Raw genomic sequence first — 56,474 nt, 5'->3', positions numbered from 1 at the left:
GGAACAGGCCATCCACCGTGCGCTGGACCCGGATCGTCGGCCGCACCAGCCGCGCCGTGGAAAATGCCACATCGCCCTGCAATGCCGCCATGGCCGAGAGGTCGATCTCGACCCGTTCGGCCTCGACGACCGGCGGCGCATCGGCGTCCGTCCACTTCGACAGCGTCACATCGGTCAGGATTGCGCGGAATTTCGGCCAGACCTCGATGCGTGGCGAGCCGTCAATGGCGACCCGGAAGCCGCTCCAGGCACTCATTTCCCAGGCGATGCGGTCGCGCACGATACGCGTCGAGGCGATCAGCGGCAACGCGGCGACCACCAGAGCGATGACGATCACGGCAGCGCCGATCGCCCATACTCCGCGGCGGATCAAGGATGACGGCATATCGTCTTGTACGCTTCCGTTCCGAAAAAATTGCCCGACGTGACCCCAGTCGTCACTACGACTTACGACTGAGGCATTTCAAGTCTTTATGGCCCGGCGATGGCATTTGCGCACACCTGGCCGCTTCGGCCCAACAAAATCTTGCTCTGCTGCGCTGCAATATGCATAAGCGATGACGACTTGGGAGGATCGATCATGGCTGCCGAAGTACCGCTCTGGACCCCGACGCAAGACCAGATTGACGCTTCGCCGCTGACCGCTTTCCTGAAGGAAGCGGAAACGAAAGCCGGCGCCACATTCGCCTCCTATGCCGACCTTCACCGCTGGTCGGTCGAGGACCGCGAGGCATTCTGGAGCCTGGTCTGGGATTTTTGCGGCGTTGTCGGCGACAAGGGAGGCGAGCGCCTGCTGGCCGATGGCGACAAGATGCCGGGCGCATCATTCTTCCCCGATGCGACGCTGAACTTCGCCGAGAACCTCCTGAGGAAGACCGGTTCTGGTGACGCGATTGTCTTTCGCGGCGAGGACAAGATCGAGCGGCGGCTGTCGTGGAACGAACTACGGCAGCTGACCTCGCGCTTTCAGCAGCTGTTCCTGTCGCTCAAGGTGAAGAAGGGCGACCGCATAGCGGCGATGATGCCCAACATGCCGGAGACCGTTGCCGCCATGCTGGCGACCGCCTCGATCGGCGCGGTCTGGTCATCCTGTTCGCCCGATTTCGGGGAGCAGGGCGTGCTCGACCGGTTCGGCCAGATCGAACCTGTCATCTTCATCGCGCCGGACGGTTACTGGTACAATGGCAAGGCGATCGAGGTCGCCGACAAGATCACTGCTGTTGCGGCCAAGCTTGATACCGTGCGCAAGGTGCTGATCGTTGATTATCTCGGCTCGTCGCGCGATGTCGCTGACATTATCGACAAGGCCGTGGCGCTGGAAGAGGCGCTGTCGCCGTTTGCGGCCAAGCCGGTCAGCTTCGAGCGGCTGCCATTTTCGCATCCGCTCTACATCCTGTTTTCATCAGGCACCACCGGCATTCCCAAATGCATCGTGCACTCGGCCGGCGGCACGCTGACCCAGCATGTCAAGGAACACCGGCTGCATGCCGGCCTCAGCGAGGGCGACCGCTTCTTCTACTTCACCACTTGCGGCTGGATGATGTGGAACTGGCTGGTGTCGGGCCTCGCATCCGGCGCGACACTGCTGCTCTATGACGGCTCGCCCTTCTACCCCGACGGCAATGTGCTGTTCGATTTCGCCGATGCCGAGAAGATGACCTTCTTCGGCACCTCGGCCAAATTCATCGATTCCGTGCGCAAGGCCGGCCTCAAGCCAATCCGCACGCATGATCTGTCCACGGTGCGCAGCATCTCCTCGACCGGGTCGCCGCTGTCGCCGGAAGATTTCCGCTTCGTCTATGACGGGATCAAGAAGGACGTGCATCTTGCCTCGGTCTCCGGCGGCACGGACATCGTCTCCTGCTTCGTGCTTGGCGTCCCAACCCAGCCGGTCTGGACCGGCGAGATCCAGGGTCCCGGCCTTGGCCTCGCCGTCGATGTCTGGGACGACGATGGCAGACCGATCCGCCAGGAGAAGGGCGAACTGGTCTGCACAAAAGCCTTTCCGGCGATGCCGATCGGCTTCTGGAACGATCCGGACGGCAAGAAATACCAGGCGGCCTATTTCGAGCGTTTCGACAATGTCTGGTGCCATGGCGACTTCGCCGAATGGACGGATCATGGCGGCATGATCATCCATGGCCGCTCCGACGCCACGCTCAATCCGGGTGGTGTGCGTATCGGCACGGCGGAGATCTACAACCAGGTCGAACAGATGCCGGAGATACTCGAAGCGCTGTGCATCGGCCAGGATTTCGACAATGACGTGCGCGTCGTGCTGTTCGTGCGGCTGGCGGCCGGCGTCCAACTGGACGAGGATCTGGAAAAGCGCATCCGCGCCAAAATTCGCACCGGCGCCAGCCCGCGCCATGTGCCGGCCAGGATCGTTGCCGTCGCCGACATCCCGCGCACCAAGTCGGGCAAGATCACCGAACTCGCGGTGCGCGACGTCGTCCATGGCCGCGCCATCAAGAACAAGGAAGCGCTGGCCAACCCGGAAGCGCTGGAGCTGTTCAGGAACCTGCCTCAGCTTACCGAATGAACCAAACCGCCATGGTTAACGAAATCTGTCGTTAGAATTTACCTAGATTTCATGAGTGGTACACATTCGTAAATTTTTCGAGAGGCTGGTAAGGACTTGTTAAGTCCCGGCGTCGATAGTCGCATGTAACTTGAGGGAGAAATCCCGTTCCTCAGCCCCCGGAGGATCTGAATTCGCTCAAGCCCCCGTTGTGACAGCAATCCCATCTCTTAAGGCGTCCTTTGGGCGCCTTTTCTTTTGCCTGATAGGACTGACCTGCTATTCCGCGAGCACCCGGGTCGAAGGGAAAGCAACCTCCACCAGGGTGCCTTCGCCAGGCGTCGAATTGATGGTGAAGCGGGCGCGGTTTGCTTCCACCATCGCCTTGGTCAGCGGCAGACCGAGGCCGGTTCCGTCGCCGCGTCCGCGCTTCAACGCGTTGATCTGTTTGAACGGCTTCAGCGCCTGCTCGATCTCGGCCTGGCTCATGCCGATGCCGGTGTCGCGCACCCGCATCACGACATCGCCCGAAGTCTCATAGGCGGTCGAGACGATCACCTGGCCGCCGGCCTGGGTGTAGCGGATGGCGTTGGACAGGATATTGAGCGCGATCTGGCGCACGGAACGCAGATCAGCCACCACTTCCGGCAGCCGCGAGGCGAAGCTGGAGCGGATGATGACGCGTTCGCGGTTGGCTTGCGGCTGCATCATCGCCACGGTCTCTGCCAGCGTGTCGTTGAGCGACACCGCCTCATAGGCCATTTCCTGCTGGCCGGCCTCGATCTTCGAGATGTCGAGCAGATCGTTGACCAGATCGAGCACATGGTTGCCCGAGCGGTTGATGTCTCTGAGATAGTCGCGGTAGCGGTCATTGGCGACCGGCCCGAACTTCTCGTCGACCATCAGTTCGGAAAAGCCGATGATGGCATTGAGCGGCGTGCGGATCTCGTGGCTGATGCGGGCGAGGAAATCGGTCTTCTGCGAGGAAGCCCGCTCGGCCACCGCCCGCGCCTGGGTGAGATCTTCTTCGGCCCGCTTCCACTGCGTGATGTCGCGCACGACGGCACAGAAGCCGCTGTCATTGGGTAGCCGGCCGATGGTCATGAACAGCGGGATGAAGCGCCCTTGCGCTTCGCGCCCGATCACCTCGCGGCCGTCATTCATGACGCTCGCCACGCCGGGCTCGGACAGGCCGGTGAGATAGTCGCGCGCCGCGCGTTGGCTTTCGATGGCAAACAGCGAGGCGAACGGCTTGCCGGTCACCTCGTCGCTATCGAAGCCGAACAGCGCTTCGGCCGGGCGGCTGATCGAGCGTATGGTGCCGTCACTGCCGATCAGCACGACACCATCGGTGGCGGTGTCGATGATGGTGCGCATCTCGGCGATGCGCGCCTTGAGCTCGGAAATGTCGGGTTGTGTCGGCTCCTCGCCAACCGCGTGCAGGGCCACAGGCGCGTCATCCTCGCCGGAACGGCGCACGACGAGCATCAGCGCCTTGCCGTCGCGCCAGGGAACGGAGCGCAGGATGGCGTCGATCGGGAATTCCTGTCCGTCGCGGGTCTTCAGCCGCAACGCCCGGTCGCTGCCGTCGGAGGCGCTGTCATCGGCGTAGGGATCGGCAAACAGCGCGCCCAGACCGCCGGCATCCTCGAGATCCTCGAGCGTGTCGTAGCCAGTCAGGTCTAGGAATTCCTCGTTGGCATAGTGCAACTGGTCGCCCGAATGGATGAGCAGCGGCACCGGCAGCTTGCTGAGCAGCGACGTATCGGGAGCCTTGCTTTCGTTGCCGACGGAAAACGCCGACGGCACGAAGCCTTCGGTCTTGAGCGGTGGTACCTGCAGGCGTGGGCGCTGCATCCCGGCGGCGTCGCGGGCACTGACAATTTCAGCGGCCGGCGCAACGGCTTGCCCGTCGGAGACGGCCGATGGCCCGGCATGTTCCGCGACCTCATCACGAACCGCGGCATCTTCCGCGCCGGCCCAATCCTCATTGTCCTCGGCATCGCGAAAGTCGGCCGACGTCATGCTGTCGTCGTCTGCCGCCACATGTCCGGCGTCCGCAGTTGCCGGTTCTTCCTCAATCGCGGCGGGGTTGGCACTTTCCGGTTCCGCGGCGACGGGCTCTGCGGCCACCGGTTCAGAGGCCGTAGGTTCGTAATTGTCCGCGACAGGGCTGGGCTCGTCATTGTGGTCGGCGTAGCTGAGCAGCGAGCCAGTCACGCCGGCCGGCGCGTCGGCATGCTCCTCGTCAACCGTGTCGTCCGGATGGACGCCATCGAGCCGCGCGAGATCCATCTCGTCCTCGGCATCGACATCGGTCTCGGATGGCTCGGCCGACACCGCGCCGTTCTCCGGCTCCGCCACCGGGATTTCGCTGGCCTCTGTCGGCTCTTGATCTGGGACGGCAACAGGTGTCGACGCGACCTCGGCGACAGACTCGATCGGAGCTTCCGTCTTCGGGGTTGGGGCCTCCGCTACCGTTTCCGCCGCCGGTTCACCCGGTGTCTTGGTCTCCGGTTGCGTCGGGCTTTCGATGCCGGGCTTCTCGGCTTCCGGCGGCTCGGCCGGCGAACTGTCTTTCTTCAGCCGCTCGCCGATCTCGCGGAAGGCGCTGCGCTCCAGTGTCGACAGCCCCTTGTCGTTGGCCGGCTGCCGGTGTTCGGCCAGCCGGATGACCTTGTCGGCAAAGCGCCGCTCCGGTTTCGGCACGATGGTCAGCGCCGGCACCTCACCCTTGAACGGGTCCGCCGCGTTCGGCTCCTCGGCCTTCGGTTCTTCAACGGGAGGTTCGACGGCTTCCGGTACAGACCCTACAGGGGCCTCGCCATTGGGCACCAGGGCCATGCCGATCGCTTCCGGATCGACGATCGCGTCGCCGGTCCGCGCCACGCCGAAACCGCGAAAACCTTCGAAAGCGCGGCTGCGGCCATAAACCGGCAAGGCGGCGAGGTCGACGGGGATCTTCAGATCGGTGCCGACAACGGGCCACAGCACGGAGCGGCCGGACCAGGTGTCGCGCCGCTCCAGCAGGCCGGCAATCTCGCCGGACGCGTCGAGGCCGAAGGTGGCCGCGACATCCCTGAAGCGCCGGCCGATCACGTCGGCGGCCGGCTTGCCGACGATGTCGGCGAATTCCGGCGACAGCATGCTGAACTTGCCCTCCGCGTCGGTGCGCCAGACAAACCGCATCGGCGCCGCTGAGCGGTCGATCGTCCTGGCGGCCGGGGGAGGTGCGATCGGGGCAGCCGGGGAGGTGGCCTCCTCGTGCTTCGGGGTGTCGGCCGAAGTCTCGGCCGCGCTCGTTTCGGCCACGGTAGCCGGGGAGGTAGCCTCGTCCTGCTTCGCGGCGCTCGCCGAAGCCTCGGCGTTGTTCTTCGGTGTCGCTGGCGCGGGTCTCGCATCGTCCTCGCCGGCATTGAAATACCAATGATCGTGCTGTGCCGGCGTGCCAGCCGCCGGCTGATCGTTGTCGGCAGCTACCGGTGTCGGTCCGGTCGGCCCGGCAATCTCTTGCGTTGCCTGTTCCGGTTTATGTTCAGCCACGGGCTCGGAAGGGGCGGGCTCCTGCTTGATCTCGGCAGTGGACCGCTCGATCGCCTCTTTCTGCGAAACATCCGCCGTCGGCTGATTGTCCTGGTGAGGATCGGATTCAACGCCGGCGCTTTCCGCCGCCGCGGCAGTGCCGCCGGTTTCGTTGATCGGGCTTTCCACCACTTCGGGGCCTGCCGAAGCCTCTTCAACAGACGCGTTGTCCTCGAGCTGATCCTCGTCGATCACGACCAGGAGATGCCGCTCCGGCGTCAACCGGGCTAGGCCAGCCGGGTAAGAGGTGTTGCCGCCCGGAACGAGGCGCTTGACGATGCGTTCGCTCTCGGCAGCCACATCGGCCACCAGGGCCGCCAGCGTCGCGGGCTGGATGCCGAGTGCTGAAAAACCGTCGGAAGCGGCCTCGACACTGCCCCCGGCATCGATGAAGGCGATGAAATGGCCGTCTTCGGTAAAGCCGCTGATCGCCCGGCTGGCGATTTCGGCGGCACTGCGCGAGGCTGTCTGTGCCGCCGGCACCGCCAGCATGATCGCCTTTTCGCCGTCGGGGAGGGTCACGGCACTTGCCTGGAAGCCGATGGTGCGGCTGGTCATGCCGGTCGCCAACCTGACGGTGATGCCGCGATCACTGCCGATTTCGGGAAAACCGCTGGTCGCCATGATCTGGCGACGGGCGATCAGCGGCAACTGTGCGGAGGCGCCGATGATGGCTTCGATGTCGGGGTAGCCGAACACGGCGGCGCCTGGCCCATTGGCCCAGATCACCTGCTCCAGGTCCACCGACAGGATCGCGATCGCATCGCCGGCGGCAAAGCGCTGGCGGACCGCGTCGAGCACGGCGACGTCGAGGAAGGAATATTCGGACGGCATGCGCTTGGCGAATCCTCACGGAGCGGCGAAATTTGCAGTTAACGCTTTGTTAATAAAAGCCGGCGGCGCGAAGGTCCACAAGCCAGAACGTGCAAAGGCTGGAATCTGGGCTCTTGGTTAACGGCCCAAAAGAAATTTATGGTGCACTGCAACAAAGATATTGCAATGCACAAAATTTGCCTTTATATTGCCATCATAACTGAACGAGACGGCTTTCTGTCAAAGCCGCTGCCGCTGAAAAGGATGGAAAATGTCCAGGACCAAGACCGCCGAGACGATCGAAAACGTTGAATTCCCGAGCTTCGACGCTTCCAAGGCCACCGACCAGATGCGCGCTTTCGCCGAAAAGGGCGTTGAGCAGTCGAAAGAGGCCTATGCCAAGCTCAAGACCGGCGCCGAAGAGACCCAGAAGGCTTTGGAGTCGACCTACGAGACCGCGAAGACTGTTTCGAGCGACCTGTCGCTCAAGACCATCGCTGCACTGCGCACCAATGCCGAAGCCGGCTTCTCGCATCTCGAAGCCCTGATTGGCGCCAAGTCGCTGTCGGAAGTCGTCGAACTGCAGACCTCGTTCCTGCGCAAGCGTATCGAATCGACCGTCGAGCAGGCCAAGGACTTCCAGGCTGTTGCCTCCAAGGCGGCCGAAGACGTCTCCAAGCCGATCAAGACCGCCTTCGAGAAGGCCGTGAAGGACATCAAGGCTGCCTAACATTTGCGCATGGTCTGAAGATGCAACAAAAGGTCGCATTTTCTTAAAAACGATCAAGCGTATGATGGTAGCCATCAAGGAATACCCGGCGAGTGGAACCTCCTCCCTCTGCTCCCCGGGGTGACCAGCCAGCACCTCCTCCCGCTGGCTCGTAACAGGAAAAGGCCGGCACCTCCTCCCGCCGGCCTTTTTCTTTGCCTGGCGCTCTGCCCGGGGTAACGACATGCCGATGTGGGCAAGTGACCTTTGCTTTCCAAAAGCCTTGAATTAAAATCCATAAGCCCGTAAGGACGCATCGCCGAACGACGGAGCAGATCGCGGAGACTTTCCACCTCGATCCGCTCAGGCAAACGTGCCGTTGTAGCTCAGATGGTTAGAGCGCCGGATTGTGGATCCGGAGGTCGCTGGTTCGATCCCAGCCAACGGTACCATAAATTTCTCGATAACCAATTGATTTTGCTAGGTAATTTTGATATTCTGGCCGCCAATTCGCTTGATTCTACTCATTTGCGTTAGCTATTGTGCTACTTTGCGGGCAAATTCGGGAGTTCTGAACGAAACGGTTATGGGCCTGTTCGTCAAGTTTCTCCGCTCTTTGATGGCACTCGTCCCACATAGGTCAACATTCCAGGCTTCGAAAGGCCGTGCATCGACGCGTGCGGTAATCGGCGGCAAAGACGTGCATTAGGCCGGTTCTGTCCTAGACTAGGGAGGCTCCATTGTCTGGCGACCTGGCCGGCTACCTTGCCACGAAGAGATTGCTCGCAATGCATCTATGGACCGGGCAATAATCTGTGTCGGTCGTCGGCACGCCTGCGCCAGTAGCCACCTCGCCAGGACCGCATTGCTTCTGCCCGCTGACATAGAGGTCGTAGCGCGTCAGGCTGAGGTTGAATATGGAGCGGTAGCGAATGACGGTGGTGCCGTCCTGCTTCAGTAGTGCCTGAACTTCGGCGCAACTCAGGCCGGCGATATCCCTGCGCTCTTGCGCTTGAGCCTGCACCACGAGCAAGAGTAACGGAATTGCAATCGCGATCGGTTTCATGGCGCCCCACCAGCGTTTTCGCCCGACCGTAGACTTGACCAACCGATATGAAAAGCCCTCTGCCTTTGGCCTCGCCAAAGGACGACATGCGGTCGGTGTCGTCGATGGTCGAGAAAATCCTAACCATGTACCCGCGCGACAAGGGCTACCAGAAACTCACTTCCGCGATCACACCATAGCCAGGGATCGCCTACGGTATATTAGCATCTGCTTGCGGCGGACCTGATCTCCGCTTGGCCGGCGTCGTCCCAAGCCCACCCCAACCTTGGCGCCGGCCATTTTCAAAGGAACGTCCAGACGTCAGTGGACGTTTGCGGGCATGGCTCTCGTTACCGGGTTCGCGTCTGCAGTGGTGGTGCTGTTTGTCGTCCTGCTGCTCACGCACGCAGCACGAGACCTTCAAAGCTCGCCAATCTATCACAGGATATGTCGCCGGCTGCGCCGAGCCTTGGAATGGCGATAGTGGGTTAGCTACGTGCCTTCTCATTCAGTAGGGTGAAGTGTGCAACCAAGATGTCGAACCGAGCCATCTCAAGCGAAAGATTCGAGCGGGCAATGTGCACTTCCCTGGACGAAGGCGTCTCTTGCCGGAGTGCATTGGCAAAGGCGTCCCCGGCCACTGCTATTTTATCAGCACAAGCGCTCATCACGCTAACGATTCTCAAATCCGACGTTGCGCCCTTATCTGACAGCTCTTTCCCCAACTCGGCATCGTAAATAGTGATTGTCGCGCGCAATTCATCGAATTGGTCTTGGTTGAGAACGCTCATTTCTAAAATGTGTGGCTCGGTGAATTCTCCGAACGCGGCCTTGGCGAGACGTATCTCTCCCGCCAAATTCACCAGCGGCTTCTCGATGTCTTTAGCGTTGGCGATTATTTCTGCGGCGCTAGCCCCCGCGATCAAGCGGCTGATCGCGCCCCCAGCTCCCGCCGAACCAGGACCAGCGTCGCATCGTCGGGATCGGTGGTGACGGTGAAACCCATGTCGCGCTCGACCTCGATCGCGGCACGGTTCTCACGGCTCTCGATCGACTCGATGGCTTTCAGACCGAGTTCTTCGGCATAGTTCGCAATATAGGCGAGCAGCTCCCAACCGACGCCCAGATGCTTGCGATCCGCGCGGATGCAGATTGCGACCTCGCCGCTTCGATCGGCTGCATCGCTTGCCAGCGTCGCAACCGCGATCAGCATTCCGTCGGTAGAGAACGCAAGAAAATTATGGATATGGGCGTCGTCGGAACGCGTCATCGCCACCAACCGCTCGTGTGAAACTTGTTTCATGCCGCCGAGAAAGCGAAATCGCAGATCGTCCGGCGTCACATGGGTGAAGAACTCCGCCAAGGTGGGTTCGTCTTCGGGCCGTGCGAGGCGCACCTCGAAGTGAAATCCGCTACGTGTGGTAATTGCGCTGTTCGGGGTCATGGTGGAGCTCTCATCCTGGGTTATTCTGAATGGCCGGATGCAGCGAAACCAAGGGATATGGCTTCCCTTGGGTATCTCCGTGCCACGGTTCGACGATGTCATTCGCTCATGCAGTGGAGCGCGTCGTGCTTGACGATTTCGATGCTGCGCAGGCCGAGCAGACGGATGACGCCTTTGTCCTTCAGGCGGGTGAATACGCGTGACACCGTCTCGATGGTGAGGCCGAGGTAGTCGCCGATATCCATTCGCGACATCGGCAAATCGACCTGGCGCAAGCCACCCTGGCGTTCCATCATGTCGACCAGGAAGGCCGCGACGCGCTCGATGGCGTTCTGGCATCCGAGAACGAGCAGATGCTCCTGGGCTCTGACCAGGCCCTTGAGTGCCAGCGGCAGCAACTGGCGCGACATGTCCGCGGCCGGGGTGATGCGGAAAACCCGGATGCCGGTTGCATTGATCGCCTCGGCGAAGAAATGATGGGTGGCATCGGCCTCGAAGCCGAATGTCTCGCCGGCCATATGAAAGGCGCTGATCTGCCGGCGGCCATCAGCCAGCAGGCGGTAGACACGCACGGCGCCGAATTCGACCTGGTAAAGCGGCCCTGCCTTTTCACCCTGGGCATAGATCTCCGTGCCGGCCGGAAAGTAGCTGACCGGTTGTAAATGTGTTCCGTCGAGAACGGGAGAAGTGCCTGGCTGCGTTGGCAATTCAATCCTGGCGGTCTGCTGAGCGTACATGGCTGTGTTCCCGGTTGATCCGTGACAACAGCAATCGCGCGAATCCGAGCCAGCCGAAATTCGGTTATGTCCCTAAGGACAAATACGTAGACGCTCTCTGGCACCGAACCGCGATCGCGGCTCGGACGCCCAGGCATATGCAGCGCTGGGTGTGCGCCCGAAAAGCAAGGCGAATTCGCCTGACATGTCGGGGGCTTGAGCCAATGTTCGTGCGTGAAGGCCAGGACGGGCGTGCTTCTTCCGTTGCGAGGTATCCATGCCAATGCACGTGTGATGGCCACGCATTGCTGGCCACCTGACAAGATCGCGCCCCGTCAACTATTTTCACCAAAGTCAAAGCCACTGTCGGATAAGACCAGGCTACGGCGATCTTGGATCAACGGAAGGTCTCGACGGCTGATTTTCATTCCCGTCAGTCCCGGCCGGCTACGCCAATGGCATCGTCATCCCAAAGAGGAACGTCTTGCACCACGCAGCCGTATTTGCGTTGGATCAAAGCTCGCTTTGTCGACTGCGACTACAAAAAATTGCCAACTATGGCCGAAGGTGAATCCAATGAAAGTAATCGCATCCCTGTCTTTGGGGACCTATCCAGAGGCGAACTCCTCGAAAACAACTGCGAACGCAGTCGCCCTCGTCAAGCAGATCGACGCGGCGCTCCACGCTGTTGCCATCGACGTTGACATTCCAGACGCTTCGAACGCTCTGTCGAGCTTCTTGCTCGATCTTCCCTACAAGATACAAGAGGTTGAGGCGACCAGCCGCAAACGTGGCAGAGATCTGCTTGAGGCAGTTATCCAAGAGGCCGCGCGTGCGGGTGTGTCCATCAGCACGCAAGCGTTGACCGCACCGCCGGCCTTGATGGGTGATGTCGCCGCGAAGCATTCCCGCTATTTCGATGTCTGTCTGGTCGGCTGGGCGCCGGCCAACCAAACGGCGCGGATGTTTGCGGAGGCGATCCTGTTCGGCTCGGGTCGACCGACCCTGCTTCTTCCCGACTCTACGGATGTTGGGGTGCTTGGACATGTCGTTATCGCGTGGGACGGCAGCCGAGTGGCCGCACGGGCGGTTGCCGACGCGCGGGCGTTTCTTGAACGCGCCTCGACGATCACTGTTGTGACCGTGACCGACGAAAAGCCGCTTCCGGGGCAGGGCATCGGCGAACGGCTTGCGCTAAGCTTGAGGACGCGTGGTCTGGTGGCCGAAGCCGCATCGGTTCAGGCTGGGGATCGGTCTATCGGAACAGCGCTCCAGGAGTATGCTCTCAAGATTGGCGGCAACCTGCTTGTCATGGGCGGATACGGCCACTCTCGCGTCAGGGACTTCGTGCTTGGCGGTGCCACCGAAGGCATCCTCGCGGAGCTGCGCCTGCCTGTCCTCCTGTCGCACTAGGTCGCGGCGAAATGAGAGGCGACACGGATCCAATCCTGCGTTTCCACGGCGCAGCACATGGCGTCACCGGTTCCTGTTACGAAATCGAGACGCCGCATTCCCGCATCCTCATCGACTGTGGCTTATTTCAGGGGTCGAAGTCCGAGCGGGAATTGAACTACGGTGCTTTCCCGTTTCCACCTGAAGCGATCGACGCGGTCATCCTGACGCACGCGCATATCGATCACAGCGGCCTTTTGCCGAAACTGGTCAAACAGGGCTTTTCCGGCCCCATCCACACGACCCGCGCCACCATCGATCTTTGCTCGGTCATGCTGCCGGATTCGGCGCATATCCAGGAAATGGAGGTGGAGCACCTGAACCGTCGCAACACGCAGCGCGGGCGACCGCCCGTCGAGCCGATCTACAATCAGCAGGATGCAGCCGCGTGCATGACGTTATTTCGCGCCCTGGAATACGGCGAATGGGTCACCGTCGCACAAGGACTGCGCGCCCGCTTCTGGAACGCTGGCCATCTGCTTGGTTCGGCATCCGTAGAGCTCGAGATCGACCGACGCGACGCGCCGTTGCGCATCATGTTTTCGGGCGACATCGGCCCAGGCCACAAGTTGCTTCAAACCGACCCCGAGGGGCCCGCCGGCGTCGACTATCTGATCTGCGAATCGACCTATGGCGACCGCGACCGGCCGGACGTTTCGCCCGAACAGCGGCGATCCCAGCTCGGTGATATCGTACGCGGCGCCGCCGAGGCTGGCGGCCCCCTCATCATTCCGTCCTTCGCAGTCGAGAGGACGCAAGAGCTGTTGGTCGATCTGTATTTGCTCATGCAAGCGGGGGAGGTGCCGACAGCTCCGGTCTTCGTCGATTCACCGCTGGCGACACGCGCCAGCGCGATTTTCGAACGGCATGCCGATGAGATTGAACAGGGTAATGTGCTGCGTGAGGCCCTCAAATCCAAAGAGCTACGCTTCACCGAGACGGTGGAGCAGAGCAAGGCGATCAATCGCCTGACCGGCTTCTTCGTGGTAATCGCTGCCAGCGGCATGTGCGATGCGGGGCGTATCCGCCATCATCTCAAGGCCAATCTCTGGCGCCGGAACGCGACGGTAATGATGGCCGGATATCAAGCCCAGGGGTCGCTCGGGCGGATCCTGCTTGACGGTGCTGAGCGTGTGCGCATCCAGGGTGAGGAAGTCGAGGTCAAGGCACATATCAGCCTTTTTGACCTCTATTCCGGCCATGCCGACGCCAGCGAACTGGTGGCCTGGATCAAGGCCCGAACTCCGGTGAGGCAACAGGTGTTCTTGACGCATGGCGAGGAAACTGGGTTGAGCGGCCTCAGTAAGCGGCTGCGAGAATTGATTCCCGACGATACGATTGTCATGCCGGGGCTAGATGACGCCTTCCGATTGACACGTGGCGGCACTGTACCTGTCGAGATCAACGAACCGCGACGTCTACGACCAGAAATGGTCGCTCGCCTTGACTGGCACAACGACCTTTCCAAGCTTCTCCTGGATATTAATGAGGCGGTGAGTGCCGCAGCAGACGAGCAGAGTCGCGCAGCGGTCATCAGGCGCATGCGCAGGGCGCTTGAGGACAAGGGTGGATAGAGGTCGAAGGCCGGCGACTTGATTCAAGGCAAAGCGCCGCGCCAAGACCCATGCAAGAAGAGACCAGGTAGCCTGCCTACAGCATCTTGGTAGCGAGCTGAGCGGAGCTGCGATCCTGAGCGCTATGGCCCTGCACCCCTGGCGCTCGTCGTGGCGAGCAATTTGTCTTCCGCCAAGAATCGGATTGAGGGAGAAGGAGAACGAACCGTGGCAGGAATATCGAGACGTGTTTTTCTCTCAATTGCAGCCATGGTTGCGGCTTTCTCCAACCGGCTAGCGCTGGCCGACACGTCTTCCAGCTTGCCGGAAGCTGCCAAGAATGGAGGGATGTCATTGCTCGAGGCGTTTTCGCTCAGGCAGTCGACACGGCTCTTCGCCGACAGACCGATTGATGACGAGACCCTTTCGACTCTGCTTTGGTGCGCCTTTGGCATCAACAGGCCGAACAGCGGCGGCCATACGGCGCCTTCATGGCACGGCGCCATGGAGACCGACATCTATGTCGCCGACGCGACGGGCGTTCGCAAATTCGACCCGGCCGGACAGGCTGCTGTTACCATTCTCGCGCGCGACATCCGGCGCGCGGCAAGCAAGGAGACTTTTGTCGAAACCGCGCCTGTAGTGCTGATCTACTGCGCCGATAGGAGGCGCTTGCATGTTGCGACCGAAGACCAGGCAAGCGCGTTTGCCCATGTCGACGCAGGTATCGTGGCGCAGAACGTCTATCTCTACTGCGCATCGGCCGGTCTAGGCACCTGCCTGGTGGGCGGGGTGGACAAACCAAGGCTTGGCGAGGTGCTCGGACTGTCCGAGACGCAGTTCGTGACCTTTGTGCAACCGGTAGGGTATCCGAGTTCAGGCTGATAAGAGCTATTATCGACTGGCTCTCATGTTACTCACGTTGAAGAACCCGCTTCGGCGCCGCACGCCGGCTTGCTTGGGAAGCAGTCCCGCCAGGTGCTGGCCAAGGCCGCGATACTTGATCACGATCCCCTGCGACTTCGACCCAAGGGCCTCAGGACGCGCCCCACCTCGTAAGTGTGCATGGCGCCGTTGCGCGCGATCGATACGTATGCAGGCGTCGCCGAGATGGCAGCCAATTTCATCGTCGCGGTCGCCTCCGGCGTAGTTGAAAACCACGGGCCGGTGCACGCCTCGAAGGTATGCAATCCGTTACGCATCACAGCATTCTGGCCATCTTGCACTAGCCGAGATCTAATGCTGCAGCGTTTCGATGTAACCAGCCAGATTGTGGATCCGTTCGGTGGTCACCACCTCGCCGCCACTCGGGCCATAGGTCTTTGCGTCGTCCTCAAGGAATTGGCGGCCCCAGACCGGCATCTCGCGTTTGCCGTGGCTTGGTAGGGCGTAGCGACCGTCAATGGTCGCGAAGACTCGTGAATAGGGAAATGTCCCGCCGTTGCGTTCTAAAAGGCGAGTCAGGTCGGCTGGTCGCTTGACCAGCAGGTCGCGCAACGGGCCGTCGCCCTTGCCATCGACACCGTGGCAGACGGCGCAGGAGTTCAAATATTCTGCCTGGCCATAACTCATTTCCTGCGCCTTGGAAGCTTGGCAGGCCAAGTTCGCGAGAACTAGTGCGATTAGGAATCTCATATGCGCATCCACCGATTGAACAACTGAGCGTACCGGTTCAACCTGCACCCGTGTTGATCCGGATCAATTGGCGTCTGTATCGACCTTGATTTTGACGTGCGCAGCGAGCATCCAAAACTGTCGGCTGGTCGTTGCCACAAGCTAGACACGAGATAGCGGAGCCGCCGCCGTAGCTTTCAGGACGATGCTTGCGATTCTGGGGACGCATATGCTTGCCCGCGATCTCAAACTGGCCGCTGACTCTTGCGACGAAATCAGCACCCCACTTGCTGGGGGCGGGCACCTAGCGCTCCACAAGTGCCCATCGTGGCAATGCCAATACGCCGACTTCACATCTGTGCTCGGATGCGTGATCCACATACCGAAAGCCTTCCGGCTCCGGTCCGGATCAACGATGATGAATGACCCAAACGGATATTTGCCGTCGTGGCGCCAAGCGCGCAATTTTCTCTCATTGTCGGTTTCGTACAGAAATTGATCCACATCAACCCTGCCGGGGCATTTTCGGGCGAAATTGCTTGGTCGCTGAAAAAGGCAACGGTACTAAAATAAAAGTGCGGTGAACAAAGTAATAGTGATGATTTAACGATTTTGATGGGTAATATATATGCCTAGGATATGTGAAAGGTTGTTTGCTGCTCCATCGGAGCGGAACAAATGACACTCTTTAAACAGCCGGAATATTGTGCCGTTGCGCATTGCTCGGCGATTGCAAAGTACGAGCAGGAGCTGGAGCGGCATCGACAAACCGAGTCCAAGTTGCGAGAATCTAGCCTCCGGGAAACCGAGCTGTTGCGTCAAAAAGAGCAATTGATCCAACAGAAGGACATCCTAGCCAAGGAGTCTGAACATCGGCTTCTGAACGGACTGCAAATAATTACCAGCATGCTCGCGGTGCAAAGCCGCGCGACAAAGAACGCAGATGTGGCGGCTCAGTTGACCATAGCCGCCAACCGCGTCGCCACGTTGGGACGGGTACATCGACATCTCCACACTTTGGATAACGCCGAAAGCGTAGAGTTCAGGGAATACCTTGCGAAGCTTTGTCACGATCTATCCGATATGGCGTCGAGCGAAAGTTCCGAACGATCCCTCGTGGTGGAGGGCACGCAGCTTGAAATTCCAACTGTAACCGCGATCCCTCTCGGGTTCATCGCCAGCGAGCTCATCACAAATTCAATCAAGTATGCCAAGGGAAAAATAGCGGTTCGTTTGCAGGGAACCTCCACGGGCTGCGCTCTTTCAATCTCGGACGACGGCCCCGGGTTGCCACAAGGTTTCAATCCTGCAGCGACAGCCGGATTGGGCATGAAGCTGATCACGGCCTTAGTGAAGAGCATCGGTGGTGTGCTGGATTTTGGTAAGGGAGACAATGGCGAGGGGACGACAATAACCGTTCGCTTTCCACTAGGGCGGTCTCTCGCCGCTTAGTCTGGAGCGTACTGCGCCCTTGGCTATTGCTGCCTATCACAGCGATACTGCGGTTCAGTCGCTTTTCTTAAGGGGTGGTGAGACAGTTGCCCCTGATCCGTCGCGATGCTCAGCCCGCTGCCATCTCCTTCCAAGTGGTTTCCACTGCGAACGAGATCCCGCGCCATCTGAAGCATGCCTTGGTGGGACGGACGCATCGGCGGGATTAGACGCGGGCGATTTCGCTGTGATATGTGGGTACACAGACGAACAGGGAAGCCGCTGCGGCTGCTTTTGTGATGAGTGGATAAGCAGATTGCCCGCCTGAATATCGAGCATTTTCGACTGCGCTTGGCCGAGGAGCAAGATCAGCTCAAGCGGAAGGCATTGCTTGAACTGCTCGACAAGGAAGAAGAAAAACTCAGAAAAGCCGAGCAGGCCGATAGAGGATCAAACGGGCAGAACAACAAATAGAGGGATGCGGCAATGCCGCTAAACATCCGTGTTGTCAGGTTCCCATATTCTCCAATGGGTCGGTGAGATATCCAGCCGTTCCTTCGTGGCCGACATGGTCCAGCCTGTCAGTATACGCCTGCAGGGAAAAACGAGGGCATGAACGCCGTCCCTGTCCATGACGGCCAATTTCAAATCCCGATCAAAAGGGGCAGTCGATATTGGTTGCCACATGGATTCACTGTTGGAAGGAATGGCGACGGCGTCCTTGACGCAGGTCAAATCCAACGACCGGACTTCTTGGCTTCTTGGCACGAGAATACCTTTGGAACGGCGAACAGCGATCGAGTTTCCCGCTGTTGGGCCGCCACGTTCCGCAGGGTATGCCATTTTCATCACCTCGCTGCTGCGCAGACCTGGCATGTTGATTGTGCCGCCTGCTTTGGTGTTGAGAGACGCGGGAAGATGCTCTCGGTGGTGGACCTGGTTTCACCAAAGATCGAAACGACGATCTGCCTCTGCTTATGAGATCAATGGCGCAATATCTGATCTTGCGAAATTCGGTTTGACCCTTACGGGGTTTCACCTAGCCTGCCGCCGCGGACTTGCGTTGGTGCAAATGGCTTTGAGCGGCCCGTATCCAGGTGTATAATGCCACTGTCCTGGCGATTGAGGTGAGTCATGGACCGATTCATTGCGCGTGCCAACATCGCTCATTTTCAGGATCTGCTCTCACGCGAGACCGATCCAGAACAGCGGCGCGTCATCGAAGGCTTGCTGGCGTTGGAGCAGAAGAAGCTTGAGATGGCCGAAAGCCAAGCACGCGATCAATCCCGCGTGCCCGGCAAACCGGGAAGTGTCGTCAGGCCATCGCGTTGATATGGCGCCGGAACGCGGTGCCGGTCGAAATAGCTCCGCGATCCGGACTGGGTAGCCAAACAGCGCAGCTTGGCGTACCTTTTTTGGGGAAGTCTCAGCGCCGCACAGATGCGCTGAGACGAACAATGGTCACCACGCAGGTTACGCTGCCTTGACCGAAATCTTCTTCTCAGCCTTCTGGGCTTCGGCGGTCTTGGGCAGCTTCACCGTCAGTACGCCCTTGGTGAAGCTTGCATCGATCTTGTCGGCGTCGACGCCTTCAGGCAGTTGGAAGGACCGCTGGAAGGAGCCGTAGCGGCGCTCGGACAAATAATAATCTTTTTCCTTCTCCTCTTTTTCCTCGGCCTTCTCGCCCTTGATGGTCAGCGTGCGGTTGGCGAGTTTGATCTCGACATTCTTCTCGTCGATGCCGGGCAGTTCGGCCGTGATTTCATACTCCTTGTCCTTCTCGACGAGGTCCATCGCCGGCGCGACCGGCCAGTCCGTGCTGCGCAGCGACGACAGTTCACGACCGAACAGAGAGCGGGTTGAGGGCAGCCGGAAATCGAACGCGTGGAAGTCGTCGAACAGCCGGTCGATTTCGCGACGCAGGCTTTCGAACGGTGCCGTCCAGTTGTCGGACCGGGCAGGGGCAGTGCTTTTCTCTGTCTTGACGGGGAGTTTGGTCGCAGCTTCAACCATTGTCATTCTCCTTTGGTGAGTTGATCGGCAGGTATCGCCGCCTCCACTCTTCACCTTCAGGTCTTCTACGAGATGCTAGAAGTGGAGGTCAGCGGACCCGCTTGCCAAGAGACATCGCCAAACTGGTTCATTGCTGCGCGAAGCCACAGTGCAGCCATCGCGCGTGGGCCAATTCGGCTCGGCCTGGCAAGAACAGCATCAAAACCACTGCAAAGGGGAAGCTCATTGATTGGGATCAATGGCGATTGAAAAATGTCTTCCTATAGAGCCGAAAAGGCGTGCACCACCATCAAGGATTGCGCGTCCGCGCCATGAAGACGACGTCTGCAAGGGCAGTAGGCGACGGCACTTCGAATCGCTGGGGCCGGGTCGGCGGGTCGGGCCGACGAGTTGGACCATCATCGTGATTCATTTGACGGTTGAGGTCGATTATAACAGGCGAGGGAGAATCATTCGATGGAACCGTCGGAGGCATCGGCCACCACGCGTCGCCAACGCTTCCGCTTCCTCGGAAGCTTGGGCCCAGGCCTGATCACGGGAGCGGCCGATGATGATCCCAGCGGTATCGCTACCTATAGCCAGGTGGGAGCACAATTCGGCTACTCGCTCGCCTGGACCATGCTCTTTAGCTATCCGCTGATGGCTGTAACTCAAGGGATCAGCGCCGGGATCGGCGCGGTGACCGGCCAAGGGATCGCACGCAATCTGCGTCGGCACTACTCACCCTGGCTGCTGCGTTTCGCCGTACTTCTCCTGCTTGTCGCCAATGTCATCAACATCGGTGCCGACCTCAGCGCCATGGGAGCGGCGCTTCAATTGCTCATAGGCGGCCCGCACCACTTGTATGCGATCTTCTTCGCGCTGATTTGCATCGTTCTGGAAATCTTCGTGAGCTATCGGCGCTACGTGACGGTGCTTAAATGGCTAACACTGTCCCTGCTTGCCTATGTGGCGGTGGTGCTGTCGGTCCATGTGCCCTGGGGGACGGCCCTCTATGGTGCGCTGGTTCCGCAAATCGTCTTCGACGGCGATCACGCCATGGCGCTGGTCGCTGTCCTTGGCACGACAATCAGCCCTTACCTCTTCTTTTGGCAAGCCGGCGAGGAGGTTGAGGAGCAGCACCGGCAACACCGGCAACGGCTGGGCGCCAACTCTCACGCTGCCGGACCGGAGCTGTCGCGCATTCGTGGCGACACGCTGTTCGGAATGGGCTTTTCCAATCTGGTGGCCATTGTCATCATTATCGCCACGGCGGCAACGCTCCATGCTAACGGGATCACGCAGATCCAAACCTCGTCGCAGGCGGCCGAAGCGCTCCGTCCCGTTGCAGGGGATTTTGCGTTCGCCATTTTCGCCATCGGTATTGTCGGCACCGGCATGCTTGCCGTCCCTGTGCTCGCGGGCTCCGCCGCCTATGCCGTTGCGGAGATGTTTCGATGGCCCGAAGGCCTGGACCGGCGCCCGCAAGACGCCAAGGCTTTCTACGGCGTGATCACGATGGCGACGCTGGGTGGGGTGACCCTGACTTTTGTCGGCCTGGATCCCATCCGGGCTCTCTATTGGAGTGCTGTCGTCAATGGAATACTAGCCGCGCCTCTGATGGCAATCATGATGATGATCGCGATGAACCCTCGCATCATGGGTCACCTTACATTGCCGCGCTGGATGGTTTTCGGCGGCGTGCTTGCCACCGCTGTGATGGCCTTGGCCTCAATCGGCTTTTTCGTGCTGTGACCGACCGCCCGGTCCGAGTCAAAATCGCCTCATGGGCGACTTTCTATTAGGTCTGGCTTCTTTTGCATTCGGCCATAGCCGTGCTCCGCTTGATGCGGATATTCTGCCGTTGGCGATTGTTTGGCGCCCGGCAATCTGTTGTCTTCTTCTCCGCTGCCAAATATCTGGAACGACGTGCAGACAGGCTGACGGCACGCTCGCGCATGTAGGAAGGACATCCTTGGCCCCGGCGGCCGATCCAGTACCTGCGGTCGTTGAGTACGACACCGCGATTCACGCACCAATTCCGACCACGTTCGATCCAAACGGAGCTTGCGGTACGAACATCTGCGCGGCATTGGCCGGCTAAAGAGCGGAAACAGCGAACGAAGCTGACGAGTGTCCGCCAAGTAGGCCTGCCCGTATTAGTTTCGTTGAGAGACGGCGGCGGTATTTCCCATGTGGCTCAGACTCTGCCCATGAGGACGAGGACGACCACGATGATCAGAATTACGCCAAGAATACCAACACCGCCGTGGCCGAACCCGTAGCCGTATCCGCCGAAACGGCCACTAAAGCCGCCGAGTAGGAAAATGATAAGCAAGATGATAAGTATGGCTCCAAGCGACATGGGTTCTTCTCCTGTTGATCCCCTTGGTCGGACCTAGCCGACGCTCAGCCTATCCCGACAAATTCGGCTAACTGCCTTTCACTGTTCGAAAGACCATACGCGCACCAAGCAGCTACTTGCCTTCTACAGAGACCCCGTCTTTACCGATACTTACAGTGACTCCGGTTTGCTGCTCTCTGTAGAGCTGATACCCGACTAAAGCCACAGCGGCCACGAGCACGCCGATCACCAGATAAAGAACGTTACGGCTCATAAAAAGCGCCTCTGTCGATTTGCGATCTAAAGTTCTGCCGGCAATGGTGCCTATTTTTCCTTGATAACGTCTTTGATTCCGCCGACGGCATTCTGGACCTTACCTTCGAACTTGTCGGCCTTACCCTCGGACTCCAGCTTGGCGTCACCGACTGCCTTGCCGAGGGCCTCCTTTAGTTTCCCTTTCACCACCTTCGCAGATCCAATTACCCTGTCTTTGTCCATAACTATTCCTCCAATTTCTCTTTTGTTCGATCAAGTTACGAGCAACGCGCCAGCCGTCCTTGATTTCGATCAAAAGCGAACCGCGCGGGCGCAGCGTGCCTACGCCAAGGGACGGACTGAGCAGCGTATTGGCAACCGACGTGGCAGTGCCTGTCATGTGCGTCTTGATGGTGGGTATGACACCACTGGGCCAACGGAGGGTAGCGCCGAGCCTGTCCGGCATGTTTGATCCAAGTCAAGATGCAAGGCCGCTGCGGTGATAGCGTCCCGAAGCTGGACTGTTGGCAATTCTGCCCCAGGTCTCGCCCACGGAGTCACAGACATGAAGGGCTATGTTGCGAACATCGAGAACTTGACCGAAGAGAATAGCGATTTCCGGCGAGTGCTCTACACGGCCGATCATCTGCAACTGGTGCTGATGTCGCTAAGGCCCGGCCAGGACATTGGGATGGAAACGCACAAGACCCATGACCAGTTCTTTCGGATCGAGAAGGGCAAGGGCGAGATTGTCATCGACGGGACCACGCACAAGCTAAAGAGCGGCGACGCTATCCTTGTGCCCGCAGGCGCCTCCCACAATCTGGTCAATGTGGGCGCGAAGAGCCTGAAGGTCTACACTATCTACGGTCCACCAAATCATCGCGACCAGCTGGTCCAAAGCAAGAAGTCGATAGCCGAGTTGTCGTCCGAGCATTTCGCCGGCAAAACTACCGAGTAGCCCGCACTGGCAATGGCCCTTGCGCGCTCCTAAATTCTCGTTGCGGTCGTTGCGCTCTACGTCTGCTGGGTACCCGATGCAGAGTAGAGCTATTCCTGGCCGCTGGACGGCTGCCGCACGTGTTAGCGCTCTCCTGCCTTGGACACAGGTTTTACCCGCGCCGGACCCACAGGGCCGCCTTTCGTATCCGGGAGCGGCTCCTTTCTGGTGGTGCCGTTTGCGATGGTGACCACGCTGTCGTAGAAGCCCTTGCCGGTGGAGGATATTGGAGGTGTGGCATCATGCATGATGCTGATCACCGTTGCGCTGGGACAAGCATCCTTGATCGCTTGGTGGAAGGCAACCGTGGCGTCGGGGTCGAGGGCGCTCGTTGACTCGTCCAGAAACAGCAGACCCGGCTGGAGCAAGAGTATCCGCGCGAGTATGATCTTCTGCTTCTGACCGCCGGACAGAAGCTGGTCCCAGCTGTGCCCTTTGCGCCCCTCCTCGGCGAGGTCGCCGGCGAACTCGGCAAGGCCGGCCTTAGTCAAAGCGACGGCGACGTCGACATCCGAATGGGCTTCAACAAGATCAGGCATGCAAATCAGTTCCTTGAGGGATATGGGGGGTAGATTCACATCCTGAGCGGCATAGAGACTTCGCACGCTTTCGGGCAAAATTGTCGTACCGCGACCATGCGGCCAGAGGCGATTGATGGCCTTGAACAGAGACGACTTGCCGCTGCCCGACTCTCCAACGAGCAAGGTCCATTCTCCTGGCTTGAAGTGGTGCTCGCCGGTCCTGATAAAGGGCACATCATCGCCCTCATGCATCAGTTCCAGATCATTGAGGGCTAGGCCAAGCTTGGCGTCCTGCGTGCTGTAGCGCAGTTCGGAAACGCCGGTTCGCGCGTAGAACTCGCGCGGCCGCTGCACATCCTCGATCGCCCTTGCAAGCTCGGTCAGGCGACCTGAATTCGCCTTGAGCGTCGATATGTCCGGCATAACGTGGATGAACCAGGAACAAGCAATTATCAGCGCATTCGCCAGCTCGGCTCCCGTAACGTAGATTTGCAGGCTGATCTCGTTGTCGACATAGGGCAACAGACCAGGCGCATAGGCAACAATCCGAGAGCCCAGGAAATTGTAGAAGAGCTCGAATGCCATATATCCTGAAACCAGCTTGTTGAGCCTCGCCCAGGTGCGATCAATGTCGAGGTAGCGGCGTTTGTGGATGCCCTTCTGCGCAATCTCGCCCGAAGCGGCGGCGGTATAAAAGCTGTTGTGGAGAAGCGTGTTCAGTTCGCCGCGGTAGCTGCCCTCGGCCCTTTGCATCGTGTTGTCCAGCGCCTGCAACACCGCCCCCAACTTCGTCGCGACGAAGGTTGCAATCGGGACGTAGGCAATGACGGCAACAAGCGTCAGGAAGGCGCTGCCATATTTGCCGAAGAAAGGCAGTCCGTTAATCGGGGCCGATGTTTCGACGATCTTGCTGCCAACAAACGCAAGCGACAGCAGCACCCCAGCGATACCCATTGCGACACCAATAGCACCGCCGGCCATGCCCTTGACCGATTCCTGGACACGCTGATCAATATTGTCGGGGACCGATATCTTGGGCGGTGTGGCGTGCGTCGCGCCATGTTGGAGGTGATAGTGCGTATGGTTGCTGTCGAGCAGTGCATCATTGAACCTCTGGTCAAGCCAGGCGCGCCATTTGCGGTGCAGCGTCGTTGAGACATAGTGACGGACGGGGATGAATCCTACATCCCGAAGGAGCACGATCGCGGCAAGTATTGCGGCACTCTCCAGGATTGTGCTCAGCGTCGCAGGATCCTCAGGACGGTGAAGAAGGGCAATCGCGCTGACAAGCTGGCCCGACACTTCTGCAAACCAGACACTGGCCCAGGCCGACAAGGCGGTAAGTATGATGATGACCGATGTCAGCCCCCATGCCTCCATCCATTTTTTCGATAGCCAGTAAGCGGCCATGAGGCCGGAGAAGCTACGCATCAGGGAAACCGGGGTCGCCGGTTGCTGCTCTTCGGGACGACGGCTCAACCAGCGCAACGCACCCTCCCGCTGTTGATGAGCTGGTATCTGCACAGGCAATACTCGCAGTATATTAAATGGGCTCGTCTCCGCCGATATGATGAGGGCTCACAAGAGGAAGATTCTGTACAAGGCATATTGGCTGACGCCAAAAGAGAATTCGCTGCTGCCGATATGGTCTCGGCTTTGTCCTTCCTGGCGATTAAGGACATGGCGTAATGGCGGGTCCTCGCCTTCATTGACTTGCGGTCGCGAGGCGGCTGCCTCCATTGTCTAGTCCACTGTTGATCGCGAGGTGCATTGTGAAGCCTGTCGATGAGCGCCGTATCCATCAGATTTTCGAGATTGGGGTCTGGCTCAAGGGTGCGCACGCCCTGATCGAATGCATCGGCGGGGTCCTGCTTTATGTCGTCAGCACGGACACAATTGCCGCTTGGGTCAATGCCGTCACGCAGGACGAACTGATCGAAGATCCAAACGATTTCATTGCCGGCCATCTGTCGCAGATGGCGAACCATTTTTCCGTCGCAAGCGAGCATTTTTACGCCTTCTACCTGCTCAGTCACGGCCTGATAAAGCTGCTCCTGGTTGCCGGGCTTTTGCGAGGCAAGCTGTGGTCCTATCCGGCATCACTCGCCGCATTGGGCGCGTTCATGATCTACCAGGTGTATCGCTATTCCTACACCTATTCGTTCGGCCTGCTTGTCCTCACCGTCTTCGATGCGATCGTGATGGTGCTGATCTGGCATGAATGGAAAGTTGTGCGCCAACACAAGCCTGTGTGATCGCCGAACGATCTCCCGCGCCACTTCAGGGAAGCCATAGTGGAGCAATACCTGTTGGCCGTAGTCGTGGATTCAATGCGGTTTGCCTTTCGCCAAAGGGGCCTGGTCCTCGGTAATCCTGCCGTCGACTACCTGGATGATGCGGTCGCAACGGCCGGCGAGATCATGATTGTGCGTGACGATGAGGAAGGTCGTCCCGCGTTCCGTGTTGAAGCGCCGCATCAGGTCGAAGACGGCGTCGGCCGAGGCGGTGTCGAGATTGCCGGTCGGCTCATCGGCGAGCACCAGCGACGGATCCATCGCCAGCGAGCGCGCGATGGCCACACGCTGTTGCTGGCCGCCGGACATGTTCAGCGCCCGATTGTTGCGCCACTTGCCAAGGTCGACCCAGTCGAGGAGCTCGTCGGCGCGCTTTTCCATCGCCGCGTTCGGCCGGCCATGGTCCAGCAGCATCGGCATCATGACGTTCTCGCGGGCGGTGAAGGCCGAGATCAGGTAGTGGTACTGGAAGACGAAGCCGATCGTGTGGCCGCGCAGGCTGGTCAGCGCCGCCTCCGACAGCTGGGTCGTATCCTCGCCCTTGATCGACAGCCGGCCGGACGTCGGACGATCGAGCAGGCCGATGATGTTGAGCAGCGTGCTCTTGCCGGATCCGGATGGCCCCATCAGCGCCACGAACTCGCCCGGACGGATGGTGACGTCCAGGCCGTGCAGCACTTCCGTCTCGACCGGCGTGCCGACATTGTAGGATTTGCGGATGCCTTCGAGGACCAAAAGTTCAGCCATGGATGGCGTCCACCGGATCGAGGCGCGCGGCGCGCAGCGCCGGCACGATGCCGGCGATCACGCCGGTGACCGTCGCCAGCGCCGCCGAAGACAGGAAGAGGCTCGGGTCGATGGTGAGCGGGAACAGCTCGGAGCCGTCGGACTGGCGCGCATAGCGGTGCCACGCGACCAGGGCGGCCGCACCGACCAGCGCTCCGGCCAGCGAGCCGACGAAACCGAGCACCCCACCCTGGATCAGGAAGACCCTCAGGATCTGTCCGCGCGCGCAGCCCATGGCGCGCAATATGCCGATGTCCTTGGAGCGCTGCAGCACGGACACGACCAGGACCGCCGCGATGCCGAACGCCACCGACAGGCCGACGAAGATGCGGATCAGCCCGCTGGAGAGGTTCTGGGCATGGATGGCGGTGAAGACCTGGGCGTTCGTCTTGATCCAGCTGTCGGCCTCGACCGGCAGCGCCGCCTGGATGTCCTGCGCGACGGTCTCGGCGGCATAGACGTCGGCGACGGTGAGGTCGATGGTTGTGACGCCGCCGAGCAGCCCAAGAAGGCTCTGGGCGGTGCGCAGCGCGACATAGGCGTTGCGCTCGTTGGCGCCCTTGTTGCCGAGGTCGAATATTCCCTTGATGGTCAGCGTTCGGCTGCCACCCGCCGCGGTGGTGACGTTGATCTTGTCGCCGACCGTGGCGCCGATATCCTTGGCGAGGTCGATTCCGACCAGGATGTCGTCCGAACCGAGCTCGACGGTGCCGGCGACGATATAATCAGGCACCCGCACGATGCGGAAATAGTCGTCGGGCTGCATGCCGAAGATGCCGATGCTGCGGCTGGCGTCGCCGCGCACGGCGAGCGCCGACCCGGACACGGTGGGCGTCGCGATGACGACATCCGGTCGCGCGCGCATCGCGGCCAGGATCGTCTGCCACTGGTCGATGGAAAGGATGCGCTGCGTCGGCTGCTGCACGATCGCCGCCTCGATGACCTTGTCATCCCATCTCAGCGGCCGGGCCACTTCCTGTGGCGCCAGCAGCTGGATCTGCGGCTGCGAGGTGAGCACGCGGTTGGTGAAATTGGCCTGCACGCTGGCCAGCAGCGCCGACATGAACACGATGACGCCGACGCCGATAGCAATTCCGCTAAGGATGAAGCCCGTCTGCATGCGGCCTTCGGCGAGGAACCGCAGCGCCGCGATCCAAGCAAATGTCAGCCAGGGTTTCATGACGCCACTGGCCTTACGCGCTGGCCGGCCCTGACGCCGGCGGCGACGGGAACAACGAGTTCTCCCTGCGAAAGTCCGTCCAGGATCTCTATCCGGTCACTCGTGCGCAGTCCGGTCCGAACCGCCTGTTCGCGCGGCCGCCCGTCGCGGACGACGAGAACCCAAGGTGCGGCGGATGTGGGGTCATGCACCACACGAGCCGGAACGATCAGGGTCGATTCGCGCTTGTCGATCTCGACATCCACCGAGACGGTCATGTCCTGGCGCAGATAGGCCGGCGGGGCCGTGGCGGTGAGTTTCACCTCCACCGACGCGCGCGCGATGTCGACCGAGGGGTTGATGTAGGACACCTTGGCGTCAAAGCGCTGGTCTGGATAGGCGTCCGCCGAAACCAGTGCGTCCTGTCCCACCCGAAGCAGCCCGAGGTTCTTCTCGTCGATCTGCAGAACCAACTGGACATCACCGGCGGGCGCCAGCACGAGGAGGGTGTTTCCGGGCTGAACGATGGCGCCGCGCTCGACATTGCGGGTGATGAGAGTGCCGTCTCGCGGCGCGGCGATTGTCGCATAGCCAAGGCGTGCTTGCGCGGTCGCGACATTGGCCTGTGCCTGATTGAGTTGGGTCAGCGCCATCACGTAGTCGCTGCCGCCTGGCTGTGCTGTATTGACCGAAAGCTCGGTCGTGCGGACCTGGGTTCGCGCGACATCAAGATCCCTGGTGGCGGCATCGAGCGTCTCGCGGGTGCCGAAACCCGCCTTGGAGAGTTGTTCAGCCCTTTGGTAGGCCGCCTGGGCATTGACCAGCGTCGCCTGAGCCTGCTTGAGGGCCTGCTGCGCGGATGGCAGTGTGAATTCTCGCAGCTGCCGCATCCGCGCTTCCGCCTGGGCGGCGGCGCCCTGCGCCTGGACGACCGCAGATTTCAGTTCGCTTGACTCAAGAACAACAAGCGGCTGGCCCAGTTTGACGGTCTGACCCTCGTCGACCAGCACCTCCGCGACCGTTCCAGTGAATTGGCTTCCGATATTGACGCGGTAGGGGGTTTCGACGTGGCCGCTTGCCACGACGGTCCTTAAGAGATCGCCACGGATCACGGGATAGACGACAACTTCGGGGCCGACCAGCCAGCGCGCCAGCGCCAGGGCGAGGCCTACTGCCAGCAGGGCCAGTCCGCCAAGCAACCATTTGTGGAGCCAGATGAAATGTCGGGCAGCAGCCGCCAAGCCGCGCTTGTGGGATGTATCCGGATGTAAATCGGTGTTGATCTGCAGCATGGCGGCCTCGAAGACAGGAATCTCCGATCTCATTAGGTCGGTGCCGCGCTTGTCGCCTTGTGCCAGATCAATTCTGGCCTACGGCTGCCGTCGCCAGGTCGCGCGACACTCATTCTTGCCAAGCGCAGGTCGGCGGCGACTTCTCAAGCCGGTGGGTCAACCACGATGCCGGACAGAGGTTCGACCCAGTACAGATGATCGGTCACGGATTTTACGCCGGCGACGTTTTCAGCCGCGACAAGCGCGGCCTGGCGCTCACGCTCGTCGAGGATTGCGCCGTTCAGTTCGGCAACACCTTTGTCCACACTGACATGGATCATTCCTGCTCCAGCCCATGGCTGGGCGGCAAGTTCGGCGACGATATCCTGACGGATCTGTTCATCACCCACCACCGTCGTGTCCCGCGATGGAAGGGAACGCAGCAATGAGCGCAAAAGATCGGAACGGGTGATGATGCCGACAATGTTTTGACCCTCGACCACGGGGATGCGTTTGACATGATGGCGCGTCATCAGTTCGACGACATCTTCCAGGGAGGCTTCGGGGGATGTCGTGACGACGTTGTCCGACATCACCTCATCGACCCGTCGCCCATTGGCGTGGACATATTCCTCCGCCACACGTCCGGGACTGACCAGAAACTCCAGCCAGCGCGCCCGCTTGCGTTTCGTGCCCAGTTCGCCGCGGCGCAGAAAATCGCCTTCACTGACGATCCCCACCAGCGTGCCGTCGTCGCGAATTACGGGAAGGCCGCTGATCTTCCTCGAGAGCATCAATCCTGCCGCGTCGGCAATCGATGCGGACGGGTCGATGCTGATGACGGGAATCACCGATTCAGCTTGCATGTTCGTCTCCTTCGAATTCTTCACTTCGGCCTGATCCTTGTCGCTGTGGAACCGAGACAGGCATGGAATAGCGGCCTCGTTTCTACCCCCGTCGCCGGCGCGCGCTTTGACCGGCGTCAAGGCAAGATCTCGACCGAGATGGAAGGTTGCGAATTCAACCTTGCAAAATCCGGAACGAGTGGGCGAACGCCAATCTGGTCAACGAGGCGGCGATTTTCGCGACCAGGCGAGGTGCTGACACGGTGACCATCGAGGATTTCACCAATGCTGTTGAGCGCATTGTCGCCGGCTCCGAACGCAAGAGCCGGCTGCTCAAGCCGGAGGATCGCGAGCGCGTCGCCTATAACGAAATGGGCCATGCGCTCGCCGCATCTTCGCTCGCGAAAACCGATCCTGTGCAGAAGGTGTCGATCATTCCGCGCTCCATAGGTTCTCTGGGCTACACACTCCAGCGTCCCACGAAGACCGTTTCCTGATCACCCTTGGCGAATTGAAGGAACGCATGATCGCGCTCCTCGCCGGCCGTGCGGCGGAGGAACTCATCTACGGGGAGGTTTCCACCGGCGCCGCCGACGATCTGGCCAAGGCGACCGATGTCGCCCGCCAGTGCGTGACGCGTTTCGGCGTGGATGCTTCGGTTGGCCAGGCTGTCCTTGAGGAACAGAAGCTTCGCTGGCTGGGCGATGGAGGCCCCGACGGCCATTCAAGGGACTATTCGGAGGCGACTGCGCGGGAAGTCGACCTTGCCGTCCGTGCAATGATCGACGAAGCATACGAAGGAGCAAAGAAGTTGCTGAGCGCCCGCGTCGCCCACCTGAAGGCAGGCGCGAAAATGCTGCTGGAACACGAAACGATCACGCCAGCCGACTTTGCGCCACTGCAGCGCCCAAGCGGCCAACCCGTTGCGGCAAGCCAACCCGTCGCGGTAAAGCGAAAGGCGGCTGTGACCGCCCTGAAGACCGTTTGAGAAGACTGCTCTGTTTCAGCGGACTGCACGGAATTGCGGCAGGATGAATTGTTGACCCATTGCGTTCATCATCTGGCTTTGCGCTGAATTCCACGGCCGGTGTGCAAGCTATCGCCGTCACCCTGTTATCAGGGCAAGGGCGATCAGCGCCAACCACAACAACGTTACACGATGGCGCAACCACCAGCTGGATCCGACATGGATATTCGTCATCTCATCTGGTTTCGGATTGGGCGTTTCTGGGTTTCGCGTGAACACGAATTTTCGTCTGTTCAGCCCCGTGCCAGCCGTTCTGGACAAAGCTGTGAGGAGACTGCGCCATCACGAATACTGCACGCCGTTCCAGTTCGCTTCGAATGCCGTCGGGGATCTCCCGGCAGCCGCAATGAACGGCGTGCTTCAAGTGCCACGCGACCCGGTCGTCCATCTTTGGGCTGCGTGGCATAGGGTTCGCTGCGTGCCATTGCCTGTTCATGGTGACTATCCCGTTCCAGACGTGGACCGCGAGCGTGTCAGAACAGGCCGAGTGCCTTGGTGCTATAGCTGACGAGCAGGTTCTTGGTCTGTTGATAGTGATCGAGCATCATCTTGTGGTTCTCGCGGCCGAAGCCCGAGGCCTTGTATCCGCCGAAAGCGGCATGGGCCGGATAGGCATGGTAGCAGTTGGTCCACACACGCCCGGCCTGAATTGACCGGCCAAGCTGATAGGCATCGTTACCGTTGCGTGACCAGACGCCCGCGCCCAGGCCGTAAATCGTGTCATTGCCGATGCGGATGGCGTCATCGATGGTCTTGAACGATGTAACCGAAAGCACCGGCCCGAAGATCTCTTCCTGGAAGATGCGCATCGAGTTGTTGCCGGTGAACACGGTCGGCTGGACGAAATAGCCCTTCTCAAGCTCACCGCCGAGATGGACGCGTTCGCCGCCGGCGACGCATTTGGCGCCTTCCTGCTTGCCGATCTCGATGTAACCTAGGATCTTGTCTATCTGATTCTGCGAAGCCTGCGCGCCCATCTGCGTGGTTGGGTCGAGGGGATCACCGACCTTGATCTTGGCGACGCGCGCAACGGCGCGCTCCATGAATTTGTCGAAGATCGATTCCTGAACGAGGGCACGCGACGGACAGGTGCAGACCTCGCCCTTGTTGAAGGCGAAGAGGGCGAATCCTTCGAGTGCCTTGTCGAAAAATGCGTCGTCGGCGTCCATCACGTCGGCCATGAATATGTTGGGCGATTTGCCGCCCAGTTCCATGGTCTGGGGAATGAGGTGCTCGGCCGCGTATGCCATGATTTGCCTTCCCGTGGTCGTCTCGCCGGTGAAGGAGACCTTGGAAATCCGAGGGTTGGCCGCGATGGCCTTGCCGACTGTGCCGCCCGGCCCGGTGACGACATTGAGAACACCAGCAGGAAGAATGTCCGCCGTGAGGCCGGCAAAGATCAGCAGGGTAAGCGGCGTATTGGAGGCCGGCTTGATGACCGTGCAATTGCCGGCGGCAAGGGCCGGGGCGATCTTCCACGCCGCCATCAGCAACGGGAAGTTCCAGGGGATGATCTGGCCGACGACCCCCAGCGGTTCCTTAAAATGATACGCGATGGTCTCGGCGTCGATGGTGGAAATTCCGCCTTCCTCGGCCCGGATACAGCCGGCGAAGTAGCGAAAATGGTCGATTGCGAGCGGTATATCGGCGCCGCGCGTCTCGCGGATCGGCTTGCCGTTGTCCAAGGTTTCGGCAAGCGCCAGGAGTTCGAGATTATCCTCCATCCGGTCCGCGATCTTGTTGAGCAGCTTTGCCCGTTCGGCCGGCGATACGCGCGCCCAGGCGTCTTTTGCCTTGTAGGCTGCGTCGAGCGCCAGTTCGACATCGCGTTCTGTCGACTTGGCGACGTCCACCAGCCTGTCACCATTGATCGGGCTGTAATCGGTGAAATATCGCCCTTCTACCGGAGCGACCCATTTGCCGCCGATGAAATTGTCATAACGCGCCGGCAGGTTTCCCTTTGAGCGCACGAGTTCCAATGCGTGATGAGACATGACCTTATCCTTTCGGCAGCATGCGGTTTCGTCACTGCTCACGCGAACTCTCCCGGCTTTCGGCTGGCCTGACATTGATCCTGGTCAACGGCGCAAGATTCCTGATTGCGCTAGGTCAATGAAATCCGACGCAGCGCGTCCGATTGTCGGCCAGGCCAGCAAGAGATGCTGCCGTGAAAACAAGGAGAATGCGCTGTGGTGAAGATGATGAAGGCCGCCGTGGTCCATGAATTCGGCAGACCACTATCGATCGAGCAGGTGCCGATTCCTGTTCCTGGTCCGGGCGAAATCCTGGTTAAGGTGATCGCATGCGGCGTTTGCCATACCGATTTGCATGCTGCCGACGGCGACTGGCCAGTGAAGCCGGTGCCGCCATTCATTCCCGGACATGAGGTCGCCGGCGTTGTCGCCGCCCTCGGCCCAGGCGTAACCGACTTCAAGGAGGGCGATCCGGTCGGAGTGGCGTGGCTGCACGATGCGTGCATGCGCTGCGAGTACTGCGAAACCGGTTGGGAGACGCTTTGCGAGCACCAGCACGACACCGGATACAGCTGCGACGGCGGTTTCGCGGAATATGTCATCGCATCCGCGCCCTTTGCCGCCCGGCTGCCGGCCGGCGTCGATTTCGCGCAGATGGCGCCGATCCTTTGCGCCGGCGTTACCACTTACAAGGGACTTAAGGAAACCGAGGCGCGGCCCGGCGAGTGGGTGGCCATATCAGGTATTGGTGGCCTCGGACACGTGGCGATTCAATACGCCAAGGCGATGGGGCTGAAGGTTGTCGCTTTGGACGTAGCCCCCGAAAAGCTCGCTTTGGCCAAGGCCGCCGGAGCCGATCTCGCCTTCGATGCGCGTTCGCCGGACGTGGTGGCCAAGGTCATCAAAGGCACTGGCGGGGGCGCCCACGGCATTCTCGTGACCGCGGTTTCGACACCGGCTTTCAGCCAGGCGTTGCACATGGTTCGCCGCAAGGGGACGATCAGCCTGGTCGGCCTGCCGCCCGGGGAATTTCCAACGCCAATTTTCGACGTCGTGCTGAAGCGCATCACGGTTCGTGGCTCGATTGTCGGAACCAGGCGAGATCTCGATGAGGCCATAGCGTTTGCCGCCGACGGCAAGGTAAAGGCCGAAATCACCAAGGCACGCCTTGAGGACATCAACACGATCTTTGCGAACCTCAAGGCCGGCAGGATCAAGGGACGGATAGTGCTTGATTTTTCCGAGCCCGTTCGCAAGCCGGTGTCTGAGCGCGCGATGGTTCCGGCTTGACCATAAAACCAGAGGGGCAGCGTCGAGCAGACGCTGCCCCCATTCCTGAAGGTGCTCCATGGAACTGATGGAAGCGTTGCGGACGCGGCGAGCGGTCCGCGCCTATACCGACGAGCAGATCGACAACGATTTCATATCTGAGCTGATCGGTGCCGCCGTCCTGGCTCCGAGTGCCATGAACCTGCAGCCATGGGCCTTTGTGGTGGTGAGCGGTTCGGCTCGCCTGCGGGCGTTGTCGGACGAAGCCAAGCGCCACACGCTCGCCAACCTGCCCAAAGGGTCGCCGCTTGCTGGTCATCTTGCCGACAAGGAGTTCAAGATTTTCCATGATGCGCCGGCATTGATCACCATCTGTGCGACAAATGACTTGAGGCAGTCTGATGAGGATTGTTGCCTGGCCGGGCAGACTCTCATGCTGGCAGCTCATGCCAGGGGGCTGGGCACGTGCTGGATCGGATTGTCCCGGGCCTGGCTCAACGAGACGTCAGTGAAGGAGGAGCTTGGCATTCCGCTCGCACTGAAACCGGTTGCCCCCATCATTGTCGGCCGGGCGCAAAGACTGCCAACTGCGACCCCGAGAAACGAACCGCGGATCATCTGGGGCCGCTAATCACCGAGATCGCACAATTCGGCTTTTACGATGGTAGTCCCAGCATGGGGTCCAGGTTCAAATTTCGGCACCTGTTGAGCCAGATCAAAGCGCCGCTCTGTTGAGCATGGTGTGTTTTGGGTGGGGCGAAAAGCCCCGTACAAAAGGAGACGGATCATGATCGATCTAACATTGCGTCAAAATGTTCTTGACGAGTTGGAGTTCGAGCCGAGTATCGACGCTGCACACATCGGCGTCGCCGTGGAAGATGGCATCGTCACCCTCACCGGACACGTTTCTTCCTATTGGGAAAAGACCACCGCTGAAAATGTGGTCAAGCGGGTCAAGGGCGTGAAGGGGATCGCCGAGGAAATCGAAGTCCGGCTGATTGGACAGAAGGGGACTGCGGACGACGAGATCGCCAAGCGTGCGGTCAATGCGGTGACCTGGAATGTCTCCATCCCGAGGGACAAGTTGCAGGTCAAGGTCCAGGACGGTTGGATCACGTTGACTGGGAAACTTGAATGGCAGTACCAGAAGAACGCGGCGGCCGAGGCCGTGCGCGGGCTGGCCGGCGTTGTCGGCGTTGCCAATCAGATCGAAATCACTCCGCGAGCCTCGGGAACCGACATCAAGAAGCGCATCGAGGATGCGCTGAAGCGTGACGCCGAAACCGAAGCGCAGGCCATCCGTGTCCAGGTCTCGGACGGCAGGGTAACGCTCGAAGGCAAGGTCAAGGCCTGGTCCGACCGTCAGGCGGCGGAACGTGCCGCTTGGTCGTCGCCGGGTGTGCGGATGGTCGAAGATCGGATCTCGATCATCTGACTCTCTCCCTGATGACTCGGCGGTCCGATTGTCGCCGGGTCGATACAGCGACAGGCAATTAGACCGCCGCGAAATGCATTCAGCGGCGAAGATCGTGCGAACGACGGCAACGCATTGGACTGCGATCTATTCCAAAAGGAGAAACAACATGATTGTGACGACTGGTACGCTCGTCGCGGTAACCGACGGCGAGAAGTTGCGCCTGTTTCGCTCCAAGGGTCACGAGCCCCGGATCGCCTTGGTTGAATTGCCCGAGCCGGCGCTGCACGCGGCTAACACTGGCTCGGGCGGCAGGCATCGCAGCTCCACTGCCAATCCCGATGACTCTCGTCTGCGGGAAGACGATTTTGCCGCTGCCGTGGCGAAGTATCTCAATCGCGAGGCGCAGACGGAAGCATTCGAGCGTGTGGTGGTGGTCGCCGATCCGCGAACGCTCGGCGAACTGCGCAGGCACGTCGAGCCTTCGCTACGAGCGAAACTGGCAGGCGAACTTGGCAAGGATCTCGTGAAGCACTCCGTCGAAGCCATCGAGAACATGTTGGCGGCGGCCTAAGCCCGATCAGACTTTGCTGATCCCGACTATCGTCGTGGGCCTTTTGCAGCGGCGATCTTGGGCGAACCGGCCAGCATCACGAATGGCTTCCCGAAATGGATGGGATGTGCCGGTATGCTGGCCGAGATCAGGAAGGGCACTTCTGCTGGAGGCCCGACACGTGCCAGCTGCTGCGGCTAGAGCAGAGAGAAAGTCGAACCGAGAAAGACAAGAACCTGCCCCGTGATCAGGGGGATTTTCAATAAGGGACCGTCCCCGCCGCTGTCCTGGATCGGCGATCCCGCGACATAAGGGTGCGCCTTCAGGATGTCTTTCCAGATCGTCGGAAAGTCCGCTCCCTTGTTCTTCTCCGCATTGCACGCATTGAGGAGCCTTGCGACTATGTCCGTCATTGAACCCGCATTTTCTAAGTGCCTGATCGCAAATCCTATAAGTGAAGCGGCAGGGATGGTTTTGATTTCGATCAAATCGCACAGGGTACTCACAACGGCACCCAGTCGCTCCCTTCCTTGCGATAAAGGCGCTTGACGGCAGCCCAGGCAACGCGGTGGGCTATTTGCTCGCGCCCTTCACCTCGGTCGGCATACTCGTCCCAGGCGTTGTTGAAGGCAGCGCGAAAGATCTCCTGGGCATGCCGGGGCAGATGCGCGCTGACGGACGGCGGAAGATCCCTCTCGGTCGCGTAAGGCATTGCTATCCCTCACTGGCAAGCCATGGACGTTGCAGGGGCGGATGATCAGTTTGACATGAGGCGACAGAGACCCATGTAGTCGAGCAGCGATCGGGTAACGCCGCCGAACACCCATTCCCTGATCCGACTGTGCCCATAGGCGCCCGACACGATGAGGTCGGCGTTGGCGTAGCGCAGGAAGTCGACCAGCTTGTCGCTCTCGTCATCGGCCTTCAGCACTTCTGTGCGCACCTTGATTCCGTGCCCGGCCAGGAAGGTCGCGACGTCCTTGATGCCGGCACGATTCCTGTCATCGGGATCGGAATCGATCGTGACCACGATCACATCGTCTGCAATCGCCATCAGCGGCACGGCGTCGGCCACCGCACGCCTCGCTTCGCGCGTATCCTTCCAGGCGACCACGATCCTGCCTGTCGGTGCAGGCTCCGAGCCGCTTGACGCAATCAGCAGCGGCCTGCCGGCGCGCAACACGAAGCTGCCAGGATCGACGGCACGATAGGAATCGCCGGTGGAAGCCCCCTGTGGGGCACCGGTGACGATGAGGTCCGCTATCGTCGCCGTCGCGACCAGGGCGTGATTTGGGCTGTCGAGCGCTTCGCGCCATTCCGTCGCCACCGAACCAGCAACCAGACTGTCAAACTCGACATGCAAATTCTTGAACCGCTTCTGGATGTCATCCCTTAATTGTTGCCAGACCTCGGCCGCTATCGCGGCACCCTCAGGTGCCATCGTCACGGGCAGGGGAGCATCGGCTGCACAGAAGCCGATCAGCCGGGCGTTGAAGCGCTTAGCAAGATCGACGGCGATCTTCGCGGTCGGCCCGATTGGGCCATCTATGTCCACATTCAGCAGGATGGATTTGTAGCTCATCGGCGGCGCTCTTCGGCTAGCGATTGGATGACCTGACACTAGCGCCTAAGGAAATGCGCTCCTTGACGCGGATCAATGGCCGGCTTCAAGGCATGGCTGACTCGAAATGGACGATCTCTCCGTCCACCACGAAGGCTCCATTTCCGACATGGTGGATGGTCTTGGGCGTTGGCTGCGCCGGATCAACCCAAGCTTTCACGACCTCCAGGACGAAGAGATTGTATTTGTTGACAAGTCGGGTATCGACGACGCGGCATTCGAGATTGGCGAAGCATTCGGCGACCAGGGGTGCCGCGACACGTTCGGCGGGCAACGGCGTCAGCCAGATCGTCGCAAACTTGTCTCTGTCCCTGCCTGAGCAGTTGCCTATCTCCACGACTTTTTCCGCCAGCCTCACGGCCGGAATCGCGATCACGCACTCCTTGGTGTCCCGCATCGCGGCAAAAGAGAAGTCGCTGCTCGAAACGACACAGGCAATCGTCGGAGGCGTGAACTCAACCATCATGTGCCACGACATGGTCATGACATTGGCGCGGCCTCTGGCCCGGGTCGTCAGCAGAACGACAGGACCGGGCTCTATCAGCCGATAGACCTCGGCAAGCGGGAGTTCCTTCATTTCTTCAAACCTTGTCCCATTTTTGCTCCTGCCAATCTCCCAAGACCCGCAACAAAGCCACCGGACACCTCGTCGGCCGGTTCAAGCCAGGCGACCGCGCCAATATGCTGCGTCAAGGAAACTCACTAGTCGTCATCGAAGGGGTAGACGTGGACCGCCTTTAACGTAACCGGGATGTCGCAACCCTCAACCAGCACCGTGACCCACTGGTCCCCCAGATCATCCTGCCAAGTGTCGGTAACGCGGCACCTTACGGCCAGGTCCATGCCAACCTCGATCTTGTCCGCTCTCTTTGCCATACTGGCCTCCCATTCGCTTGCGCCTCGGCACTGCTTCGCAGGCGTCCCCTTTGCCGACGTCCAGAACCGCCGATCTAGCCTGCCCCCATGTTTCCGGAGTCCGTCACTGAAACTTGCCTAGCACGCGTGGTTTCAGGCGGCTTTGATGCGTATCAATCACTTACGGGGCGAAAGGTGGCTGCAATCGTTCTCGAGGTCGGCTGCCTTCGACCCATGTGCCGCGTTCGCCCCTGACAATTTGAACAGCATCATCGAGCTTGCCGATTGCGGCAGGCCTGCCTGTCGCTTCAACGAATTCGATAGCAGCGCCGACCTTCGGTCCCATCGAGCCGGCCGGAAAATTCCTGCCCGATAAATCCTTGGGACTGACGCGCCGAAGCGCCCGAGCGTTTGCTGTTCCGTAATCGACATAGACGGCGTCGACATCGGTCAACATCAGCAGCATGTCGGCCTTCAACTGGCGGGCAAGGAGCGAGCTTGCCAGGTCCTTGTCGATGACCGCCTCCACGCCGCACAGACTGCCGTCATCCCCTGCTATCACCGGAACGCCGCCGCCACCGGTGCAGATGACAATCACGCCGCGCTCGACCAGGAACGAGATCACGGACGCTTCCAGGATCTCCAGCGGTCTGGGGGACGGCACGACGCGTCGCCATTTATCGCCATCGGGCGCGATCTGCCAGCTGCGTTCGGTGGCAAGCTTGCGTGCGGCTGCCTCGTCGTAGACCGGGCCAATCGGTTTCGTCGGATGAGCGAAAGCCGGATCGTTCGGATCGACCTTGACCTGCGTCAGCAGGGTCGCGAAGAGCCTCTCCTTGAGGAGGTTGCCGAGCTCCTGCTCGATGACATAGCCGATCATGCCTGCGCTCTCGGCGCCGAGCACATCAAGGGGAAATGTGCGACCATCCGAAGTTGTCGCTGCCTGCAGGGCCAGCAGCCCCACCTGCGGTCCGTTGCCGTGCGTGATGACGATCGAGTGTCCATCGCTGACGAGCCCTGCGAGCGCTGACGCGGCGCGCATGATGTTGGCGCGCTGGTTGTCGGCCGTCATCGGCTCTCCACGGCGCAACAGTGCGTTTCCACCCAACGCCACGACGATACGCATGTCAGTTGCCGATCGTGGCGACGAGCAGGGCCTTGATCGTGTGCATCCGGTTTTCGGCCTGGTCGAAGACGATCGACGCGGCCGACTCGAACACCTCGTCAGTGACCTCCATGCAGTCGATGCCGTATTCCTTCGCTACGAACGCGCCGACCTCGGTCTCGGTGTCGTGGAATGCCGGCAGGCAATGCATGAATTTGACGTGGGGGTTGCCGGCGGCAGCCATCACCTCGCTGGTGACGCGGTAGGGCGTCAAAAGACGAATACGCTCGGCCCAGCCGGATTTGTCCTCGCCCATCGACATCCACACGTCGGTGTAGATGAAGTCGGCGTCCTGGGCGCAGCCCTTCACGTCTTCGTCGAGCCGGAAACGGCCACCACTGCGTCCGGCCAAGTCCCGGACATGGGCGCAGAATTCCTCCTCTGGCCAAAGCTCCTTCGGCGAGGCGATGCGCATGTCGATGCCGACCTTGGCGGCACCCAGCGCCAGCGACAGCGCGACATTGTCGCGGCCCTCGCCGACAAAGGTGACGGTCATGTCCGAAAGGTGCTTGTGCGTGAATTCTCGCATGGTCATGAAGTCGGCGAGGATCTGCGTCGGATGCGCCTCGTCGGTAAGACCATTATAAACCGGCACGCCGGCATGCGTGGCCAGGAGCTCGGCCTGGTGCTGGCCAAAGCCCCGATACTCGATTGCATCGTACATGCGACCGAGCACGCGGGCGGTGTCCTTCATGGATTCCTTGTGGCCGATATGGCTGCCGGTAGGGCCGAAATAGGTGACGTGCGCGCCCTGGTCGTAGGCTGCAACTTCGAACCCGGTGCGCGTGCGCGTCGAATCTTTCTCGAAGATCAGCGCGATGTTCTTTCTGACAAGGCGCGGTATCTCGTGCCCGGCAAGCTTGGCCGCCTTGAGGTCGGCGGCCAGCTTGAGAAGAAACCGAATCTCGTCGGCGGTGAGATCGTCCAGGGTCAGGACGGAGCGGCCGTGAAGATTGATGGACATCGGGATTTCCTTTTGGGTCAGATCGGGTCGCGGGCAATCGGGCAGGTCATGCAGTGCCCGCCGCCACGGCCGCGACTGAGTTCAGCACCCTCGACCGTGATCACTTCGATCCCCGCGCGGCGTAGAAGCGTGTTGGTGTAGACGTTGCGGTCGTAGCCGATGACCACGCCGGGCTCGACCGCAACGACATTGTTGCCATCATCCCATTGCTCGCGCTCGGCCTCGTAGCGGTCGCCGCCTGTGGTGATGATGCGCAGCGCCTTCAGTCCAAGGGCTTCGGCAACCAGAGCCGTGAATGGTTTTGTCTCATCGGTGACCTCTACCGACGCCTCTGCGTCGCCCGGCCGCAGCGAGAAGGTACGCAGCCGGTCGACCACCGGCGGATACAGCGTGACCAGGTCGCGATCGCAGAAGGTAAAGACGGTGTCGAGATGCATGAAACTGCGGTCCCGCGGCATCAAGGCGGCAATCACGCGCGTCGCCTCACCGGCAGCGAACAGGTTGCGCGCAAGGTCGCCCACGGCTTGCGGCGTGGTGCGCTCCCCCATGCCGACGAGAACCGTTCCACCGCCGATCGGCATGACATCACCGCCTTCAAGGCTGGTGCCGGTACCCAGATCTGGCGACACGAAAGGTATGCCGCTTTCGCGAAAGCGGGGATGGAAGCGGTAGACGGCTTCGACATTGGCCGCTTCCGGGCGTCTTGCGGGCCAGTACATGGAATTGACGGAGACTGAGCCGTAGATCCAGCAGGAACTGTCGCGGGTGAACAGCTGGTTCGGCAGTGGCGGCAGCACGAAATCCTGCGGCGCGAGCGTCCTTCCGGTCAGGCCCTTGGGTTCGAAAGGAAGCTCGGCCCGGGCAATGCCCCCGACAAGGTAAGACGACAATTGCTCCGGCGGCATCTCGTTGAGCCATCCGCGCATTTCGTCGACCATGTCGAGCCCGACGACGCCGGGATGGACCCGGCGGTCGAGAAGCCAGTCACGGGCCTTGGCAAGGCTCATAGTCTCGGCAAGGAGCTCACCGAAGGAATGCACCAGCACGCCGCGTTCGCGTAACGCATCGACAAAGACATCGTGTTCCTGGCGAGCCCGCTTGACCCACAGCACGTCGTCGAAGAGCAGCGCCTTGCAGTTTTCCGGTGTCAGCCTGCGCAGGCTGAGGTCCGGACGATGGACCATCACCTCGCGCAGACAGCCGACTTCGGAATGGACACCCAGCCTCATCATCGCCGTCATTCCTCTCACAGCGCGCTGACGGCGCCGGTCCACATCTCGTAGACGGCGAGGATGGCGACAGCGATGAGGGTTCCGGCGAGGGCCGCCTCGGCGGGATGGAAGACACGCTGATTGGTTTCGCGGCGCGCCCAGATGTAAAAGATGATGCCGGGCGCATAGAGGATCGCGCACATGAACAGGTATGCAGGCCCCGCCGCGTAGACGAGCCACAGCCCGTAGACCGTTGCCAGCAATCCCGCAAAAAGCGGACCGGCGCGCTGCTCGCCACTCTCGTAGCTTTCTCCAGTCAGCGCGAGTTTTGCCGCGTAGGCTCCGGAAAAGATGTAAGGAACCAGGATTGCTGCCGACGCGATGTAGAACAGCGCCTGGTAGGTGCTCTGGGCGAAGAGCGTGATCACCAGGAAGACCTGGACGAGCAGGTTGGTGATCAGCAGCGAGATCGACGGCACGCCGCGCTCGCTTTCATGGCCGAAGAATTTGGGCATCGTGCCGTCCTTTGCGGCGGCATGCGGAATTTCGGCCGCCAGCAGCGTCCAGCTCAGGAAGGCGCCGACCACCGACACCACGAGCGCGATGTTGATGAGGATGGCGCCCCAGGGGCCGACAACGGCCTCCAGCACACCGGCCATTGAAGGGTTCTTCAATGCGGCAAGTTCGGGCTGGCTCAGGATGCCGAGCGACAGCAGCGACACCAGGGCATAGAGCGCGAGGCAGGTGAAGAAGCCGAGAACCGTCGCCGTGGCGATGTCCTTGCGGCGATCGGCGCGACCGGAAAAGACACTGGCGCCCTCGATGCCGATGAACACCCAGAGCGTCACCAGCATCGTGCTCTTCACCTGCGCGGTGATCGAGCCGAGACTGGCATTGCCGAGACCAGTGAAGTCGAGAGACCAGACCTGAAGCTTGAAAGCAACGGCAACAACCCCGACGAACAGGACGATCGGAGCAATCTTTGCCACCGTGACGATGAGGTTCACAACGGCGGCCTGCCGGATGCCGGCGAGAACCGGGACGTGGATCAGCCACAGCAGGATCGAAGCGCCGAGCACCGCCTGCCAGGTGTTTCCATCGCCGAAGGCCGGAAAGAAATAGGACAGGGCGCTGAACACGATCACTGCGTAGGAGACGTTGCCAACCCAGGCGCTGATCCAGTAGCCCCAGGCGCTGTTGAAGCCGATGAAGGGACCGAAGCCGGCCTTGGCGTAGGCATAAGGCCCGGCATCGAGCTCGGGTTTGCGGGTTGCAAGCGACTGATAAACGAAAACCAGCGCCAGCATCCCGACCGCAGTGATCGCCCAGCCAATCAGGACGGCAAGGGGACCAGCACCGGCCGCCATATTCTGCGGCAGGCTGAACACGCCGGAGCCGACCATCGAACCGATCACCAATGCGGTCAGGGAGCCCAGTCGAAGTTTCGTTGGCGCCGCGGTCGCGACTTTCGGAACCGGGATGTTGAAATCAGCAGTAGTCATGATGCTCTCCCCAATTTGAAGGCTCTGATGGGAGGCAATGAACAGGAAGACAGGACTGATCGCTTTGATGCGGGTCAATAAGCGGTTGCTGAACAAAAGAGTGGCGTTGGCGTTCCGGCTTCGGGGCCAGCCCACCAATGCCTGCTCTTATCTTGTCCGCTCCGCCCATGTCACATCGCGCGCTTCCAGGGCCATCTTGAACAAGGAGCGACCGACTTGCGCCCCCGAAATCGGCCAGGGCGCAAATCGGATTTGGTCTACTGGTAGGTCGTCAGGCGATGTCCGCCGGCTCGGCTTTGCGTTTTCGCCCCGTGATCATGGCCCGTACCAGGTTTTCGCGATGGCGAAAGCTTGCCAGCGCGACGCCGCCTATATGGAAAAGGACCAGCACGAGTAGGCCGTGCGCGCTCAGGCTGTGCGCCGTTTCGACCCACGACACGCCAAAATAAGCGTCCGTCGTCATCAGCCAACCGGTCAGAGCGGTTGACCCCATCGCCGCGATCAGCACGACCACCATTGCGCCGCCGGCGGGGTTGTGGCCGATGTAGCGGGCTTCGCGACCGCTCAGTATTGCCGAGAGATAGCGCAGCACCGTCGCCGGGTCGCGCACGAATTGAGAGAACCGCGCATAGGGCGTGCCCAGAACACCCCATAAGAGCCGCATTGCGACCAGCGCGGCTGCGGTGTAGCCGGCCCAATGGTGAATGTCCTCGGAGGAATGGGAGGTGAGCCAGGCCGTGACGAAGCTGAGCACAAGCGCCCAGTGGAAACTCCGCACGACCCGGTCCCAGACGCGCACCATCTCCGGCGATGGTTGCGCGTCCGCGGCTATGGAAACGTCTCGATCAGTTTTCGCCGGCTTCGGCATTGTCGAGCTTTTCAAGGGTCTCGGCATTGTAGGCCAGGTTCACCTTCTTGCCGGCCTTGTCGACCGCGTAGACCTCGTAACAACCCTTCTCGACCTTGATCTGGCGGACGGTGAGGCCTTCGCCTGTCAATTGCAACTCGAGCGTTGCCTTGGGCTTGAACTGTGATTTCGGGGCGGTGCTGCAGCCGCCGCCGGCGGCGAGCGCCGGTCCTGCGATCATGCCAGCGAGAGCGGCGAGGACGAGTGTGCGATACATAATGGCTCCATTCGGGATTGGGCGCCGATCTTGCGCCTGCGGGTGGGATTTCGATCGGTCCTGTCCGACGGCGATTTCACCGTCATTGGTCGAAATAACCCGTTCAACCTGACAACTGGCTGACAGCCGATCGGGCTCGCGCCTGTTGGTTTGATCTGGCGCAAGGACGGCGGGTGACGCCGCAAGCAGGATGACGGCCAGGATGTAGAGCGCTTCTGCTGCCATCCTGAAAGAGGATCACGATGAAAACCATGTCGAGGAGAGCAGCGCTCGGGCTCGCGGCGGCGATGTTCATGGCCGGCAGTGCCGGCGTCGTCCAGGCTGCTTCACTTGTCCAAGTCTCGCTTTGGGACAAGGGCGCGAGTACGGAGATGCCGATGGGTCTTGCTTATGCAACGCCAGGACTCGACCTCTCCAAGGCCACCATGGGCATCAAGGCTTCCCCCGGAACGGTGAAGGCCGGGGAAGTCACATTCAATGTGAAGAATGACTCCAAGGACACCATTCACGAAATGATCGTGATGTACCTCGCTGATCCCGGCAAGCCACTTCCATACGTTGAGGCCGAGAACCGGGTCGACGAGGACAAGGCCGGCGACAAGGGCGAAGTTTCGGAGCTTGATCCCGGTAAGTCGGGCACGTTGACTGTCGAATTGAAGGCTGGAAAATACCTGCTTATCTGCAACGTGCCAGGTCACTTTGCCGCCGGCATGTGGACCGAGTTCACCGTCGATCCATAAATCCCAGAACAAGGCAGCGCCAAGAGCCTGTGACTTGTCGCAGTTTGCGAACGCTTGCCGGGATCGCATCCCATCGCCTGATGTCGGTCTAGCGGAGGAGCGGATCGCAATCGGCTTCGTTTGTTTCCGGGGCAATATGGAGCGCGTCATGAGAGCAATGGTGCTCGAAAGCATCGGCACTCCCTTGAAACTGGTCGACAGATCCGACCCCTTACCGGGGGTGGGCGAGATCAGGTTGAAGGTCGAGGCATGCGCTGTCTGCCGGACCGATCTGCATGTCATTGATGGCGATCTGCGTCATCCAAAATTACCGCTGATTCCCGGTCACGAAATCGTCGGCATCGTCGATTCCGTGGGCAAGGGCGTGGCGCGTTCCAGGATAGGGCAAAGAGTCGGTGTGCCATGGCTCGGGCACACTTGCGGGCATTGTCCCTACTGCGCCTCAGGACATGAAAATCTTTGCGATCAGCCAGATTTCACGGGCTACACACGCGATGGCGGCTTTGCCAGCCATGTCATTGCCGACGCGCAATTCGCCTTCGATCTGGACCGGGATGCCGATCCCATATCGCTGGCGCCGTTGCTCTGCGCTGGCCTGATCGGCTGGCGATGCCTGAAGAAGGCCGGTGACGGCAAGCGGCTCGGGATTTACGGCTTCGGCGCCGCCGCGCATATCGTCGCTCAGATCGCGATCTGGCAAGGCCGTGAGATTTTCGCTGTCACCCGCCCCGGTGACGAGCAAGCACAGGATTTCGCGCGCTCGCTTGGAGCGATCTGGGCGGGCGGTTCGGATCAGCCTCCACCCAGGCAGCTCGATGCCGTGATCATCTTTGCTCCTGTGGGCGACCTGGTGCCGATCGCGCTTGGTGCCGTCCGCAAGGGCGGCCGGGTGGTTTGCGGCGGCATCCACATGAGCGACATTCCGGCGATGGCCTACGAGTTGCTCTGGGAAGAGCGTGAACTGGTGTCGGTGGCAAACCTGACGCGCCGCGACGCCGAAGAGTTCTTCCCCATTGCCAAGCGCGCGCAGGTACGCACCCACACCAAGGTCTACCCACTGGAACACGCCAATGAGGCACTGGACGATCTGAGGCAAGGCAGACTGAGCGGCGCCGCCGTCCTGGTGCCGTGATTGACAGTTGAGGATTATCTGGCCCGTTCTCCCAGATCGCGCATTTGTCGGATCCACTTCGCGCGGGTCGCATCGCTGGCGCCAGCGACCATGCCGAACAAGGTCTCGCGCACCGGGCTGATGCCGACAAAATGCAGGATGCTTCGCTTCATGCCGGCGATGCCGTGTCCAAGAAACCATAGCCGGTAAAAAACGGAAGGCATGCCCATCGTCACCACGACGCGCGCGGAGCGGCCACGAAGCAGTGCCTTGGTGAAGCCGCCACCCTTGTCCGGATAGGCAAAGGCCGTTCCCGGCCGCATGACCTGTTCCAGAAATGCCTTGAGCATGGCCGGCATGGTCCCAAGCCACAGCGGAAAGACAAAGACAATGTGCTCCGCCCAGACGATCGCTTCGGCTGCGTCCTTCAGCCCAGCGGGAATCGAACCGTGCTCGAACTCCTGCATTGTCCGCAGCATCGGGAAATCGATCGCCGCCAGATCGACCCGGCGGATGGCATGCCCCGCTTTCTCCGCGCCCTCGCCATAGGCCCTGGCGAGACCGCGGCAGAGGCGGTCTGGGGACAGGTCGGGATGGCCGACCACAATCAGGATGCGTCGCGACATGGTCTACTCCCGGTAAGCCCAACGTTGTCGCGTCAGGGCCGCTCGACCCTCGCCACCTGGTAGGTGTGCATGGCGCCGTTGCGCTCGATCGACACATATTCACCGGTCACGAACCGTTCGTCGCCGAGATGAAAGCCGATTTCGTCGTCACGATCGCCGTCGGCGTAGTCGAAGAACCACTGTCCGCCGGGCTTGCGCCTCAGCCGACCGATCAAATCCTCCTCGCCGGTACGAAAGCGGCGCACGCGACAGGATGCCCTGTGCGACTTCCATTCCTCGGCATCGAGCCGGCCTTCACCGGTCAACGGCGCGAGCACGTCGTACCCTTCTTCACGATCTCCTTCAGGATGACCCTTCTCGCGGGCCAGCAGCAGCCGGACATGGCGGAATTTCGGGCTGAGGTCCTTCAAACTGGTCATTGGCGAACTCCTTTCGCGGAGTTTCATAGAACGGTGGCGGGGCATAGCCCTTGATCCGCATCAAAGAAGGCTCGATCGCCGCGCTTCTATCCGGGACCAAGCAACAACGTGGCACCGTAGCCGGCGGTCGCAGCGGCGAAGGTTGCGCCGGCCAGCGGCAACCAGAACCCGATCGGCCCGGCAAATACCGCCAATGACAGGCGACCGATCGCATTTGCCGCCAGTGCCGCCAGTGCCGCCAGTGCCGCCAGCACCGCCTGGCCGATGGTCTCGACAGAGACCGAATGCTTGACCAGCCGCAAGGCACTGAGCACCGAGACGTCGACATCGAACGTGCCTGCCAGCGCCGAAGTAACCAGCAAGCCGCGGCCGCCGAATTGGGCTGCCAATGCAGCGCTTGCGGTGGCGACAACCGCGAAGAGCAGTGCGAACAGCAGCAGGGGACAGAACTCGAATGGATTGCGCGCAATAGCGCTGCCTTCTCCACTCCCGTTGTCGCGCGCCATCAGCAATGCGCCGCAGACAGCGAAGGCGAGCGCGGCTGCCATCGCCGCGATAGCGACCGAAGCGAACACGCTTGGCTCGATGATCAGAACCACGGCGCAGACGCGGAGCACCGAAACCATTGCAGCCAGCGATGCCGCCCCGGCGAGCGCCAGCCGATTGGTTGCATTTGTCGCGTTGCGGCCAAGCGCCAAGGTGACCGCTGTGGAAGAGACGATCGCACCGGCGAGCGAACTGACCAGCAGCCCACGCGTATTTCCCAGAACGCGAACAGCCACATAGCCGGCGAACGATATCGAGGCCATCAGCACCGTCAGGAACCAGACTTCCCAAGGATTGAAACCGCCCCACGGGTCCATCGTCCGGTTTGGCAGCAAGGGCAAGACAATCGCCGTCATCACCGCCAGGATTAGCGCCGAACGGAGTTCCACCCATGTCAATCGCTTCAGAAGGCCGTGCAGGATCTCTCGGCTGGCCAGGATTGCCGCCAATGCCGCGCCGCCGGCGGCTGCAGCCCGATAGTCATCGGTAACCGAAAGCGCGCCCAGCGCAAAAACGCCAAGGCCCGCAATCACGCTCGTAACACTGAAATCCGCGTCATGGGCAGCTTCCCGCGCCTTGTACCAGGCAAAGATTGCTGCAAAGGCGATGAATCCTCCGACCAGCACCGATACTGCGCCGAGCGCGTTGGCGAGCGCGGCCAGAACTCCGCCAAGCAGGCCGGATATGCCAAACGTGCGAATGCCCGCCGTGCGGCTGCGATCGGGCGCCTCCCGCTCGCGCCAGCCACGCTCCAATCCAACGAGCAAGCCAATTGCCAGGGCCAGTCCAAGCCGGGCGATGAGCGGATCCATTGGACCGGCGACTTCAGGCCGCGACCGTCGGCAGGCGGTCGCGAACCCACCTGACGATCTGGCCCGCCGTCATTGCGCCGGATGTGCGCGCGACTTCGCGCCCGCCATGAAAAAGGATCATGGTCGGGATGCCACGGATGCCGAGCCTGGCCGCGACAGCCTGCTCATTGTCGGAATTGAGTTTGATCAGCCGAACATGCGGTTCCAGTTCACTTGCCGCCGCTTCATAGGCTGGCGCCATCATCTTGCAGGGGCCGCACCAGGGTGCCCAGATGTCGACAACAACGGGCAGGCTGCTGCGTGCGATCTGATGATCGAGACCGGCGGCGTCGACATCTTCGGGATGCCCCGAAAACAGCCTGGTCCCGCACTTGCCGCATTTTGCCTCACTGGCATTGCGGGCGGGCGGCAGGCGGTTGACCCCACCGCATTTGCTGCAAACCACCAGATTTTGCTGCGCCATAGCCATTCACCGATTTTGTTCTCGACCACTATGCACGCCACAGACGCCCATCGCCAAGGGTGCGCAACGCGTTGAGGATAACCGCCACGTCGATCCCTTCCTGAAGCAGCGCTCCGGCAACCGGCGTGATCTGCCCCATGGCCGCCGCGATCATTGCCAGCCCGGACAGCGCCAGCCCGGCGATGATGCTCTGCAAGGCGATCGATCGCGTTCGCCGTGCAATCCGGACTGCATCGACGACAGGCTGCAGCCTGTCGGTCAGCACGATAACGTCTGCCGCCTCGGAGGAGGCGGTGGCACCCCGTGCGCCCATGGCGACACCGACCGTTGCGGCCGCAAGCGCCGGGGCATCGTTGATGCCGTCGCCGACCATCATCGTCGGTGCCGAGGCTTTCTCGGCTGTGACCGTCGCGACTTTTTCGGCAGGCGTCGCATCGGCGATCAGGGCGTCGAGGTCGAGCAAAGCGGAGATGCGCTTGGCTGCGACGCCGTCGTCGCCCGTGAGCATGACCATGCGCGTTATGCCGGCAGAGCGCAGTCTGCCGAGTGTATCATGCGCATCAAGACGCAGGGCGTCGCCGAAAGTGAAGACACCGGCAAGTCGTCCGCCGAGCGCTACAAAAACCCTGAGTACGGGCTCGTCCCTGTATTTTTCTTCGCCGCTTTTCGCCCAGCCGGGCGGCGGCTTGTCGGCGAGCACGAGAGCTCGCGATCCTGCCACGATCGCCATGTTGTCGACCCGGCCCTTCAGACCGGCGCCGCGATGCTCGCGGACATCACGCGGATGCGAAAGCACCAACTGCCTGCCGCGCGCCGCCCGGATGATCGAGTTCGGCGAGCACATGGTGCGAGGCCTGTTCCAGGGATGCCAACAGCTGCAGCAGATGATTGGCGTCGCGGCCGGGTGCAGCTTCGATTTCGATGAGCTCGGCGCCGCCGATGGTCAAGGTTCCCGTCTTGTCGAAGATCGCGGTTCGGACTTGCGCAAGCGCCTCCAGGGCCGCGCTGCCTTTCATGAGGATGCCGGCACGCGCGGCGCGCGATACGCCACCGATGAAGGCAACGGGCGCGGCGAGGATGAGCGGGCAGGGCGTGGCGACGACCAACACCGCAAGCGCTCTGATTGGGTCGCCGGAAACATACCAGGCGGCGCCGGAAACCAGCAATGTGACCGGCAGAAGGAACAGTGCAAAGCGGTCAGCCATGCGAATGAACGGGGATTTAGCGGTCTGCGCTGCAGCGACCATGCGCACGATCGCGGCATAAGTGCTCTGTTCCGCCAGGGCAGAAGCTCGCATGCTGAAGGTCTCGCCGGCATTGACGGTGCCGCTGCGCAGCACATCCCCTGCGCGCCGCCGTTCCGGCAGGGGTTCTCCGCTCACCGCGAACTCGTCGAGCGAGGCCGAAGCATCGAGCAGGATGCCATCGACTGGGAGCAGTTCGCCGGCCCGGACCAGAAGCTCGTCGCCGACATCAACGTCCTCGACGGGGATGGTTTCTGTCCCCAGCGTTGACGTTCGGTGTGCGACACGCGGCGATCGGTCGGTCAATGCCTTAAGGTTACGTTCCGCGCGGCCGCGAGCGAAATCCTCAAGCACAGTGCCGCCTGCATACATGATCGCGACCACCACTGCCGCCAAGGGTTGGCCGAGCAGCAGCGCGGCGGACATTGACACCAGCGCAATCGCATCGACACCGAAGCGGCCGATCCAGAAATCACGCAAGATAGAGATGGCGAGAGCTGCCACCACGGGCAAGGTCGCCACCGTCCAGATCGTGTTGGCTTCAAGGGGGCCGAGCCCGGTTCGCCAAACTCCGATCCCAATGGCGAGACCCAGGATGGCAATGACCAGCAATGCGCGTCGCCAAGTGGACTCGTTCATGCGATGCCTTTCGATTTGATCGACGCTCGCCAATTTTCACCAGCGCTGACGGGGTGCGCCGAACTCGGGCAACAGCTAATAGCGAGAACCGGAGAACGCTTTGATCCAACGCAACGAACGGGCAAGATCGACGGGCGATCATCGCTAGGAACAGGAGACATGAGGGGTGACGATCCGAAATCTCGAACATGCGTTCGCCCCGAAGTCCGTTGCTGTCTTCGGTGCGTCGGTGCGCGAAGGCTCCGTCGGCCGTGTCGTTTTCGACAACATCGTCAGCGGTGGCTTCGAGGGCGACATCTGGCCGGTCAACCCGAAATATTCGCAGGTCGCCGATCGGCAATGCTATGCCAAGGCGGCCGATCTGCCTGATGTCCCAGACCTTGGTGTCATCGTTACGCCGCCTGAGACAGTTCCCGGCATCGTGCGCGACCTTGCTGCAAAGGGCACGCGGGCGGCGGTTGTCATCACCGCCGGGCTGACGCACGAAAAACGGCCTGCGTCAGGCGATGCTCGACGCTGCCAAGCCCACGCTTTTCCGCATCATCGGGCCGAACACGGTCGGGCTGATGATCCCGCCGATGAAGCTTAACGCCGGATTTGCGCATATGGCCGCCAAGCCCGGCAACATCGCGCTGCTGTCGCAGTCCGGCGCAATCGCCACATCGCTGATCGATTGGGCGGCCGACAACAATGTCGGGTTCTCGCAGATCGTCTCGCTCGGCGACATGGCGGATGTCGACGTTGGAGATTGTCTCGACATGCTGGCGGGCGATGCACACACACGCGCCATCGTCATGTATCTCGAAACAATTCCCAATCCGCGCAAGTTCATCTCGGCCGCTCGTGCGGCGGCGAGGATCAAGCCGGTGATCGCAATAAAATCGGGTCGGCACGAGCAATCGGCCAAAGCGGCCGCGACCCATACCGGCGCGCTATCGGGGGCCGACCGTGTCGTCGATGCGGCATTGCTGCGGGCAGGCATTTTGCGCGTCAAAGGCCTGACCGAGCTTTTTGATGCCGCTGAAACGATCGCCCGCTTTGCGCCACTCAAACGAGCCCGGGTTGGCATCGTCACCAATGGCGGCGGGGCAGGGGTATTGGCCATCGATCAACTCATCGACTGCAAGGGAGAATTGGCCGCGCTTTCGCCTGCCACCATCGAGCGCCTGAACGCCGTGTTACCGCCGACATGGTCGCGCGCCAATCCGGTCGACATCATCGGTGACGCCCCGCCGCTCCGTTACAAGGCGGCCGTCGAAGCTGTGGCAGTCGACCCAGGAACAGACGTCGTCCTGGTGATGAATTGTCCAACAGGGCTGAGTTCGCCCCTTGCCGCGGCAAGCGCTGTGGCGGAACTCGCAAGCGAAGGGATGATCGCCGGCAAACCAGTCCTGACCTGTTGGCTTGGGGAACACACGGCGCGCGGTGGGCGGCAAGTCCTTCAGGACGCCGGCATTGCCAGCTTCGAAACGCCCGCTGACGCGGCAACCGCCGTCTCCTACATCAGCGAATGGTCGCGTGCCCAGCGGGCGTTGATGCGCACCCCGTCGAGCCGCGGCGAGGACATCACGAGCAATCGGGAAGCCGTGCTTGCCATATTCAGGCAGGTCGCGAAGGAAGGGCGGCGAATGCTGACCGAGCCCGAAGCCAAGGCAGCAATTTCCGCCTACGGCATCCCGGTGCCCGAGACGATCGTCGCCAGATCTCCTGCCGAAGCGGAGGCGGCGGCTAGTCGGCTCCTCAAGACGTCCGAGCAGGTCGTCGTCAAGCTGTTGTCCAGGGCGATCTCGCACAAGTCAGACATTGGCGGGGTGGTGCTCAACATTGCCGATGCCGCTGCCGCCAGCGAGGCCGCACGCGCAATCGAGGCGCGCGTGCGCAAGCATGCACCGCAAGCCGATATTGAAGGCTATGCCGTTCAGCCGATGGTGGTGCGAAAACTCGCACAGGAACTCATTCTCGGCATGAGCCGGGATCCGATCTTCGGACCGACTATCCTGTTTGGATCCGGCGGTGTCGCGGTCGAGGTGATGGACGATACGGCGATCGCGTTGCCTCCGCTCGACAACGTTCTTGCCGGTGATTTGATCGACCAAACGCGGATCGGCCGCCTGCTCGCCGGGTTCCGCGATCGCAAGCCGGCCGATCGGCAGGCGATCATCAGGGCGCTGAACGGCCTGTCGCAGATGATCGTCGACTTTCCGTGCCTTGTTTCAATGGACATCAATCCCTTGCTCGCCGATTCCGCCGGCGTGATTGCACTTGATGCCCGTATCGAGATCGAGCCGGAACGCGTGGAGGAGTCGGGTCCGAATCGGGCGCTCGCCATCAGGCCCTATCCGACGGGTTGGGAAAAAGAGCTTTCGATCGACGGGATGCGTTACCACATCCGACCGATCAAGCCGGCCGACATCGCGCTCTATCCGGAATTCCTCGCCAGGATTTCGCCTGACGATCTGCGCCTGCGCTTTCTGTCACCAAGCAAGAGCTTTTCCGACCAGATGTTGAAACGTCTCACCCAGCTCGACTACGATCGCAATATGGCGTTCGTCGCGCTGGAGACGAGCACCGGCGCGCTGGCGGGCATCAGCCGACTATCCTGCGATCCCGACCATGTCAGCGCCGAATACGCCTTGCTGGTGCGAACCGACTTGCAGGGTCACGGTCTGGGTTGGGAATTGCTCAACCAGATCGTCGATTACGCAAGAGCGGATGCGATCCGGCGCATAGAAGGCATCGTGCTGAGCGAAAACAGCAAGATGCTGGCCATGTGCCGCGAGTTTGGCTTCTCGATCACGCATCTTCGGAACGAGCCCGGCCTTGTCGAGGCCAAGCTCGAACTCGGTTGATATATCGATCGCCCGCACCCAGTCAGGACGCTGTGCGCAGGATCTCGGACGCATCGTGCGCGCAACATCTCCTCAATTCGGCGACGATGTCGACGAGCTGTCGATCGGAGTCGGTCCTGCGCCAGCTGGCCTGGCTCGCATTGCGCTGCAATTGACGCGACAGGATATCGACCGTGGCGTCCGAGGGGCCGGCCTTGCGTTCATTGACCCGCTGCCAAAGGACGAGTGGATCCGCCTCCAGCCAGAAGCCGGAGAATGCGATACCTCGGTCTCGCGCTGCCTTTTCAATCCGCTCACGATCGGCCGGTCTGTCGAAAACCGCATCAGCGACAACCGAGCCGCCCTCGGAGAGGATCAGGCCTGCGCGCCATGCCATTTCGTTATAGACCCGTTCGGACACCTCAGGTCGATAGGCCTTGTCCGGCAGCCTGGTCTCGGCAGCCACGCCGTGCATCGCCTTGCGGATTCGGTCGCTTTCGACAATGCGTGCGCCGGGCGGCGCTCCAACATAGGCAGCGAGCGCCTCGGCAATGGTCGTCTTGCCGGAACCACTGAGGCCGCCGATGGCAACGAGCCGCGGTTCTGTCTCCTGGAGAAATGTCAGGGCCAGTTCGAAATAAGATCTCGCCTCGGCAATCAGCTTGTCGCTGTCGGCGCTGCCTTCCTCGACTTGCGTTGCGGTGACATGGGCGCGCACGGCAGCCCGCAGGGCCATGAAAAAGGGCAATAGGATGAAACCGTCTTCATCGTCGGCCTCGTCGAGATAGCGGTTCATCACGAGATTGGCGAGCTGGGGGAAGCCGCGATGCCAGACGTCCATCAACAAGAAGGCAAGATCGTACAGAACATCGATGCTGGCGATCTGGTCGTTGAATTCGATGCAATCGAAGAGGCGAGGCTCGCCATCGAAAAGGCAGATGTTGCGCAGGTGCAGATCGCCATGGCACCGGCGGATCTTGCCTGCCGCCTCCCGGCGGTCCAGCAATCCGGCATGCCGGGCAAGCGCGGTGCGGAAGGCTCCGGCAAACGTCTCAATCTCCCGTTTTGTAAAAACATGGCTGGTGCCAAAACCGGCCTCGTTGATGTCGAGCACGCCCATCAAATTGAACGAGCCGGTGCCATTGTGGACCTCCGGCGCGGCACGGTGATATCCCACGATCATCCGCGCGACGGCGGTCATCAGCGCCGGCGTCAATTGTCCCGCGGTTGCCATTCGATCGAGAAGCTTCGACTGGTCGAAGCGGACCATCTCGATCGCCGCGTCGAGCATTTGGCCGGTGCCGTCAAAAGCCAATTTGTCGTCGGCTTCCCGCGTGATGCGACGCACCCCCAGATAGAGGCCGGGAGCGGTTTTCGAGTTGAGTTCTACCTCTTTCTCGCAAGCGGCCAGCCTCAGCGCCGGCGTCGAGAAATCGACATAGGGCAGCTTCACCGCCCGCTTCATCTTGTAGGCGCGTTGGCCAACAAGGAAAATACGCGAAATGTGAGTCTCGATCGCCTCGACGGAGCCAATCGCGCCATGGGTAGCAGGATCAAGCAGAAACGCGGCAGCGGCTTGCTGGTCGTCGACGATCATGGCCGGCCTTCCCAGTGTGTCTTGGGAAATTCGCTTCCGCGATCTGCGCTCATTGCTGCAATGTCTGGACATAACCTGCCAACTCATGGATGCGTTCCCTGGTGACGATTTCGCCTGCGTTCGGGCCATATTTCTTCACGTCGGCAGGCAGGAATTGGCTGCCCCACACTGGCATGTCGCGCTCGCCATGCGCCGGTACCATGGCGCGACCGTCGATCACGGCATAAACGCGCCAGTAAGGGAATTCGCCGCCATTGCGCCTGGAGAGGCGTGTCAGGTCGCTCGGCCGCTTCAACAGCTCGTCGCCCAACGGGCCATCGCCCTTGCCTTCGGGACCATGGCAGACGGCGCATGAGTTCATGTATTCGGCCTTGCCGTCGCCGAGTTCCTGGGCGCTGGCCGCATTGAAGGCCAATCCTGCCAGAGCCGCCGCGATCAGGAATCTCATGTGTGTTTCCCCGATTGATCGGCTGAAACCTACAGCCTCGGTTTGGCGGTGCGTTGATGCGGATCAAATGCGCCCCGCGGTCACGGTGTTTGATTCAACGCAATGAAAGCGCCAACCGCCCTCGCTAATGACTGAAACCACGACTGACCCTTCAAATCGAAATCAGGAGTTGCCGCCGTGACTTTCAGGACACTGCTTACGGTTACCGGGCCGAACCAGGGTGAAGGCGATCTAAAGCTAGCCGCCTCGCTGTGCGAACAGGTAGGCGCCCATCTCTCCGTGCTCGTTCTCGAACTGGCCGCACCGCCCTCTGGCGGCGAGTATGCCGCGGTCGTCTCACCGGCCTGGCTGGAGGAACGCCAGGCCGAACTGAAAAGGCTGGAGAAGAGAATTTCCGACGTCGCTGGCTTTCTCTCCCAGACCGCCATATCGGCCGATCTGAGCGACGACTATCCCGACATGGGATGGGCGGACGACGTCATCGGAAGGCGTGCCCGCTACGCCGATCTGACCATTCTCGGACCGGACCTGCTGGCAAGCCATACGCTCAAGGACAAAGTCATCGAGGGCACGCTGTTTTCGTCAGGAAAGCCCATTCTGCTCGTCCCCGAGGGTTCGCGCCCGACGCTGAAGCCGAAACGCGTCCTCGTTGCATGGGACGCCCGTCTTGAGTCATCGCGCGCCGTCCGCGAGTCGCTCGATATGCTGAAAGGCGCCGAAGAGGTCCACCTCGTAATTGTCGACCCGATCGAGGATGAGTTCCATCACGGTGCGGAACCCGGAGCCGATGCTGCCGCCTATCTTGCCCGGCACGGCGTGAAGATTACGGTCGACCGGCTGCCGAGCGCGAACCATTCGGTTGCCGACGTGCTTCGCCAGCATGCCGGCGACGTTGCGGCCGAGCTGATGGTCATGGGCGCCTACGGTCATTCCCGGTTGCGCGAGCGGATTTTCGGCGGGGTCACCAAGTCGATGC

The 56,474-nt window shown here is 61.0% G+C and carries 52 protein-coding genes, 1 tRNA gene and 3 pseudogenes (2 of these 56 cut by a window edge); 21 read left to right on the top strand and 35 right to left on the bottom strand.

The window, feature by feature from the left end:
• Window positions 1-385, bottom strand: the start of a protein-coding gene (locus ACZYHG_RS01360; protein ID WP_464612214.1) for an AsmA family protein. 1,466 nt of this gene lie to the left of the window's left edge; the window shows 385 of its 1,851 coding nt (coding positions 1-385); its start codon is at window positions 383-385; its stop codon lies beyond the left edge, outside the window.
• A 195-nt stretch (window positions 386-580) separates the two neighbouring features.
• On the opposite strand from ACZYHG_RS01360, the gene ACZYHG_RS01355 reads away from it, so the two are divergent.
• Complete coding sequence (locus ACZYHG_RS01355; RefSeq protein ID WP_464612213.1) at window positions 581-2,542, top strand: acetoacetate--CoA ligase; 1,962 nt, start codon at window positions 581-583, stop codon at window positions 2,540-2,542.
• A 258-nt stretch (window positions 2,543-2,800) separates the two neighbouring features.
• Here ACZYHG_RS01355 and ACZYHG_RS01350 read toward each other — a convergent pair whose 3' ends face one another.
• Window positions 2,801-6,937, bottom strand: coding sequence for a PAS domain S-box protein (locus ACZYHG_RS01350; protein WP_464612212.1), 4,137 nt, complete (start codon window positions 6,935-6,937; stop codon window positions 2,801-2,803).
• Window positions 6,938-7,187: 250 nt separating this feature from the next.
• Here ACZYHG_RS01350 and ACZYHG_RS01345 point away from each other — a divergent pair, with 250 nt between their 5' ends.
• Window positions 7,188-7,646, top strand: coding sequence for a phasin (locus ACZYHG_RS01345; RefSeq protein WP_464612211.1), 459 nt, complete (start codon window positions 7,188-7,190; stop codon window positions 7,644-7,646).
• 354 nt (window positions 7,647-8,000) lie between these two features.
• Window positions 8,001-8,077: transfer RNA gene (locus tag ACZYHG_RS01340), tRNA-His, on the top strand.
• Window positions 8,078-8,385: 308 nt separating this feature from the next.
• Here the strand turns inward: ACZYHG_RS01340 and ACZYHG_RS01335 are convergent.
• From ACZYHG_RS01335 to ACZYHG_RS01320, 4 genes are all read right to left on the bottom strand, one after another.
• Window positions 8,386-8,691 (bottom strand): hypothetical protein, encoded by a 306-nt coding sequence (locus ACZYHG_RS01335; RefSeq protein WP_464612210.1) that lies wholly within the window; start codon window positions 8,689-8,691, stop codon window positions 8,386-8,388.
• A gap of 467 nt (window positions 8,692-9,158) precedes the next feature.
• Window positions 9,159-9,596: a hypothetical protein gene (locus tag ACZYHG_RS01330; RefSeq protein ID WP_464612209.1), complete on the bottom strand. Its 438-nt coding sequence runs from the start codon at window positions 9,594-9,596 to the stop codon at window positions 9,159-9,161.
• The gene (locus ACZYHG_RS01325; protein WP_464612208.1) at window positions 9,593-10,114 is read right to left on the bottom strand and encodes an N-acetyltransferase family protein; all 522 of its coding nucleotides are present in this window, start codon (window positions 10,112-10,114) and stop codon (window positions 9,593-9,595) included. Before ACZYHG_RS01325 ends, ACZYHG_RS01330 begins: the two co-directional genes overlap by 4 nt.
• A gap of 98 nt (window positions 10,115-10,212) precedes the next feature.
• Entirely contained in the window at window positions 10,213-10,851 is a 639-nt protein-coding gene (locus ACZYHG_RS01320; RefSeq protein ID WP_464612207.1) for a helix-turn-helix domain-containing protein, read from the bottom strand.
• 555 nt (window positions 10,852-11,406) lie between these two features.
• Between ACZYHG_RS01320 and ACZYHG_RS01315 the strand changes: the two genes are divergently transcribed.
• The 3 genes from ACZYHG_RS01315 (at window position 11,407) to ACZYHG_RS01305 (ending at window position 14,720) form a co-directional block, all read left to right on the top strand.
• Window positions 11,407-12,243: a universal stress protein gene (locus ACZYHG_RS01315; protein WP_464612206.1), complete on the top strand. Its 837-nt coding sequence runs from the start codon at window positions 11,407-11,409 to the stop codon at window positions 12,241-12,243.
• An 11-nt stretch (window positions 12,244-12,254) separates the two neighbouring features.
• Complete coding sequence (locus ACZYHG_RS01310) at window positions 12,255-13,856, top strand: MBL fold metallo-hydrolase (protein ID WP_464612205.1); 1,602 nt, start codon at window positions 12,255-12,257, stop codon at window positions 13,854-13,856.
• A gap of 333 nt (window positions 13,857-14,189) precedes the next feature.
• Entirely contained in the window at window positions 14,190-14,720 is a 531-nt protein-coding gene (locus ACZYHG_RS01305; RefSeq protein WP_464612204.1) for a nitroreductase family protein, read from the top strand.
• 351 nt (window positions 14,721-15,071) lie between these two features.
• Here ACZYHG_RS01305 and ACZYHG_RS01300 read toward each other — a convergent pair whose 3' ends face one another.
• Entirely contained in the window at window positions 15,072-15,407 is a 336-nt protein-coding gene (locus tag ACZYHG_RS01300) for a c-type cytochrome (protein WP_464612203.1), read from the bottom strand.
• A gap of 720 nt (window positions 15,408-16,127) precedes the next feature.
• On the opposite strand from ACZYHG_RS01300, the gene ACZYHG_RS01295 reads away from it, so the two are divergent.
• From ACZYHG_RS01295 to ACZYHG_RS01285, 3 genes are all read left to right on the top strand, one after another.
• Entirely contained in the window at window positions 16,128-16,901 is a 774-nt protein-coding gene (locus ACZYHG_RS01295; protein WP_464612202.1) for a sensor histidine kinase, read from the top strand.
• Between the two features lie 282 nt (window positions 16,902-17,183).
• Window positions 17,184-17,354: a hypothetical protein gene (locus tag ACZYHG_RS01290; RefSeq protein ID WP_464612201.1), complete on the top strand. Its 171-nt coding sequence runs from the start codon at window positions 17,184-17,186 to the stop codon at window positions 17,352-17,354.
• A gap of 660 nt (window positions 17,355-18,014) precedes the next feature.
• A complete protein-coding gene (locus ACZYHG_RS01285; RefSeq protein WP_464612200.1) occupies window positions 18,015-18,212 on the top strand; it encodes a hypothetical protein in 198 nt (65 codons plus the stop codon).
• Between the two features lie 141 nt (window positions 18,213-18,353).
• On the opposite strand, the gene ACZYHG_RS01280 is transcribed toward ACZYHG_RS01285, so the two are convergent.
• Window positions 18,354-18,893 (bottom strand): Hsp20/alpha crystallin family protein, encoded by a 540-nt coding sequence (locus tag ACZYHG_RS01280; protein ID WP_464612199.1) that lies wholly within the window; start codon window positions 18,891-18,893, stop codon window positions 18,354-18,356.
• Window positions 18,894-19,349: 456 nt separating this feature from the next.
• Between ACZYHG_RS01280 and ACZYHG_RS01275 the strand changes: the two genes are divergently transcribed.
• Window positions 19,350-20,627 carry an NRAMP family divalent metal transporter gene (locus ACZYHG_RS01275; protein WP_464612198.1) on the top strand — a complete coding sequence of 426 codons (1,278 nt, stop codon included), beginning with the start codon at window positions 19,350-19,352 and terminating at the stop codon, window positions 20,625-20,627.
• Between the two features lie 445 nt (window positions 20,628-21,072).
• Here the strand turns inward: ACZYHG_RS01275 and ACZYHG_RS01270 are convergent, their stop codons facing one another.
• From ACZYHG_RS01270 to ACZYHG_RS01260, 3 genes are all read right to left on the bottom strand, one after another.
• Entirely contained in the window at window positions 21,073-21,237 is a 165-nt protein-coding gene (locus ACZYHG_RS01270) for a DUF3309 family protein (RefSeq protein ID WP_464612197.1), read from the bottom strand.
• A gap of 112 nt (window positions 21,238-21,349) precedes the next feature.
• Window positions 21,350-21,490: a hypothetical protein gene (locus ACZYHG_RS01265; protein WP_464612196.1), complete on the bottom strand. Its 141-nt coding sequence runs from the start codon at window positions 21,488-21,490 to the stop codon at window positions 21,350-21,352.
• Window positions 21,491-21,540: 50 nt separating this feature from the next.
• A complete protein-coding gene (locus ACZYHG_RS01260; protein ID WP_464612195.1) occupies window positions 21,541-21,714 on the bottom strand; it encodes a CsbD family protein in 174 nt (57 codons plus the stop codon).
• 322 nt (window positions 21,715-22,036) lie between these two features.
• On the opposite strand from ACZYHG_RS01260, the gene ACZYHG_RS01255 reads away from it, so the two are divergent.
• The gene (locus ACZYHG_RS01255) at window positions 22,037-22,432 is read left to right on the top strand and encodes a cupin domain-containing protein (RefSeq protein WP_464612194.1); all 396 of its coding nucleotides are present in this window, start codon (window positions 22,037-22,039) and stop codon (window positions 22,430-22,432) included.
• A gap of 122 nt (window positions 22,433-22,554) precedes the next feature.
• On the opposite strand, the gene ACZYHG_RS01250 is transcribed toward ACZYHG_RS01255, so the two are convergent.
• Window positions 22,555-24,480: an ABC transporter ATP-binding protein/permease gene (locus ACZYHG_RS01250; RefSeq protein ID WP_464612193.1), complete on the bottom strand. Its 1,926-nt coding sequence runs from the start codon at window positions 24,478-24,480 to the stop codon at window positions 22,555-22,557.
• A gap of 284 nt (window positions 24,481-24,764) precedes the next feature.
• On the opposite strand from ACZYHG_RS01250, the gene ACZYHG_RS01245 reads away from it, so the two are divergent.
• Window positions 24,765-25,247, top strand: coding sequence for a DUF2127 domain-containing protein (locus ACZYHG_RS01245; RefSeq protein ID WP_464612192.1), 483 nt, complete (start codon window positions 24,765-24,767; stop codon window positions 25,245-25,247).
• Window positions 25,248-25,319: 72 nt separating this feature from the next.
• Here the strand turns inward: ACZYHG_RS01245 and ACZYHG_RS01240 are convergent, their stop codons facing one another.
• The 4 genes from ACZYHG_RS01240 to ACZYHG_RS01225 form a co-directional block, all read right to left on the bottom strand.
• Complete coding sequence (locus tag ACZYHG_RS01240; protein WP_464612191.1) at window positions 25,320-26,033, bottom strand: ABC transporter ATP-binding protein; 714 nt, start codon at window positions 26,031-26,033, stop codon at window positions 25,320-25,322.
• Window positions 26,026-27,252 carry an ABC transporter permease gene (locus tag ACZYHG_RS01235; protein ID WP_464612190.1) on the bottom strand — a complete coding sequence of 409 codons (1,227 nt, stop codon included), beginning with the start codon at window positions 27,250-27,252 and terminating at the stop codon, window positions 26,026-26,028. Before ACZYHG_RS01235 ends, ACZYHG_RS01240 begins: the two co-directional genes overlap by 8 nt.
• Window positions 27,249-28,556, bottom strand: a complete 1,308-nt coding sequence (locus ACZYHG_RS01230; RefSeq protein ID WP_464612189.1) for an efflux RND transporter periplasmic adaptor subunit — start codon at window positions 28,554-28,556, stop codon at window positions 27,249-27,251. Before ACZYHG_RS01230 ends, ACZYHG_RS01235 begins: the two co-directional genes overlap by 4 nt.
• Before the next feature lie 110 nt (window positions 28,557-28,666).
• A complete protein-coding gene (locus ACZYHG_RS01225; RefSeq protein ID WP_464614851.1) occupies window positions 28,667-29,368 on the bottom strand; it encodes a CBS domain-containing protein in 702 nt (233 codons plus the stop codon).
• Between the two features lie 350 nt (window positions 29,369-29,718).
• On the opposite strand from ACZYHG_RS01225, the pseudogene ACZYHG_RS01220 reads away from it, so the two are divergent.
• Window positions 29,719-30,335, top strand: a pseudogene (locus ACZYHG_RS01220) (hypothetical protein).
• Between the two features lie 512 nt (window positions 30,336-30,847).
• On the opposite strand, the gene ACZYHG_RS01215 reads toward ACZYHG_RS01220, so the two are convergent.
• The gene (locus tag ACZYHG_RS01215; RefSeq protein ID WP_464612188.1) at window positions 30,848-32,368 is read right to left on the bottom strand and encodes an aldehyde dehydrogenase family protein; all 1,521 of its coding nucleotides are present in this window, start codon (window positions 32,366-32,368) and stop codon (window positions 30,848-30,850) included.
• Window positions 32,369-32,575: 207 nt separating this feature from the next.
• On the opposite strand from ACZYHG_RS01215, the gene adhP reads away from it, so the two are divergent.
• The 4 genes from adhP (at window position 32,576) to ACZYHG_RS01195 (ending at window position 35,604) form a co-directional block, all read left to right on the top strand.
• Window positions 32,576-33,637, top strand: coding sequence for an alcohol dehydrogenase AdhP (adhP, locus tag ACZYHG_RS01210; protein WP_464614850.1), 1,062 nt, complete (start codon window positions 32,576-32,578; stop codon window positions 33,635-33,637).
• 58 nt (window positions 33,638-33,695) lie between these two features.
• Window positions 33,696-34,247, top strand: coding sequence for a nitroreductase family protein (locus tag ACZYHG_RS01205; RefSeq protein WP_464612187.1), 552 nt, complete (start codon window positions 33,696-33,698; stop codon window positions 34,245-34,247).
• Between the two features lie 156 nt (window positions 34,248-34,403).
• On the top strand, window positions 34,404-35,051 hold the full coding sequence (locus tag ACZYHG_RS01200; RefSeq protein ID WP_464612186.1) for a BON domain-containing protein: 648 nt from the start codon (window positions 34,404-34,406) through the stop codon (window positions 35,049-35,051).
• A 148-nt stretch (window positions 35,052-35,199) separates the two neighbouring features.
• Complete coding sequence (locus tag ACZYHG_RS01195; RefSeq protein WP_464612185.1) at window positions 35,200-35,604, top strand: host attachment family protein; 405 nt, start codon at window positions 35,200-35,202, stop codon at window positions 35,602-35,604.
• A gap of 176 nt (window positions 35,605-35,780) precedes the next feature.
• Here the strand turns inward: ACZYHG_RS01195 and ACZYHG_RS01190 are convergent, their stop codons facing one another.
• The 11 genes from ACZYHG_RS01190 to ACZYHG_RS01140 form a co-directional block, all read right to left on the bottom strand.
• Window positions 35,781-35,996 (bottom strand): hypothetical protein, encoded by a 216-nt coding sequence (locus tag ACZYHG_RS01190; RefSeq protein WP_464612184.1) that lies wholly within the window; start codon window positions 35,994-35,996, stop codon window positions 35,781-35,783.
• Between the two features lie 89 nt (window positions 35,997-36,085).
• Entirely contained in the window at window positions 36,086-36,295 is a 210-nt protein-coding gene (locus ACZYHG_RS01185; protein ID WP_464612183.1) for a ChaB family protein, read from the bottom strand.
• A gap of 45 nt (window positions 36,296-36,340) precedes the next feature.
• Window positions 36,341-37,165, bottom strand: a complete 825-nt coding sequence (locus ACZYHG_RS01180; protein WP_464612182.1) for a universal stress protein — start codon at window positions 37,163-37,165, stop codon at window positions 36,341-36,343.
• An 85-nt stretch (window positions 37,166-37,250) separates the two neighbouring features.
• Window positions 37,251-37,781 (bottom strand): flavin reductase family protein, encoded by a 531-nt coding sequence (locus tag ACZYHG_RS01175; protein ID WP_464612181.1) that lies wholly within the window; start codon window positions 37,779-37,781, stop codon window positions 37,251-37,253.
• A gap of 125 nt (window positions 37,782-37,906) precedes the next feature.
• Window positions 37,907-38,080, bottom strand: a complete 174-nt coding sequence (locus ACZYHG_RS01170) for a hypothetical protein (RefSeq protein WP_464612180.1) — start codon at window positions 38,078-38,080, stop codon at window positions 37,907-37,909.
• Window positions 38,081-38,240: 160 nt separating this feature from the next.
• Window positions 38,241-39,185, bottom strand: coding sequence for a carbamate kinase (arcC, locus tag ACZYHG_RS01165; protein WP_464612179.1), 945 nt, complete (start codon window positions 39,183-39,185; stop codon window positions 38,241-38,243).
• Between the two features lies 1 nt (window position 39,186).
• Window positions 39,187-40,188, bottom strand: coding sequence for an ornithine carbamoyltransferase (argF, locus tag ACZYHG_RS01160; protein ID WP_464612178.1), 1,002 nt, complete (start codon window positions 40,186-40,188; stop codon window positions 39,187-39,189).
• Window positions 40,189-40,205: 17 nt separating this feature from the next.
• Complete coding sequence (locus ACZYHG_RS01155) at window positions 40,206-41,420, bottom strand: arginine deiminase (protein ID WP_464612177.1); 1,215 nt, start codon at window positions 41,418-41,420, stop codon at window positions 40,206-40,208.
• 14 nt (window positions 41,421-41,434) lie between these two features.
• On the bottom strand, window positions 41,435-42,901 hold the full coding sequence (arcD, locus tag ACZYHG_RS01150) for an arginine-ornithine antiporter (RefSeq protein ID WP_464612176.1): 1,467 nt from the start codon (window positions 42,899-42,901) through the stop codon (window positions 41,435-41,437).
• Window positions 42,902-43,172: 271 nt separating this feature from the next.
• Window positions 43,173-43,703, bottom strand: coding sequence for a cytochrome b/b6 domain-containing protein (locus ACZYHG_RS01145; RefSeq protein WP_464614849.1), 531 nt, complete (start codon window positions 43,701-43,703; stop codon window positions 43,173-43,175).
• Between the two features lie 43 nt (window positions 43,704-43,746).
• Complete coding sequence (locus ACZYHG_RS01140; RefSeq protein ID WP_464612175.1) at window positions 43,747-44,025, bottom strand: PepSY domain-containing protein; 279 nt, start codon at window positions 44,023-44,025, stop codon at window positions 43,747-43,749.
• Between the two features lie 242 nt (window positions 44,026-44,267).
• Here ACZYHG_RS01140 and ACZYHG_RS01135 point away from each other — a divergent pair, with 242 nt between their 5' ends.
• Entirely contained in the window at window positions 44,268-44,765 is a 498-nt protein-coding gene (locus ACZYHG_RS01135; protein WP_464612174.1) for a sulfocyanin-like copper-binding protein, read from the top strand.
• Window positions 44,766-44,913: 148 nt separating this feature from the next.
• On the top strand, window positions 44,914-45,897 hold the full coding sequence (locus ACZYHG_RS01130) for a zinc-dependent alcohol dehydrogenase family protein (RefSeq protein WP_464612173.1): 984 nt from the start codon (window positions 44,914-44,916) through the stop codon (window positions 45,895-45,897).
• Window positions 45,898-45,911: 14 nt separating this feature from the next.
• Here ACZYHG_RS01130 and ACZYHG_RS01125 read toward each other — a convergent pair whose 3' ends face one another.
• The 5 genes and pseudogenes from ACZYHG_RS01125 to ACZYHG_RS01105 form a co-directional block, all read right to left on the bottom strand.
• A complete protein-coding gene (locus tag ACZYHG_RS01125; protein ID WP_464612172.1) occupies window positions 45,912-46,502 on the bottom strand; it encodes an NAD(P)H-dependent oxidoreductase in 591 nt (196 codons plus the stop codon).
• Between the two features lie 32 nt (window positions 46,503-46,534).
• Window positions 46,535-46,921, bottom strand: coding sequence for a hypothetical protein (locus tag ACZYHG_RS01120; protein ID WP_464612171.1), 387 nt, complete (start codon window positions 46,919-46,921; stop codon window positions 46,535-46,537).
• Between the two features lie 86 nt (window positions 46,922-47,007).
• Window positions 47,008-48,279: an MgtC/SapB family protein gene (locus ACZYHG_RS01115; protein ID WP_464612170.1), complete on the bottom strand. Its 1,272-nt coding sequence runs from the start codon at window positions 48,277-48,279 to the stop codon at window positions 47,008-47,010.
• Between the two features lie 13 nt (window positions 48,280-48,292).
• Window positions 48,293-48,742, bottom strand: a complete 450-nt coding sequence (gene trxC, locus ACZYHG_RS01110; RefSeq protein WP_464612169.1) for a thioredoxin TrxC — start codon at window positions 48,740-48,742, stop codon at window positions 48,293-48,295.
• Window positions 48,743-48,770: 28 nt separating this feature from the next.
• Window positions 48,771-50,625, bottom strand: a pseudogene (locus ACZYHG_RS01105) (heavy metal translocating P-type ATPase).
• Between the two features lie 166 nt (window positions 50,626-50,791).
• Between ACZYHG_RS01105 and ACZYHG_RS01100 the strand changes: the two are divergent.
• Window positions 50,792-53,474 (top strand): annotated as a pseudogene (locus ACZYHG_RS01100) (bifunctional acetate--CoA ligase family protein/GNAT family N-acetyltransferase).
• Window positions 53,475-53,496: 22 nt separating this feature from the next.
• On the opposite strand, the gene ACZYHG_RS01095 reads toward ACZYHG_RS01100, so the two are convergent.
• Window positions 53,497-55,050, bottom strand: a complete 1,554-nt coding sequence (locus tag ACZYHG_RS01095; protein WP_464612168.1) for a bifunctional aminoglycoside phosphotransferase/ATP-binding protein — start codon at window positions 55,048-55,050, stop codon at window positions 53,497-53,499.
• A gap of 49 nt (window positions 55,051-55,099) precedes the next feature.
• On the bottom strand, window positions 55,100-55,498 hold the full coding sequence (locus ACZYHG_RS01090) for a c-type cytochrome (protein ID WP_464612167.1): 399 nt from the start codon (window positions 55,496-55,498) through the stop codon (window positions 55,100-55,102).
• 177 nt (window positions 55,499-55,675) lie between these two features.
• Between ACZYHG_RS01090 and ACZYHG_RS01085 the strand changes: the two genes are divergently transcribed.
• On the top strand, window positions 55,676-56,474 hold the 5' portion of the coding sequence (locus ACZYHG_RS01085) for a universal stress protein (protein ID WP_464612166.1). 38 nt of this gene lie beyond the right edge of the window; 799 of the gene's 837 nt are visible here — the first part of the coding sequence; the start codon lies at window positions 55,676-55,678; the stop codon falls past the right edge of the window.

The organism is Mesorhizobium subarcticum, from assembly GCF_055456085.1.
This window is presented reverse-complemented; position numbering and strand designations above follow the sequence as displayed.

Coding starts and splice junctions, on each gene's coding strand:
- ACZYHG_RS01145 (WP_464614849.1), bottom strand. CDS start 43,703: ATGGTGCGCGTCTGGGACCGGGTCGTGCGGAGTTTCCACTGGGCGCTT.
- ACZYHG_RS01175 (WP_464612181.1), bottom strand. CDS start 37,781: ATGAAGGAACTCCCGCTTGCCGAGGTCTATCGGCTGATAGAGCCCGGT.
- argF (WP_464612178.1), bottom strand. CDS start 40,188: ATGTCCATCAATCTTCACGGCCGCTCCGTCCTGACCCTGGACGATCTC.
- ACZYHG_RS01140 (WP_464612175.1), bottom strand. CDS start 44,025: ATGTATCGCACACTCGTCCTCGCCGCTCTCGCTGGCATGATCGCAGGA.
- ACZYHG_RS01275 (WP_464612198.1), top strand. CDS start 19,350: ATGGAACCGTCGGAGGCATCGGCCACCACGCGTCGCCAACGCTTCCGC.
- ACZYHG_RS01240 (WP_464612191.1), bottom strand. CDS start 26,033: ATGGCTGAACTTTTGGTCCTCGAAGGCATCCGCAAATCCTACAATGTC.
- ACZYHG_RS01260 (WP_464612195.1), bottom strand. CDS start 21,714: ATGGACAAAGACAGGGTAATTGGATCTGCGAAGGTGGTGAAAGGGAAA.
- ACZYHG_RS01205 (WP_464612187.1), top strand. CDS start 33,696: ATGGAACTGATGGAAGCGTTGCGGACGCGGCGAGCGGTCCGCGCCTAT.
- ACZYHG_RS01225 (WP_464614851.1), bottom strand. CDS start 29,368: ATGCAAGCTGAATCGGTGATTCCCGTCATCAGCATCGACCCGTCCGCA.
- adhP (WP_464614850.1), top strand. CDS start 32,576: ATGAAGGCCGCCGTGGTCCATGAATTCGGCAGACCACTATCGATCGAG.
- ACZYHG_RS01355 (WP_464612213.1), top strand. CDS start 581: ATGGCTGCCGAAGTACCGCTCTGGACCCCGACGCAAGACCAGATTGAC.
- ACZYHG_RS01310 (WP_464612205.1), top strand. CDS start 12,255: ATGAGAGGCGACACGGATCCAATCCTGCGTTTCCACGGCGCAGCACAT.
- ACZYHG_RS01170 (WP_464612180.1), bottom strand. CDS start 38,080: ATGGCAAAGAGAGCGGACAAGATCGAGGTTGGCATGGACCTGGCCGTA.
- ACZYHG_RS01270 (WP_464612197.1), bottom strand. CDS start 21,237: ATGTCGCTTGGAGCCATACTTATCATCTTGCTTATCATTTTCCTACTC.
- ACZYHG_RS01265 (WP_464612196.1), bottom strand. CDS start 21,490: ATGAGCCGTAACGTTCTTTATCTGGTGATCGGCGTGCTCGTGGCCGCT.
- arcD (WP_464612176.1), bottom strand. CDS start 42,901: ATGACTACTGCTGATTTCAACATCCCGGTTCCGAAAGTCGCGACCGCG.
- ACZYHG_RS01295 (WP_464612202.1), top strand. CDS start 16,128: ATGACACTCTTTAAACAGCCGGAATATTGTGCCGTTGCGCATTGCTCG.
- ACZYHG_RS01315 (WP_464612206.1), top strand. CDS start 11,407: ATGAAAGTAATCGCATCCCTGTCTTTGGGGACCTATCCAGAGGCGAAC.
- ACZYHG_RS01125 (WP_464612172.1), bottom strand. CDS start 46,502: ATGTCGCGACGCATCCTGATTGTGGTCGGCCATCCCGACCTGTCCCCA.
- ACZYHG_RS01285 (WP_464612200.1), top strand. CDS start 18,015: ATGGACCGATTCATTGCGCGTGCCAACATCGCTCATTTTCAGGATCTG.
- ACZYHG_RS01345 (WP_464612211.1), top strand. CDS start 7,188: ATGTCCAGGACCAAGACCGCCGAGACGATCGAAAACGTTGAATTCCCG.
- ACZYHG_RS01120 (WP_464612171.1), bottom strand. CDS start 46,921: ATGACCAGTTTGAAGGACCTCAGCCCGAAATTCCGCCATGTCCGGCTG.
- ACZYHG_RS01155 (WP_464612177.1), bottom strand. CDS start 41,420: ATGATGAGGCTGGGTGTCCATTCCGAAGTCGGCTGTCTGCGCGAGGTG.
- ACZYHG_RS01280 (WP_464612199.1), bottom strand. CDS start 18,893: ATGGTTGAAGCTGCGACCAAACTCCCCGTCAAGACAGAGAAAAGCACT.
- ACZYHG_RS01130 (WP_464612173.1), top strand. CDS start 44,914: ATGAGAGCAATGGTGCTCGAAAGCATCGGCACTCCCTTGAAACTGGTC.
- ACZYHG_RS01135 (WP_464612174.1), top strand. CDS start 44,268: ATGAAAACCATGTCGAGGAGAGCAGCGCTCGGGCTCGCGGCGGCGATG.
- ACZYHG_RS01350 (WP_464612212.1), bottom strand. CDS start 6,937: ATGCCGTCCGAATATTCCTTCCTCGACGTCGCCGTGCTCGACGCGGTC.
- ACZYHG_RS01115 (WP_464612170.1), bottom strand. CDS start 48,279: ATGGATCCGCTCATCGCCCGGCTTGGACTGGCCCTGGCAATTGGCTTG.
- arcC (WP_464612179.1), bottom strand. CDS start 39,185: ATGCGTATCGTCGTGGCGTTGGGTGGAAACGCACTGTTGCGCCGTGGA.
- ACZYHG_RS01215 (WP_464612188.1), bottom strand. CDS start 32,368: ATGTCTCATCACGCATTGGAACTCGTGCGCTCAAAGGGAAACCTGCCG.
- ACZYHG_RS01255 (WP_464612194.1), top strand. CDS start 22,037: ATGAAGGGCTATGTTGCGAACATCGAGAACTTGACCGAAGAGAATAGC.
- ACZYHG_RS01095 (WP_464612168.1), bottom strand. CDS start 55,050: ATGATCGTCGACGACCAGCAAGCCGCTGCCGCGTTTCTGCTTGATCCT.
- trxC (WP_464612169.1), bottom strand. CDS start 48,742: ATGGCGCAGCAAAATCTGGTGGTTTGCAGCAAATGCGGTGGGGTCAAC.
- ACZYHG_RS01325 (WP_464612208.1), bottom strand. CDS start 10,114: ATGACCCCGAACAGCGCAATTACCACACGTAGCGGATTTCACTTCGAG.
- ACZYHG_RS01195 (WP_464612185.1), top strand. CDS start 35,200: ATGATTGTGACGACTGGTACGCTCGTCGCGGTAACCGACGGCGAGAAG.
- ACZYHG_RS01185 (WP_464612183.1), bottom strand. CDS start 36,295: ATGCCTTACGCGACCGAGAGGGATCTTCCGCCGTCCGTCAGCGCGCAT.
- ACZYHG_RS01320 (WP_464612207.1), bottom strand. CDS start 10,851: ATGTACGCTCAGCAGACCGCCAGGATTGAATTGCCAACGCAGCCAGGC.
- ACZYHG_RS01235 (WP_464612190.1), bottom strand. CDS start 27,252: ATGAAACCCTGGCTGACATTTGCTTGGATCGCGGCGCTGCGGTTCCTC.
- ACZYHG_RS01230 (WP_464612189.1), bottom strand. CDS start 28,556: ATGAGATCGGAGATTCCTGTCTTCGAGGCCGCCATGCTGCAGATCAAC.
- ACZYHG_RS01090 (WP_464612167.1), bottom strand. CDS start 55,498: ATGAGATTCCTGATCGCGGCGGCTCTGGCAGGATTGGCCTTCAATGCG.
- ACZYHG_RS01200 (WP_464612186.1), top strand. CDS start 34,404: ATGATCGATCTAACATTGCGTCAAAATGTTCTTGACGAGTTGGAGTTC.
- ACZYHG_RS01180 (WP_464612182.1), bottom strand. CDS start 37,165: ATGAGCTACAAATCCATCCTGCTGAATGTGGACATAGATGGCCCAATC.
- ACZYHG_RS01300 (WP_464612203.1), bottom strand. CDS start 15,407: ATGAGTTATGGCCAGGCAGAATATTTGAACTCCTGCGCCGTCTGCCAC.
- ACZYHG_RS01190 (WP_464612184.1), bottom strand. CDS start 35,996: ATGACGGACATAGTCGCAAGGCTCCTCAATGCGTGCAATGCGGAGAAG.
- ACZYHG_RS01335 (WP_464612210.1), bottom strand. CDS start 8,691: ATGAAACCGATCGCGATTGCAATTCCGTTACTCTTGCTCGTGGTGCAG.